The 56,286-nt window shown below is 66.0% G+C and carries 52 protein-coding genes (1 of these 52 cut by a window edge); 22 read left to right on the top strand and 30 right to left on the bottom strand.

Features of this window, described 5'->3' with window-relative positions:
- Together AB4Y42_RS16450 and AB4Y42_RS16445 are read left to right on the top strand one after the other, a co-directional pair.
- Window positions 1–1,222: the 3' portion of an ArnT family glycosyltransferase gene (locus AB4Y42_RS16450; protein ID WP_368694727.1), read on the top strand. 533 nt of this gene lie to the left of the window's left edge; 1,222 of the gene's 1,755 nt are visible here — the last part of the coding sequence; its start codon lies beyond the left edge, outside the window; its stop codon occupies window positions 1,220–1,222.
- Window positions 1,223–1,229: 7 nt separating this feature from the next.
- Entirely contained in the window at window positions 1,230–2,597 is a 1,368-nt protein-coding gene (locus AB4Y42_RS16445) for an MATE family efflux transporter (protein ID WP_368686358.1), read from the top strand.
- A gap of 44 nt (window positions 2,598–2,641) precedes the next feature.
- On the opposite strand, the gene lipA is transcribed toward AB4Y42_RS16445, so the two are convergent.
- The 6 genes from lipA to AB4Y42_RS16415 all read right to left on the bottom strand — a co-directional run bounded on the left by lipA (window position 2,642) and on the right by AB4Y42_RS16415 (window position 8,759).
- The gene (lipA, locus tag AB4Y42_RS16440) at window positions 2,642–3,640 is read right to left on the bottom strand and encodes a lipoyl synthase (RefSeq protein WP_368686359.1); all 999 of its coding nucleotides are present in this window, start codon (window positions 3,638–3,640) and stop codon (window positions 2,642–2,644) included.
- A 2-nt stretch (window positions 3,641–3,642) separates the two neighbouring features.
- A complete protein-coding gene (locus tag AB4Y42_RS16435; protein WP_368686360.1) occupies window positions 3,643–4,764 on the bottom strand; it encodes an acetoin dehydrogenase dihydrolipoyllysine-residue acetyltransferase subunit in 1,122 nt (373 codons plus the stop codon).
- A 4-nt stretch (window positions 4,765–4,768) separates the two neighbouring features.
- Window positions 4,769–5,773 (bottom strand): alpha-ketoacid dehydrogenase subunit beta, encoded by a 1,005-nt coding sequence (locus tag AB4Y42_RS16430; RefSeq protein WP_321928439.1) that lies wholly within the window; start codon window positions 5,771–5,773, stop codon window positions 4,769–4,771.
- A 46-nt stretch (window positions 5,774–5,819) separates the two neighbouring features.
- The gene (locus AB4Y42_RS16425; RefSeq protein ID WP_368694726.1) at window positions 5,820–6,797 is read right to left on the bottom strand and encodes a thiamine pyrophosphate-dependent dehydrogenase E1 component subunit alpha; all 978 of its coding nucleotides are present in this window, start codon (window positions 6,795–6,797) and stop codon (window positions 5,820–5,822) included.
- A 68-nt stretch (window positions 6,798–6,865) separates the two neighbouring features.
- Window positions 6,866–7,642, bottom strand: coding sequence for an SDR family NAD(P)-dependent oxidoreductase (locus AB4Y42_RS16420; RefSeq protein WP_368686362.1), 777 nt, complete (start codon window positions 7,640–7,642; stop codon window positions 6,866–6,868).
- Between the two features lie 49 nt (window positions 7,643–7,691).
- Entirely contained in the window at window positions 7,692–8,759 is a 1,068-nt protein-coding gene (locus AB4Y42_RS16415; protein ID WP_368686363.1) for an ATP-NAD kinase family protein, read from the bottom strand.
- 476 nt (window positions 8,760–9,235) lie between these two features.
- On the opposite strand from AB4Y42_RS16415, the gene AB4Y42_RS16410 reads away from it, so the two are divergent.
- The 3 genes from AB4Y42_RS16410 to AB4Y42_RS16400 all read left to right on the top strand — a co-directional run bounded on the left by AB4Y42_RS16410 (window position 9,236) and on the right by AB4Y42_RS16400 (window position 12,613).
- Window positions 9,236–11,242: a sigma-54-dependent Fis family transcriptional regulator gene (locus AB4Y42_RS16410; RefSeq protein ID WP_368686364.1), complete on the top strand. Its 2,007-nt coding sequence runs from the start codon at window positions 9,236–9,238 to the stop codon at window positions 11,240–11,242.
- Window positions 11,243–11,460: 218 nt separating this feature from the next.
- Entirely contained in the window at window positions 11,461–12,051 is a 591-nt protein-coding gene (locus AB4Y42_RS16405) for a ComEA family DNA-binding protein (protein WP_368694725.1), read from the top strand.
- Window positions 12,052–12,172: 121 nt separating this feature from the next.
- Entirely contained in the window at window positions 12,173–12,613 is a 441-nt protein-coding gene (locus AB4Y42_RS16400) for a YidB family protein (RefSeq protein ID WP_342920471.1), read from the top strand.
- A gap of 121 nt (window positions 12,614–12,734) precedes the next feature.
- Here the strand turns inward: AB4Y42_RS16400 and clpB are convergent, their stop codons facing one another.
- Together clpB and AB4Y42_RS16390 are read right to left on the bottom strand one after the other, a co-directional pair.
- Window positions 12,735–15,332, bottom strand: a complete 2,598-nt coding sequence (gene clpB, locus AB4Y42_RS16395) for an ATP-dependent chaperone ClpB (RefSeq protein WP_368686366.1) — start codon at window positions 15,330–15,332, stop codon at window positions 12,735–12,737.
- A gap of 239 nt (window positions 15,333–15,571) precedes the next feature.
- Window positions 15,572–16,072: an Rrf2 family transcriptional regulator gene (locus AB4Y42_RS16390; protein ID WP_342920473.1), complete on the bottom strand. Its 501-nt coding sequence runs from the start codon at window positions 16,070–16,072 to the stop codon at window positions 15,572–15,574.
- 210 nt (window positions 16,073–16,282) lie between these two features.
- Here AB4Y42_RS16390 and AB4Y42_RS16385 point away from each other — a divergent pair, with 210 nt between their 5' ends.
- Window positions 16,283–16,843, top strand: coding sequence for a group III truncated hemoglobin (locus AB4Y42_RS16385; RefSeq protein ID WP_368694724.1), 561 nt, complete (start codon window positions 16,283–16,285; stop codon window positions 16,841–16,843).
- A 100-nt stretch (window positions 16,844–16,943) separates the two neighbouring features.
- Here AB4Y42_RS16385 and AB4Y42_RS16380 read toward each other — a convergent pair whose 3' ends face one another.
- From AB4Y42_RS16380 to AB4Y42_RS16355, 6 genes are all read right to left on the bottom strand, one after another.
- Window positions 16,944–17,426: a molybdenum cofactor biosynthesis protein MoaE gene (locus AB4Y42_RS16380; protein ID WP_368686368.1), complete on the bottom strand. Its 483-nt coding sequence runs from the start codon at window positions 17,424–17,426 to the stop codon at window positions 16,944–16,946.
- Between the two features lie 19 nt (window positions 17,427–17,445).
- Window positions 17,446–17,703: a molybdopterin converting factor subunit 1 gene (gene moaD / locus AB4Y42_RS16375; RefSeq protein WP_254314079.1), complete on the bottom strand. Its 258-nt coding sequence runs from the start codon at window positions 17,701–17,703 to the stop codon at window positions 17,446–17,448.
- Between the two features lie 13 nt (window positions 17,704–17,716).
- Window positions 17,717–18,943: a gephyrin-like molybdotransferase Glp gene (glp, locus tag AB4Y42_RS16370; protein WP_368694752.1), complete on the bottom strand. Its 1,227-nt coding sequence runs from the start codon at window positions 18,941–18,943 to the stop codon at window positions 17,717–17,719.
- A gap of 297 nt (window positions 18,944–19,240) precedes the next feature.
- On the bottom strand, window positions 19,241–20,692 hold the full coding sequence (thrC, locus tag AB4Y42_RS16365; RefSeq protein ID WP_368686369.1) for a threonine synthase: 1,452 nt from the start codon (window positions 20,690–20,692) through the stop codon (window positions 19,241–19,243).
- A gap of 10 nt (window positions 20,693–20,702) precedes the next feature.
- Window positions 20,703–22,034: a homoserine dehydrogenase gene (locus tag AB4Y42_RS16360; RefSeq protein ID WP_368686370.1), complete on the bottom strand. Its 1,332-nt coding sequence runs from the start codon at window positions 22,032–22,034 to the stop codon at window positions 20,703–20,705.
- Between the two features lie 49 nt (window positions 22,035–22,083).
- The gene (locus AB4Y42_RS16355) at window positions 22,084–23,322 is read right to left on the bottom strand and encodes a pyridoxal phosphate-dependent aminotransferase (protein WP_069267526.1); all 1,239 of its coding nucleotides are present in this window, start codon (window positions 23,320–23,322) and stop codon (window positions 22,084–22,086) included.
- A 535-nt stretch (window positions 23,323–23,857) separates the two neighbouring features.
- On the opposite strand from AB4Y42_RS16355, the gene AB4Y42_RS16350 reads away from it, so the two are divergent.
- From AB4Y42_RS16350 to AB4Y42_RS16295, 12 genes are all read left to right on the top strand, one after another.
- On the top strand, window positions 23,858–24,232 hold the full coding sequence (locus AB4Y42_RS16350) for an Mth938-like domain-containing protein (protein WP_342920479.1): 375 nt from the start codon (window positions 23,858–23,860) through the stop codon (window positions 24,230–24,232).
- Between the two features lie 161 nt (window positions 24,233–24,393).
- Entirely contained in the window at window positions 24,394–26,085 is a 1,692-nt protein-coding gene (locus tag AB4Y42_RS16345) for a glycosyltransferase family 39 protein (RefSeq protein WP_368694723.1), read from the top strand.
- Between the two features lie 128 nt (window positions 26,086–26,213).
- Window positions 26,214–26,585 (top strand): SMR family transporter, encoded by a 372-nt coding sequence (locus AB4Y42_RS16340; RefSeq protein WP_368686372.1) that lies wholly within the window; start codon window positions 26,214–26,216, stop codon window positions 26,583–26,585.
- 143 nt (window positions 26,586–26,728) lie between these two features.
- The gene (locus AB4Y42_RS16335; RefSeq protein WP_368686373.1) at window positions 26,729–27,892 is read left to right on the top strand and encodes a DegT/DnrJ/EryC1/StrS family aminotransferase; all 1,164 of its coding nucleotides are present in this window, start codon (window positions 26,729–26,731) and stop codon (window positions 27,890–27,892) included.
- A gap of 189 nt (window positions 27,893–28,081) precedes the next feature.
- On the top strand, window positions 28,082–29,188 hold the full coding sequence (locus tag AB4Y42_RS16330) for a glycosyltransferase (RefSeq protein ID WP_368686374.1): 1,107 nt from the start codon (window positions 28,082–28,084) through the stop codon (window positions 29,186–29,188).
- A complete protein-coding gene (locus AB4Y42_RS16325; protein WP_368686375.1) occupies window positions 29,185–30,141 on the top strand; it encodes a formyltransferase in 957 nt (318 codons plus the stop codon). The genes AB4Y42_RS16330 and AB4Y42_RS16325 overlap by 4 nt, the downstream gene beginning before the upstream one ends.
- A complete protein-coding gene (locus AB4Y42_RS16320; RefSeq protein WP_368686376.1) occupies window positions 30,138–31,187 on the top strand; it encodes a bifunctional UDP-4-keto-pentose/UDP-xylose synthase in 1,050 nt (349 codons plus the stop codon). The genes AB4Y42_RS16325 and AB4Y42_RS16320 overlap by 4 nt, the downstream gene beginning before the upstream one ends.
- Before the next feature lie 24 nt (window positions 31,188–31,211).
- The gene (locus AB4Y42_RS16315; protein WP_028204907.1) at window positions 31,212–32,108 is read left to right on the top strand and encodes a polysaccharide deacetylase family protein; all 897 of its coding nucleotides are present in this window, start codon (window positions 31,212–31,214) and stop codon (window positions 32,106–32,108) included.
- 146 nt (window positions 32,109–32,254) lie between these two features.
- Window positions 32,255–32,716 carry a peroxiredoxin gene (locus tag AB4Y42_RS16310; protein WP_368686707.1) on the top strand — a complete coding sequence of 154 codons (462 nt, stop codon included), beginning with the start codon at window positions 32,255–32,257 and terminating at the stop codon, window positions 32,714–32,716.
- Window positions 32,717–33,115: 399 nt separating this feature from the next.
- Window positions 33,116–34,957 (top strand): PhoH family protein, encoded by a 1,842-nt coding sequence (locus AB4Y42_RS16305; RefSeq protein WP_368686377.1) that lies wholly within the window; start codon window positions 33,116–33,118, stop codon window positions 34,955–34,957.
- 234 nt (window positions 34,958–35,191) lie between these two features.
- The gene (locus AB4Y42_RS16300; protein ID WP_368686378.1) at window positions 35,192–36,304 is read left to right on the top strand and encodes an NlpC/P60 family protein; all 1,113 of its coding nucleotides are present in this window, start codon (window positions 35,192–35,194) and stop codon (window positions 36,302–36,304) included.
- Between the two features lie 136 nt (window positions 36,305–36,440).
- Window positions 36,441–37,247 carry an SDR family oxidoreductase gene (locus tag AB4Y42_RS16295; protein ID WP_368686379.1) on the top strand — a complete coding sequence of 269 codons (807 nt, stop codon included), beginning with the start codon at window positions 36,441–36,443 and terminating at the stop codon, window positions 37,245–37,247.
- 69 nt (window positions 37,248–37,316) lie between these two features.
- Here the strand turns inward: AB4Y42_RS16295 and AB4Y42_RS16290 are convergent, their stop codons facing one another.
- The 10 genes from AB4Y42_RS16290 to AB4Y42_RS16245 form a co-directional block, all read right to left on the bottom strand.
- Window positions 37,317–38,327: an inorganic phosphate transporter gene (locus tag AB4Y42_RS16290; RefSeq protein ID WP_254314094.1), complete on the bottom strand. Its 1,011-nt coding sequence runs from the start codon at window positions 38,325–38,327 to the stop codon at window positions 37,317–37,319.
- Between the two features lie 10 nt (window positions 38,328–38,337).
- Complete coding sequence (locus tag AB4Y42_RS16285) at window positions 38,338–38,964, bottom strand: DUF47 domain-containing protein (RefSeq protein WP_069267536.1); 627 nt, start codon at window positions 38,962–38,964, stop codon at window positions 38,338–38,340.
- Window positions 38,965–39,169: 205 nt separating this feature from the next.
- On the bottom strand, window positions 39,170–40,552 hold the full coding sequence (locus AB4Y42_RS16280; RefSeq protein WP_368686380.1) for a replicative DNA helicase: 1,383 nt from the start codon (window positions 40,550–40,552) through the stop codon (window positions 39,170–39,172).
- Between the two features lie 164 nt (window positions 40,553–40,716).
- On the bottom strand, window positions 40,717–41,169 hold the full coding sequence (gene rplI / locus AB4Y42_RS16275; RefSeq protein WP_254314096.1) for a 50S ribosomal protein L9: 453 nt from the start codon (window positions 41,167–41,169) through the stop codon (window positions 40,717–40,719).
- A 27-nt stretch (window positions 41,170–41,196) separates the two neighbouring features.
- Entirely contained in the window at window positions 41,197–41,472 is a 276-nt protein-coding gene (rpsR, locus tag AB4Y42_RS16270) for a 30S ribosomal protein S18 (RefSeq protein WP_110384466.1), read from the bottom strand.
- A gap of 2 nt (window positions 41,473–41,474) precedes the next feature.
- On the bottom strand, window positions 41,475–41,774 hold the full coding sequence (gene priB, locus AB4Y42_RS16265) for a primosomal replication protein N (RefSeq protein ID WP_028204898.1): 300 nt from the start codon (window positions 41,772–41,774) through the stop codon (window positions 41,475–41,477).
- A gap of 45 nt (window positions 41,775–41,819) precedes the next feature.
- Window positions 41,820–42,191 carry a 30S ribosomal protein S6 gene (gene rpsF, locus AB4Y42_RS16260; RefSeq protein WP_028204897.1) on the bottom strand — a complete coding sequence of 124 codons (372 nt, stop codon included), beginning with the start codon at window positions 42,189–42,191 and terminating at the stop codon, window positions 41,820–41,822.
- A 197-nt stretch (window positions 42,192–42,388) separates the two neighbouring features.
- Window positions 42,389–43,321 (bottom strand): anti-sigma factor, encoded by a 933-nt coding sequence (locus AB4Y42_RS16255; RefSeq protein WP_368686381.1) that lies wholly within the window; start codon window positions 43,319–43,321, stop codon window positions 42,389–42,391.
- Window positions 43,318–44,106: an RNA polymerase sigma factor gene (locus AB4Y42_RS16250; RefSeq protein ID WP_368686382.1), complete on the bottom strand. Its 789-nt coding sequence runs from the start codon at window positions 44,104–44,106 to the stop codon at window positions 43,318–43,320. Before AB4Y42_RS16250 ends, AB4Y42_RS16255 begins: the two co-directional genes overlap by 4 nt.
- Before the next feature lie 124 nt (window positions 44,107–44,230).
- Window positions 44,231–45,139 (bottom strand): LysR family transcriptional regulator, encoded by a 909-nt coding sequence (locus AB4Y42_RS16245; protein WP_368686383.1) that lies wholly within the window; start codon window positions 45,137–45,139, stop codon window positions 44,231–44,233.
- A gap of 161 nt (window positions 45,140–45,300) precedes the next feature.
- On the opposite strand from AB4Y42_RS16245, the gene gcl reads away from it, so the two are divergent.
- The 4 genes from gcl to lysM all read left to right on the top strand — a co-directional run bounded on the left by gcl (window position 45,301) and on the right by lysM (window position 49,893).
- Window positions 45,301–47,085 carry a glyoxylate carboligase gene (gene gcl, locus AB4Y42_RS16240; RefSeq protein WP_321928219.1) on the top strand — a complete coding sequence of 595 codons (1,785 nt, stop codon included), beginning with the start codon at window positions 45,301–45,303 and terminating at the stop codon, window positions 47,083–47,085.
- Window positions 47,086–47,186: 101 nt separating this feature from the next.
- Complete coding sequence (gene hyi / locus AB4Y42_RS16235; protein WP_368686385.1) at window positions 47,187–47,984, top strand: hydroxypyruvate isomerase; 798 nt, start codon at window positions 47,187–47,189, stop codon at window positions 47,982–47,984.
- A 43-nt stretch (window positions 47,985–48,027) separates the two neighbouring features.
- Entirely contained in the window at window positions 48,028–48,933 is a 906-nt protein-coding gene (locus AB4Y42_RS16230) for a 2-hydroxy-3-oxopropionate reductase (protein WP_368686386.1), read from the top strand.
- A gap of 450 nt (window positions 48,934–49,383) precedes the next feature.
- Window positions 49,384–49,893, top strand: a complete 510-nt coding sequence (lysM, locus tag AB4Y42_RS16225) for a peptidoglycan-binding protein LysM (protein WP_069267544.1) — start codon at window positions 49,384–49,386, stop codon at window positions 49,891–49,893.
- Between the two features lie 87 nt (window positions 49,894–49,980).
- Here lysM and AB4Y42_RS16220 read toward each other — a convergent pair whose 3' ends face one another.
- The 6 genes from AB4Y42_RS16220 to AB4Y42_RS16195 all read right to left on the bottom strand — a co-directional run bounded on the left by AB4Y42_RS16220 (window position 49,981) and on the right by AB4Y42_RS16195 (window position 56,158).
- Window positions 49,981–51,009 (bottom strand): asparaginase, encoded by a 1,029-nt coding sequence (locus AB4Y42_RS16220; RefSeq protein WP_368694722.1) that lies wholly within the window; start codon window positions 51,007–51,009, stop codon window positions 49,981–49,983.
- A gap of 50 nt (window positions 51,010–51,059) precedes the next feature.
- The gene (locus AB4Y42_RS16215; RefSeq protein WP_266228933.1) at window positions 51,060–51,986 is read right to left on the bottom strand and encodes a CysB family HTH-type transcriptional regulator; all 927 of its coding nucleotides are present in this window, start codon (window positions 51,984–51,986) and stop codon (window positions 51,060–51,062) included.
- 61 nt (window positions 51,987–52,047) lie between these two features.
- Entirely contained in the window at window positions 52,048–53,106 is a 1,059-nt protein-coding gene (locus AB4Y42_RS16210) for a sulfate/molybdate ABC transporter ATP-binding protein (RefSeq protein WP_368686388.1), read from the bottom strand.
- 2 nt (window positions 53,107–53,108) lie between these two features.
- On the bottom strand, window positions 53,109–54,077 hold the full coding sequence (gene cysW / locus AB4Y42_RS16205; protein WP_368686389.1) for a sulfate ABC transporter permease subunit CysW: 969 nt from the start codon (window positions 54,075–54,077) through the stop codon (window positions 53,109–53,111).
- On the bottom strand, window positions 54,074–54,973 hold the full coding sequence (gene cysT / locus AB4Y42_RS16200; RefSeq protein ID WP_368694721.1) for a sulfate ABC transporter permease subunit CysT: 900 nt from the start codon (window positions 54,971–54,973) through the stop codon (window positions 54,074–54,076). The genes cysW and cysT overlap by 4 nt, the downstream gene beginning before the upstream one ends.
- A 126-nt stretch (window positions 54,974–55,099) precedes the next feature.
- Window positions 55,100–56,158, bottom strand: coding sequence for a sulfate ABC transporter substrate-binding protein (locus AB4Y42_RS16195; RefSeq protein ID WP_368694720.1), 1,059 nt, complete (start codon window positions 56,156–56,158; stop codon window positions 55,100–55,102).
- Window positions 56,159–56,286: the final 128 nt, after the last annotated feature.

Genomic DNA, 56,286 nt, shown 5'->3' with positions numbered 1-56,286 from the left:
CATGCTGCTGTACGGCGTCGTGCGCGCCATCGACAAGCCGGTCCAGGGCGCCCTCTGGTGGGGCCTCGCGCTCGGCATCGTGATGCTTTCCAGCGGCCCGGTGCTCGTAGGCGCGCTCCTCGTCGGCACGCTCGCCATGCTCGCCATCGCCCCCGAAACGCGTTCGCGCTGGCTGCTCGTGGCGGGCCTGCCCGTGGCGCTCGCGGTCTCGGCCTCCTGGCCGCTGCTGGCGCTGCGTCTGTATCCCGACGACGCCGTCTGGTTCCTCAACCAGTGGGCCCACACCAACGTCAACGCCTTCGCAGGCCCCCCTGGCTACGTGTTGCGCTACGCCGCCAAGAACCTGCCGCTCTTCACCTGGCCCGCATGGCCACTCGCGATCTGGGCCTTCGTAAGCTGGGCCGGACTGCGCCGCAAGCCGCACATCGCGATTCCGCTGTCGGTGATCGTGCCGCTGCTCATCCTCGTGGTCGTGCAAAGCCACGAATCGAACCGGCTCTTCATGCTCGTGCTGCCCGCGCTGGCGGTGCTCGCGACCTTCGCGCTGCCCACGCTCAAGCGCGGCGCGATCAACGCGATCGACTGGTTCGCGGTGCTGAGCTTCACCATTCTCAGCACCTTCGTGTGGCTCGTGTGGCTCGCGGGCATGACAGGTTTCCCGGCGCCGCTCGCGCGCAACCTCGCGCGCCTCGCGCCGGGCTTCGTGCCGCAGTTCAAGATTCTCTCGTTCGTGTGCGCGGTGGCCGTCACCGTGTGCTGGATGGTGCTCGTGCGCTGGCGCGTGGCGCGCCATCCGAAGGTGCTGTGGCGCAGCGTCGTGCTCTCGAGCGGCGGCACCACGCTCATGTGGGTGCTGCTCATGACGCTGTGGCTGCCGGTCGTCAACTACAGCCGGACCTACAAGGACGTGGCCGAGCAGATCGCCGCGCACCTGCCCGCCGACTATCAGTGCATCTCGCCTGTGCGCCTCGGCGACGCGCAGATCGCCACCTTCGCGTACTTCGGCAGGATGCACTTCGCGTTCAACGAGGATTGCGACGTGATCCTGCGCCAGGACACGCAGGAATACGGCGAGCCGAGCTCGATGCCGGACTATGTGTGGAAGCTCGTCTGGGAAGGCCGCCGCGTCGCCGACCGCGACGAACGCTTCCGCCTGTACGTGCGCATCGACCGTCCGACGCCGCCGCTCAAGAAGCGTGTCTGGCGCAAGCGTCCGGACTGAGGCCGCGGTGACCACGACGTTCGCGGGCGACATCCGGCGCATCGCCGCGCTCGCGTGGCCGGTTCTGATCGGCCAGCTCGCGATCATCGCGTTCGGCGTAATCGACACCGCGATGGTCGGCCGCTACTCGGCGCTCGATCTCGCCGCGCTCGGCCTGGGTTCGTCGATCTACATCTCGGTGTATATCGCCCTCACGGGCATTCTCAGCGCGCTGCAGCCCGTTGCGGCGCAGCTCTATGGCGCGCGCAAGGACACGGAAATCGGCCTCGAGGTGCGCCAGGCGTTCTGGCTCGCGCTCGTACTGATGGTGATCGGATTTACGATCCTCTACTTTCCCGGCCTGCTGCTCGACCTCGCGCACGCGCCCGAGGCGCTGCGCGAGCGCACTATCGGCTATCTGCGGCTGCTCTCGTTCGGGCTGCCCGCGGCGCTGGCCTTTCGCATCTACAGCTCGCTCGCCAATGCGGTGGGGCGGCCGCGCCTCGTGATGTTTCTGCAGGTCGGCGCGCTCATGCTCAAGGTGCCGCTCAACACGTGGTTCATCTTCGGCGGCCTCGGCGTGCCCGCGCTCGGCGGCCCGGGCTGCGCGCTCGCGAGCACCTCGATCAACTGGGCGCTCGCCTTGTGCGCGGCCGTCGCGCTCACGCGTGTGGACGTGTTCGCGCCGTTCGAGATCTTCAAGCATTTTTGCTGGCCCGAGTGGAAGCGCCAGGCCGAACTGCTCAAGCTCGGCATTCCGATGGGCCTTTCGTATCTCATCGAAGTGACGTCGTACACGTTCATGGCGATTTTCATCGCGCGCATGGGCACGACCACGCTCGCCGGCCATCAGATCGCCGGCAACATCGGCGCCGTGCTCTACATGACGCCGCTTTCGATCGGCGTGGCGACCTCGACGCTCGTCGCCCAGGCGCTGGGCGGCAATCGCCCCGCCGAAGCGCGCACGCTCGCGCGGCACGGCGTAGCGACGGCCGTGGCGATTGCCTGCTGCTACGGCGCGATCGTGTTCGTGCTGCGCCCGTTCATCATCGGCGGCTATACGCCGGACCCCGCCGTGGCGGTCGCGGCCATGCCGCTCGTCGCCATCGTCACCTGCTATCACCTGTTCGACGCCCTGCAGATCACCACGGCCTTCGCGTTGCGCGCCTACAAGGTCGCGGTCGTGCCGACCATCATCTATGCGCTTGCGCTCTGGGGCGTGGGCCTCGGCGGCGGCTACGCGCTGGGCTTCGACGTGACCGGCACGATGCCCGCCTGGGCGACGGGCGCGCGCGGGTTCTGGCTCGCCAACATGGCGAGCCTCCTGATCGCCGGTGCTGGACTCCTGTTTTATCTCTCGCGGGTGAGTGCGCGCTTTGTGCGAGAACGCGCCTAGCCCGTTGGCATCAGAGACGCTAGGCGGTTAGTTGCAAACGTGGATCACCCCGCCTCGGCCTGCCGCGCCGCCTCCACGGTCTGGGCTGCGTGATACGACGAACGGACCAGCGGCCCGGCCACCACCTCGCTGAATCCCATTGCCAGCCCCGCCGTGCGCAACGCGGCGAATGCGTCGGGATGGACGTAGCGCTTGACCGGCAGATGAAACCGCGACGGCGCGAGATATTGCCCGATCGTCAGCACTTCTACGCGATGCGCGCGCAGGTCGCGCATCGTCGCGAGCAACTCCTCATCGGTTTCGCCCAGACCCACCATCAGTCCCGACTTCGTGACGAGCGCGCTGTTGGCCGCTTTCGCGCGCGCAAGCAGGTCGAGCGAGCCGTAATAGTCCGCGCCTGGCCGCGCCGCGCGATACAGCGCGGGCACGGTCTCGATGTTGTGATTGAACACGTCGGGCCATGCGTACGAAAGCGCCTCGAGCGCACGCCCGATACGGCCGCGGAAATCGGGCGTCAGCACCTCGACGCCGATCCCCGGCACGCGCTCGCGCACCTGCGCAATGCAACGCGCGAAGTGCGTCGCGCCGCCGTCGCGCAAGTCGTCGCGATCGACCGAGGTGATGACGACGTGACGCAAGCCCAGCGCCGCGACCGCTGCCGCAAGGTGGGCGGGTTCGTCCTCGTCGAGCGGCGCGGGCCGCCCGTGAGCGACGTCGCAGAACGGACAGCGCCGCGTGCACAGCCCGCCCATGATCATGAAGGTCGCGGTGCGCTGCGCGAAGCATTCGCCGATGTTCGGGCACATCGCTTCTTCGCACACCGAATGAAGCCGATGCTCGCGCAGTACGGCCGCCACGCCCGCTACGGTCTCGCTCATGAGCGGACGGGCGCGCAGCCAGGGCGGCTTCGGCAAGACCGCGTCGGCGCCGGCAGGCGGCACGATCTTCACCGGAATGCGCGCGAGCTTCTCGCGGCTGCGCAGGCCCTCCTGACCCAGCGCCGTACTCGACGAACGGGAAGTTCCAGACGTGGCGGCCTCCATGCTCAGGCTCCTTCGTCGAAAAAGGCTTTGAGCAGGCGATTGACCTCCTGCGCCGCCTCCATCTGCACCATATGCCCCTTGCCCGCGATCACCTCCACGCGCACCGGCGACGGCAGCCCCTGCGCGTGGCTCGCCGGAATGATCTGGTCGGCCTCGCCCCAGATCACGAGCGCGCGCGGCGCAAGCGTCACCACACGCTCGCGGAACACACGCCGCTGCGCGCCGGCTTCGAACGCCTGCCCGGCAATCTTGCCGAGCGCGGCCTGCACGCCTTCGAGCCGCTTGTACTTCACGAGGTCCTCGACGAGCTGACGCGTGACCAGCGCGGGATCGGCGAACAGCTTCGTCACGTGCGGCTTGAGCGCATTGCGATTGCCCGCCGCGACGAAGCCCTCGATATACGCCCCATCGATCTCGCTGCCAAGGCCCGCACTCGAAATCAGCGCAAGGGATGCCACGCGCCCGGGCGCCTGCTCGGCCACCGCCATGGCCACCGCACCGCCCAGCGAGTGCCCGACGAGATGCGCGCGGTCGATCTTCTGTGCGTCGAGGAACGCGATCACGCTTTGCGCAAGCTCGTCGAGGCTGCCGCTCTCGAGCGCCTTGCCCGACTCGCCGTGACCCGGCAGATCGAGCGCCCAGACGGTGCGCTCAGCCGCGAGATCGGTGTGGTTGAAGAGCCAGTTGTTGAGATCGCCGCCGAAGCCGTGGATCAGCACGACCGGCACGCCCTCGCCTTCGCCCTGCTTCAGGTAGCGCACGGTCCGGCCGCCAATCTGCGACTTTTCCGGCTGCGGTCCCGCGTCGGCGTCGCCGGCCTGTGCGGGCACGAAGTCGCGCTGGAACTCCGCCACCGCGGCGTCGATATCCGCGTCGGCCGCTTCGGCATCGGCGACCACGCCGAGCAGCGCGCCCACGGGTAGCGTGTCGCCCTCCTGCGCGATCTGCCTCCGCAACACGCCCTCGAAAGCGCACTCGACGCCCGACGCGATCTTGTCGGACTCGACGTCGAGCAACTCATCGCCCTTGGTGACCTTGTCGCCGGGCGACTTGAGCCAGCCGTTCACCTGGCCCTGCTCCATCGACAGGCCCCATTTTGGCATCGTGATCATGTGAATCGTCATGACTTCAGCTCCTTGCTGCGCGCGCGGCTTCGGCGATCTTCTCCGCCGAGGGGATGTAGAGGTCTTCGAGCGATGCCGCGAACGGCACCGGCGTATGCGGCGCGGTGACCATTCCGACCGGTACCTTCAGCTCCTTGAACGCCTTCTGGCCAACGAGTGCGGCAATATCGGTTGCGATCGAGCAGCGCGGATTGGCTTCGTCCACGACCACGACCCGGCCCGTGCGGCGCGCGCTTTCGAGGATCGTTTCCTCGTCGAGCGGCGAAGTCGTGCGCAAGTCGATCACATCCGCCTCGATGCCGTCTTTCGCGAGCTTTTGCGCCGCGTCGAGCGCGTAGTGCACCATCCGTCCATATGTGACGATCGTGACGTCGTCGCCATCGCGCACGATGTTGGCCTCGCCGAACGGAATCGAATAGGATTCCTCCGGAACGTCGCCTTCCATCGTGTAAAGCAGCTTGTGCTCGCAGAAGATCACAGGGTCATTGTCGCGAATCGCCTCGATCATAAGGCCCTTGGCGTCATAGGGCGTGGCCGGGCACACGACCTTCAGCCCCGGAATATGCGTAAAGAGCGAGGTGAGCATCTGCGAGTGCTGCGCCGCCGCGCGCAAGCCCGCGCCATACATGGTGCGAATCACGACCGGCGTGACCGCCTTGCCGCCGAACATGTAGCGGAACTTCGCCGCCTGGTTGAAGATCTGGTCGAAGCACACGCCCATGAAGTCGATGAACATCAACTCCGCGACCGGCCGCATGCCGCACGCCGCCGCGCCCACTGCCGTGCCGATAAAGCCGCCTTCCGAGAGCGGCGTATCGAGCACGCGCCCGGGGAACTTGCCGTAAAGGCCCTTCGTCACGCCGAGCACGCCGCCCCACGCGTCCTGCTCGCCGGGCGCGCCGGCGCCGCCCGCGTTGTCCTCGCCCATCACGATCACGCTCTCGTCGCGGCCCATCTCCTGGGCGAGCGCTTCGTTGATGGCCTGCGAATAGGTGATTTTCCGTGCCATTTCCGTCTCCTTGATCTGGAATCCTGATGACCTGAGCGCGCAGCGCTTAAGGGTACGACACGTACACGTCCGTGAGCAGCGCCTCGGCCGGCGGCAGCGGCGCGGCCTTGGCCTGCGACACGGCATCGTCGATCAGTTGCTTCACTTCTGCGTCCACCTTGCGCAGATCGTCGCTGCTCGCGAGTTCGGCGCGCACCACGCGCTCCTCGAAGCGCTTCAGACAGTCCTTCTCTTCGCGCAGCTTCTGCACTTCGCCAGGGGCGCGGTAGGTTTGCGCGTCGCCTTCGAAATGGCCGAAATAGCGCGAGAGTTTCATCTCCACGAGCGTCGGGCCGCCACCGCTGCGAGCGCGGGCAATGGCCTCGCCCAGCGCCTCGTGCACGGCGAAAAAGTCGAAGCCGTCGACGATCACGCCCGGCATGCCAAAGCCGTTCGCGCGGTCGGCGATGTTGTCGGCCGCGACCGACCATGTGGACGAGGTCGCCTCGGCGTAGCCGTTGTTTTCCGCGACGAAGATCACCGGCAAGCGCCACACGGAGGCGAGATTCATCGACTCGAAGATCACCCCCTGGTTCGACGCGCCGTCACCGAAGAAGCACACGCCCACGCCACCGGTCTTCTTCTGCTTGGCGGCGAGCGCGGCCCCGCACGTGAGCGGACCGCCAGCGCCGACGATGCCGTTGGCGCCCAGCATGCCCTTCGACAGATCTGCGATATGCATCGAGCCGCCTTTGCCCCGGCACGACCCCGTGGCGCGGCCGTAGATCTCGGCCATCATCTCGCGCACGTCCACGCCCTTGGCGATGCAGTGGCCGTGGCCGCGGTGCGTGGTCGCGACGTAGTCGGTATCGTTCAGATGGCTCATCGTGCCGACTGCGGAGGCCTCCTCGCCCGCGTACAGGTGCACGAAGCCTGGAATTTCGCCGGTTGCGAACTCGACGTGCAAGCGTTCCTCGAACTCGCGGATCGTGCGCATCGAGCGATACGCGGTGAGCAACTGCTCCTTGTTCAACTGAACTGACATGGTTGTCTCCTGGGTGTACGACGCTGTACCGCTCTGGATTAGCTTGCTGCGGGGAAATACCACTGCTCCTAATGAAAAGTGAAACCGCCGTCGACGTTCACCGACTGGCCCGTGACGTTGTCCATCGTCGCGAAGAACAGGGCGAGGCGCCCCATGTCCTCCGGCGTTTGCGCGCGGCCCTGCGGGATCAGCGTGAGTTGATGGCGCTGCCAGGACTCTTCGACGCTTTCGCCTTCGGTCTTCCATTCGTCGGAGAGCCGATCCCACATATACGTGCGCACGATCCCGGGGCAAATTGCATTCACGGTGATGCCCTCGCGCGCAACCTCCTTGGCAAGCGCATTGGTGAAGCCGACCACGGCGAATTTCGAGGCGCTGTAGTGCGCGAGATTGGGGAACCCTTCCTTGCCCGCAATCGAAGCGACGTTGATGATCCGTCCGCGTTTTTGCGTGCGGAAATGCGGCAATGCAGCCTTGCAGCCGAGGAACACGCCTTTCGCATTGACGCCCATGACGAAGTCCCAGTCCCGCTCCGTCAATTCGGATACCGGACTAATGGAAATCACGCCGGCGCAGTTCACGAGAATATCGAAGCCGCCGTATTCCGAGAGCGCCTGCGAGACCATGCCTTCGAGCTGAACGGCCTGGGTGACGTCGACTTTGGCAAACGCGGCGCGTCTGCCCAGCGCCCGTATTTCATCTGCAGTCGCGGCAAGCGGTTCTTCGAGCAGATCCGCGAGCAGCACGTCCGCGCCGGCCTGCGCGAGCGTGAGCGCTATGCCGCGGCCGATGCCGCGCGCGCCGCCGGTCACGATCGCGACCTGGCCTTTCAAGGGGGTATCCATTTCAATGTCTCCTTCTTTCGGTTCCGTGTGGAGGAAGCAAGCCAGATCGCTATGCGCGCGCGGCGGCCTCGCGCAGCAATTGATGCGACGCCGCGTAACGCAGCGTGCGCGCGACATCGACGGTCAGCGGACCATTCCAGTCGAGCGTCACTTCATAGCGGTCGCCGCGCGCCGGTTCGATCTCGCGTTCGCCGTCGAACGCAAGCGTGCCGTGGTCCGCTTCGAGCGGCAGCGCCACGCCGACTTCGAGGCGCTGGCAGGTGCGCATCGTCAGGCGCTCGACGCGGCCCGGCGCAATCGGCGCGAGCAACGGCACGCCCGCGCCGCTGCCCTCGGGCGCACCCGCCTGGGCGAACGTCATATGCAGGCCGTGCGCCGCATCGCGCCCGACCGGCGCCCACGCCCCGCCGATCGACGAGAGACCGATGCCGTCGGGCGGCGCAAAGGTCAGAAAAAGTGATTCGATATCCGAACTTTCCGAAATCGCGCGCGCACCGATGAACGGCTGACGCGCCATGCAAATGTCGACGAGCGCGATTTCCTCCCGCCCGCGCGACGGTCCTTCCACGCAGCGCGCGACGAGCCGCTTGTTGCGCGAGAGCGCCGACCCGGCCGGCACCGCGCCGGTCGCGACGAGCGCGCCCGCGAGGCCCGCCACGGTGGCCTCGCGCAGTTCGGGAAAGGCGTTGTTGGTGCCGGTGGAGAGCGCGAGCAGCGGCGTCGCGCCGCAATGCGCCGCGACGGCGCGATGGGTGCCGTCGCCGCCCAGCACGGCGATCAGCGCGACCTCCTCACGCACCATGTGATCGACGCCGGCGTACGTATCGGCAACGCTTTCGCTAACCGGCAGGTCGACGAACACGACCTCGGGCCAGGGCTCGTGCGCGGCAATCGCCGCGTGCGTCTCGATCGCGCGCAGGAGCAGCGCGGCCACGCCGGTGTTGTCGCGCAACGTGAGCACGCGCGCCACGCCGAGCGCGCCCAGGCCCGCGAGCAGGCGCACGACCATGTTCGCCTTCTCGGCCGTGGGAAAGACGGATGCATGCGAAGTGAGACGGCGGATGTCGCGGCCCGATGCGGGGTTCGCGATCACGCCTACGGTCACGGGCGTCGTCACGGGTCTTGTCTCCTGATGGCGTCGCACCGTGAATGGCCGTGCGCCGCTTTTGCCAGCCAACTCTGCAAGCGTCATGCCAATGACGTCGAGGAGGCGGCACGTTCGAGCAGAAGGCCGCGTGGCGGGGTTCCGCGGTAATTGCACGCCGCGGCGCCGGCACGATTCGCGTCGCGCGCGGCGTCTCAGTCGCCGTCTCGCGTGAGCGACGCGCCGGTCGCACCGCTAGCCGCGCGCGCGAAGGAAAATGCGCACAGCCCCGCGTGGCGTGCATGAGCGGCGACTAAGCACCTCTGTCCGCCGCGTCGGAATGCGCGACAAGACACGCTGAGACGTTCGTCTCAGCCGTCTCGCATGCTGCGCTGCGGTGTGATCGCGCGCAAAGGATGTGCTACAAAAGACTCCCGCCGAACGCTTTCCGGTCCGACGTAACCCGACGTTACCCGACGCTCACCGCGAGCCGTCGCCTGGAACCGCACATGCCCTACGCCCTTGCGTCTACCCGGCACGCCGAGCGCGTGCGTGGCGCCGTAGAAGGCCGGCTGCCCGCGCCGTCCGATTCGCCGCGCCTCGTCTCGTCGTGGCAGCGCTCGTTCGAGCGCTATCAGCTGGACCCCGGCTCCGTGATCGGCCCGCGCGTGCTGAGCGCCGCCGAGCTGCGCGAGATCCGCGATCGCGAGGAGTCCTTTCTGCGCGCCTCGGGCCAGTGCCTCACGCGGCTGCACGACATGGTGCGCGAGGCCGACTACTGCGTGATGCTGACCGACGCGCACGGCGTGACGATCGACTACCGCCTCGACCGCGAGCGCCGCAACGACTTCAAGCACGCGGGCCTCTATATCGGCTCGTGCTGGTCCGAGAGCGAGGAAGGCACCTGCGGCATCGCGAACGTGCTCACCGATCTCGCGCCCATCACGGTGCACAAGACCGACCATTTCCGCGCCGCGTTCACTACGCTCACGTGCAGCGCCGCGCCGATCTTCGCGCCGGGCGGCGAGCTGATCGGCGTACTCGATGCGTCGGCCGTGCAATCGCCCGACAATCGCGAGAGCCAGCGCATCGTCAACCAGCTCGTGCGCCAGAGCGCCACGCTGATCGAAGACGGCTATTTCCTGCATCGTCTCGCATCGTGCTGGATCCTCTTCGGTCACCAGAATCGCAACTACGTGGAAGCGCAGCCCGAGCTGCTGATTGCTTTCGACGAGAACGGCAACGTGGTCGCCGCGAACCGGCGCGCGCGCGAATGCATGCCCTGTCTCGACGGCCCGCGTCATATCGACGAGATCTTCGATTCGTCGCACGTGCAGTTGCGCGACATCGGGCGCATCGAGACTATCGCGGCGCTGCGCCTGCGCGCGAACGGCTCGATGCTGTATGCGCGCATTCGCGCGCCGCTCGGGGCGAGCGGTTACGGCGGACACAGTGCACGCAGCGGACCCAGCACCGGCGCGGCGCATGGCGCCATGCCGCTGCGGCGCGACGCCGCCGAGACGCACGAATACGACCGCAGCGCGCTCGGCCCCTTCCTGCGCAGCGCCGACGCGCGCGTGGCCGAAAACGCGCGCATTGCGCAGCGCGTGGCGGGCAAGCGCTTGCCGATCCTGCTGCTCGGCGAAACCGGCGCCGGCAAGGAAGTGTTCGCGCGCGCCATTCACGACGCCGGCGCGCGACGCAATCGTCCGTTCATCGCGGTGAATTGCGGGGCGCTGCCCGAGTCGCTGATCGAGAGCGAGCTGTTCGGCTATGCGCCGGGCGCGTTCACGGGTGCGCGGCGCCACGGCGCGCGCGGCAAGATCGCGATGGCCGACGGCGGCACGCTCTTCCTCGACGAGATCGGCGACATGCCGCTCGTGCTGCAGACGCGCCTGTTGCGCGTGCTGGCCGAGGGCGAAGTCCTGCCGCTCGGGAGCGAAACGCCGGTGCGCGTCGACATCGATGTGGTCTGCGCAACGCACCGGGACCTCGCGCAGATGGCCAGCGCGGGCGCATTCCGCGACGATCTCTACTATCGCCTGAGCGGCGCGGTGCTCACGCTGCCGCCGCTGCGCGAGCGGCGCGACATCGCGATGCTCATCGACACGGTCTTCGCGGAAGAAGCGCAGGCCGCCGGCCGGCCGCTCGCGCTCGACGCCTCGCTCGCGACGCGGCTCGCGAAGTTCGCTTGGCCCGGCAACCTGCGGCAGCTGCGCAATGCGATGCGCTACGCATGCGCCGTCTGCGACACCGTGCTGGTCGAAGCGCGGCACCTGAGCGCCGACCTCGCCGCGAGCCTGCCGCCACTCGCAGCGGCGGCCGCGTCCGGCTGCCCAGCCGGCATTCCGCCAGCGTCGCCGCTCTCCGACGAAGACGAGCGCGCACGCATCGTCGCGGCGCTCACGGCGCACCGCTGGCGTCCGAACGCCGCCGCGCAGGCGCTGGGCATCTCGCGCGCGACGCTCTACCGGCGCATGGCGAAGCTCGCCATCGTCGGGCCCCATCGCGTTTGAGCCGGTTTGCGCTGACCGCTGCGCGTTTCGCGTCGCCCGATTGCACAGAAGTATTAAATATTGTGCGGCGCGATTTACTTGCCACACTCAGGCCGGTATAAATCGAGCGCTCGCGATCCACGGATACGCCATCTGGCCTATTCTTGTACCGCAGCCCCCTCCGCTGGATGCGTCGTCCGTTCCCGGCTCACTGAAATGCCCTCAATGGAGTGATTGCCATGCTCAAGAAGCTGCTGATGCTGTTCCTCGCAATCGGCCTGTCGCTGTCCGCCGTGCTCGCCGCAGCCGTGGAAGTGAACACCGCCGACGAGACCGCGCTCGAATCGGTCAAGGGCATCGGCCCCGTCCATGCCAAGGCAATCATCGACGAACGCACGAAGAACGGCCCGTTCAAGGACGCCGACGACCTCGTGAACCGCGTCAAGGGCATTGGCCCTAAGTCGGTGCAGAACCTCGAGGCGGCAGGGCTCACGATCAACGGCTCCTCCGCGCCGCCGGCGGGCAAGACGGCCAGCGCGAAGAGCGGCAAGAGCGCCGCTGCCACGAGCGCCGCGCCCGCTGCGACCACGGCCAATCCGATGACGGCGCAGACGCCGGCGGCCGCGACCACGGCGCAAGCCGCCTCGGACACCGCCGCGGGCAAGTCGAAGCACAAGAGCAAGAAGGACAAGGCAGCCGCCGCTGCCAGCGCGCCCGAAGCGGGCTCCGCTGCGGCTGCGCCGGCCACCGCATCCGATACGAAGGCGAAAAAGCCCAAAAAGTCGAAGAAGGACAAGGCCGCATCGGGGGCGGCCGCTTCCGGCGGCTGATTGCCGCCATCGTCCGGCGCGTGCAAGCCGTACACCGGACCTCGAAAACGCGGCGCCGCGTGCGCCGTCCGATTTACCGGCCGCGTCCCCCCCATCGCGGCCATCACCCAGAGAGATCGTCATGAGTCTGCTAGATACCCTCGGTTCCCTGCTCGGTTCGCAGTCGCAACAGCAAGGCGGCGGCCAGGCCCAGCTCCTCGCCGCGGCGATGGAGTTCGTCAACAACCAGCCCGGCGGGCTGAACGGCCTCATCGAGAAGTTCCAGCAAGGCGGCCTCGGCGACATCGTGCAGTCGTGGGTCGGCAACGGCGAGAACCAGCCTGTTTCGGCGGATCAACTGCACAACGTGCTCGGCTCGGACGTCGTCTCGGGTCTCGCCCAGAAGGTCGGCATGCAGCCCGACCAGGTGAGCGGCCTGCTCGCTCAGGTGCTGCCGCACGTGGTCAACGCGGGCACGCCGAACGGCGAAGTGCCGCAAGGCGGCCAGATCAACGCCGAGAGCGTGCTCGGCACGCTTGGCGGGCTGGCGTCGCTGTTCGGCGGCGGCAACAAGCAGGCGTAAGCGCCCGTTAGCGCTTCTTTGCAGGCATGAAAAAAGGGCAGCGGATCACTCCGCTGCCCTTTTCGTTTCGGCTCGGCGCGCGCCTTCCGGCACGCGTCTCACCCGAGTCCGGCGACTCGCCTTAGTGCACCACGCGCTCGAACACGAACTTGCCGTCGTGCACGCCGACCGGAATCACGTCCTTCGGCCCGAACTTGCCCGCGAGGATCAGCTTGGCGACCGGGTTCTCAATCTCCTGCTGGATCGCGCGCTTGAGCGGCCGTGCGCCGAACAGCGGATCGTAACCGACCTTGGCGATCTGGCCCAGCGCCTCGTCCGACACCATGAGTTCCATGTCGAGCTTCTCCAGACGCTCGCGCAGACGCTGCAACTGGATCTTCGCAATCGACTCGATATTCGAGCGATCGAGCGCATGGAACACGACGACCTCGTCGATCCGGTTCAGGAACTCGGGGCGGAACTGCTGCTTCACTTCGTTCCACACGGCGTCCTTCACGGCTTCCTGAGGCTCACCCGCCATCGCCTGAATGAGGTGCGAACCGAGGTTCGACGTCATCACGATCACGGTGTTCTTGAAGTCGACGGTGCGGCCCTGGCCATCGGTCATGCGGCCGTCGTCGAGCACCTGCAGCAGCACGTTGAACACGTCCGGGTGCGCCTTCTCGACTTCGTCGAGCAGGATCACGCTATACGGCTTGCGACGCACGGCCTCGGTCAGATAGCCGCCCTCTTCGTAGCCCACGTATCCCGGCGGCGCGCCGATCAAACGCGCCACGCTGTGCTTCTCCATGAACTCGCTCATGTCGATGCGGATGAGGTGATCTTCCGAATCGAACAGGAAGCCCGCCAGCGCCTTGCACAGCTCGGTCTTGCCCACCCCCGTCGGCCCGAGGAACAGGAACGAGCCGTACGGCCGGTTCGGGTCCGAGAGGCCGGCGCGCGAGCGGCGAATCGCGTCGGCCACGGCGGTAATGGCCTCGTCCTGACCGATCACGCGCTCGTGCAGTTTCTCTTCGATCTGCAGCAGCTTTTCGCGCTCGCCCTGCATCATGCGCGAAACAGGAATGCCGGTCGAACGCGACACGACTTCCGCAATTTCCTCGGCGCCCACGAGCGTGCGCAGCAGGCGCAAACGCGTGGGGTTGTTCTGCTCGTTCGCCTCGGCGAGCGTCACCTGCTTGAGCTGCGCTTCGAGTTCCGGCAACTTGCCGTACTGCAGTTCCGCGACCTTTTCGAGCTTGCCTTCGCGCTGGAAGCGATTGATCTCCGCGCGCACCCGGTCGATCTCTTCCTTGATCTGCGCGCCGCCCTGCACCGCGGCCTTCTCGGTGGTCCAGATCTCTTCGAGGTCCTTATATTCGAGGCTCAGCCGGTCGATCTCTTCCTCGATCAGCTGCAGACGCTTTTGCGACGCTTCGTCCTTCTCTTTCTTGACGGCCTCGCGCTCGATCTTCAGCTGGATCAGGCGGCGATCGAGCTTGTCCATGGCTTCGGGCTTCGAATCGATTTCCATCTTGATCTTCGAAGCCGCTTCGTCGATCAGGTCGATGGCCTTGTCCGGCAGGAAACGGTCGGTGATGTAGCGATGCGAGAGCTCCGCCGCCGCGACGATCGCCGGATCGGTGATTTCCACGCCGTGGTGCAGCTCGTACTTCTCCTTCAGGCCGCGCAGGATCGCGATGGTCGCCTCGACCGACGGTTCATCGACGAGCACTTTCTGGAAGCGGCGTTCGAGTGCGGCGTCCTTTTCGATGTACTTGCGATATTCGTCGAGCGTCGTCGCGCCGATGCAGTGCAGCTCGCCGCGCGAGAGCGCCGGCTTGAGCATGTTGCCCGCGTCCAGCGCGCCTTCGGCCTTGCCCGCGCCGACCATCGTGTGAATTTCATCGATGAAGACGATGGTCTGGCCTTCGTCCTTGGCGATGTCGTTGAGCACGGCCTTCAGGCGTTCCTCGAACTCGCCGCGATATTTCGCGCCCGCGAGCAGCGCGGCCATGTCGAGCGAGAGCACGCGCTTGCCCTTGAGCGTCTCGGGCACTTCGCCGTTGACGATGCGCTGCGCGAGGCCTTCGACGATGGCCGTCTTGCCCACGCCCGGTTCGCCGATCAGCACCGGATTGTTCTTGGTGCGGCGTTGCAGGATCTGGATCGAGCGGCGGATTTCGTCGTCACGGCCGATCACGGGGTCGAGCTTGCCCGACCGCGCGCGCTCGGTCAGATCGACGGTGTACTTCTTGAGCGCTTCGCGCTGGCTCTCGGCGTCCTGGCTGTGCACCTGCGCGCCGCCGCGCACCGCGACGATCGCGGCTTCGAGCGACTTGCGCGTCAGGCCGTGCTGGCGCGCGAGACGACCCGCTTCGCCCCTGTCTTCGGAAACAGCGAGCAGGAACATCTCGCTCGCGATATAGGTGTCGTTGAGCTTCTGCGCTTCCTTGTCGGCCTGATTGAGCAGACCCGTGAGCTCGCGGCCGATCTGCACGTTGCCGTCGGTGCCCTGCACCTGCGGCAAGCGGTTGATGGCGTCGTTCAGCGCGTTCTGCAGCGCCTGGACCTGCACGCCCGCACGCGACATGAGCGAGCGCGCGGAGCCGTCCTGCTGCGCGACGAGCGCAGCCAGCAGGTGAACGGGTTCGATGTACTGGTTATCGTGGCCCACCGCGAGGCTTTGCGCGTCGGCGATGGCTTCCTGGAACTTGGTGGTGAGTTTGTCGATTCTCATTTGATGCGAGACCTCCAGATTTCTAGACTGTCACCAAATTTGAGGGGGGACGCGCCGGTTTCAAGCGCTCTGGCGTCATTTTTTCCGATTTCTGCGATTCAAGCGCAGGCGGCGGCCATCGGCAACCCCTGCCGCGGCGTGAGAAAACGGGGAAAGAATGCGAGGCGGCCGCAGCCGCGCGAGGCAAAGCGCCGCGGCTCGGGGAGATGAAAAACGAAGAGGTGACGCCGACGCGTCCTTCAATGCTCGCGTGAAGACGCGGAGCGCGCTGCCTGCGCGCGCGGCATGAACTGGATTGGCGCGAGGCCGAGCAGCCCGGTCAGTTCGCCTGCCGGCTGCGCCAGCTCGCCGATGGTATGGCGGTCGAGTTCCGCGAGAAACGCATCGCGCGCCGCCGCCAGTGCGTGCTTGAGCCGGCACTGCGGCTCGATGACGCAGCTGCGCCGGTCGCCATGCTCGTCCGGAAAGCAGCCGACCAGCGAGAAGTCACTTTCCGTCTCACGGACGACCGCGCCAACGCTCAGCTCGAGCGATGCAGGCGCGAGCCGCAAGCCGCCATTGCGCCCGCGGACGGTGTCGACCCAGCCAAGCTCGCCAAGGCGCTGCACGACTTTCATCAGATGATTCTTCGATACGCCGTAGGCGTCCGAGATCTCCTGGATCGTGGCCAGGCTGTCGCGACGCAGCGCGAGATACAGCATCACGCGCAACGAATAGTCGGTGTAGTCGGTCAGTCTCATGGCGGTCGCAATGACAGAGGTGGTGCGGGTGACAGAAACCCACACAATAACATGCAGGTAGCATGCAGGTTTTGCCTGGACTGGGTATGATTGTCACTTCGATGGACGCTTCGCAGTGCCTGGCAGCTTGCATGCGGCTCACTGTCGCACCGTGCCGGCGCCCCGCCGCCGACTACACTCCAGGCACCCCAGGTATCACCCAGGCCCCAAATGACTCGCCCCGACACCCGCCCCGCTGCCACGCTGCACGCCCAGCCGACTGAAGAGAACCTCCGCGAACTCGTCTACGCGTTCTACGACCGCGTGCGCGACGACGCCATGCTCGGACCGGTGTTCGACGGCGTGCTCGCCGGGCGCTGGGACGAACATCTGCCGAAAATGTGCCGCTTCTGGTCGAGTCTCGTGCTCGGCACCAAAAGCTACCGCGGCAACGTGCAGCAGGCGCACGATCCGGTGCCCGGCGTCGAACCGCAGCATTTCAGCCGCTGGCTCTATCTTTTCCTCGATACGGTTCAGGCTCGCTACGAGCCCGCGGCGGCGGTGCAGTTCATGGAACCCGCGTTGCGGATTGCGCAAAGCCTGCAACTGAGCCGCTTTGGCTGGGGCTACACGATTCCGCCCGAGCAACAGGCCCTTCTCGATCGCGTAGCGCCGCGCAGGCGCCCCGCCAGCCACGGCCACGACTTGCCTACGCGCCCGACCGGCGAGCCGTTTCCGGCCCGTTTCATTGGCCGCCAGATGGATGTCGACGAGAGCACGCCGGCAGAGTGAGCGCATCTGCTTTCAGGGCGGTGCGGAAATAGGCAGTTAGTTGCGTTACAAGGGGGCGGCGGTGAACTACATCTGTCCCTTCACCCCGGCGGACGAGCACCTAGCTGGATTCCCGCGAAGCGTTCCCCGACGCCACACCCCAGCGCGCCAGCGCCGTATCGTCGCTCTCGCGTGCATCGACCCAGCGCGCGCCCTGCTCCGTCTCTTCCTTCTTCCAGAACGGCGCCTCGGTCTTGAGGTAATCCATCACGAACTCGCAGGACGCGAACGCGTCGCCGCGATGCTTCGAGGTGGTCGCGACCAGCACGATCTGGTCGAGCGGCTCGAGCTTGCCCACCCTGTGTACGATCAGCACCTCGATGCCCGCCCAGCGCCGCTGCGCTTCGGCGACGATCGCCTCCAGCGCCTTCTCGGTCATGCCCGGATAGTGCTCGAGTTCGAGCGAGGCGATCGTGCTGCCATCGTTCAGATCGCGCACCGTGCCGACGAAGCACGCCACCGCGCCGATCGCCGGATTGCGCGCACGCAGCTGCGCCACCTCCGCGGTGAGGTCGAAATCTTCCGTTTGTACGCGCACGGGCATCGTGAGTCTCCTGTGACGCTCAGCCGCCCGTCACCGGCGGGAAAAACGCCACTTCGCAGCCCTCGGTGATGCGCGTGCGCGGATCCGTCATCACGTGATTGCAGGCCATGCGCAGCGCGCGGCCTTCCGCCAGCGTCTCGGCCCAGACACCGCCACGCGCACGCAGCCAGCCGCGCACGTCGCCGACCGTCGCGATGCCGTCCGGCAGCGTGACCGTTTCGTCCGCGACGCCAAGCGCCTCGCGCACACTCGCAAAAAATTTCAACTGGATCTTCATCGCTCGAGGCTTTTCAGTACAGCAATTCGGTGAACGGAATAAAGCGCACGGTCTCGCCGGCGCTGATCACATGATTGGGCGGATTGTCGATGAGACCGTCGCCCCAGACCGTGGAGGTGAGAACCGCCGAACTCTGGTTCGGGAACAGGTCGAGACCGCCAGCCGGGTTCACGCGCGCGCGCAGGAATTCGTTGCGGCGGTCGCTCTTCGCCTGGGTGAAATCAGCACGCAGCGAGAGCGCGCGCGGGCTCACCTGGGTCGCGCCCGCAAGCCGCAGCAGGAACGGACGCACGAACAACAGAAAGGTGACGAAACTCGACACCGGGTTGCCCGGCAGCCCGATGAAGAACGCCTCGCCGGTTCCCGCGTTCGTCGCCCCTTGCGCCCGACGCACTGCGCCGAACGCGAGCGGCTTGCCCGGCTTCATGGCGATCTGCCACAGGTTGATGCGGCCTTCGGCCTCGACGGCAGGCCGCACGTGATCCTCCTCGCCGACCGAGACGCCGCCCGAGGTGAGGATGAGGTCGTGGGCGGCGGCCGCCTCGCGCAGCGTCGCGCGTGTGACGTCGAGCTGGTCCGGCACGATGCCGTAGTCGGTGACTTCGCAGCCGAGGTTGCGCAAGAGGCCCGTGAGCGTGAAGCGGTTCGAGTTGTAGATCGCGCCGGGCTTGAGCGGCTCGCCCGGCATCGTCAGCTCGTCGCCGGTGAAGAACACCGCGACCTTCACGCGGCGCACGACGGTGAGCGTGGCGCACCCGACCGACGCCGCGAGCCCGAGCGCCGCCGGCGTGAGGCGCGTGCCCGCCGGCAGGATCACCGTGTTCTTGCGGATATCGGCGCCCTGCGCCGTGATCCATTCGCCCGCCTTGGGCGTGTGCAGAAAAGTAACGGCGCCTTCCGCGGCCTCGGTCTGCTCCTGCATCACCACGGCGTCCGCGCCCGGCGGCACCGTCGCGCCCGTGAAGATGCGCGCCGCCGTGCCCGCCGCGAGCGGCTGTGGCGCGTGACCCGCGGGAATGCGCTGGGAAACCGGCAGACGGCGGCTGCCTTGCGCGAGATCGGCCACGCGCACCGCGTAGCCGTCCATTGCGCTCGTATGCATCGGCGGCACGTCGAGCGGCGAAACGACGTCTACGGCGAGCACGCGGTTCAGCGCGTCGAACGTCGAAATCGTTTCGGCGCCGGCGAGCGGCTGCGCCGCGGCAAGCAGCGCGGCGAGGGCGTCGGCGGTGGAGAGCATCGACGCGCGCGGCGCGGGCGCCGGCGCAGCGGAAGACGGGGACGTAGGCGTGGACATCGAGGTCGTCTCGGACTTGGCGGCGGGGCCGCCAGCAGCGGTTGGTCTGCCGTTATTGTAGCGGCGCGACCGGCGCGCTGTGCCTTATGCCGTGGATATCCCTGGCGCGCGATGCCTGCGCATGCGCACGATCGGCTGAAGTGATGCAGCGGACGGGTTCGGGCAACCCGCCGCCGCGTAAAAGCTGAGGCGATGTCGACACGCCGGGACCGCGAACCGATCCGGCCCCGGCTGCGTCGATCAGTCCGCCGTATGAGCGGCGATATAGTCCTTCACGCGCTGGGCGTCGGCCGGCACGACTTCGAAGCGCTGCGGCAGCGCCTCGAGGCCTTCGAACGCCGCCGGACGCTCCGGCTCGCGGTCCAGCGCTTCGCGAATCGTCTCGCCGAACTTCACCGGCTGCGCGGTTTCGAGCACGATCATCGGCACACCGGGCTGCAGGTGTTCGCGGGCGACCTTCACGCCGTCGGCCGTATGGGTGTCGATCATCGTCTGGTAGCGCGAGTAGATGTCGCGAATCGTGGCGATGCGGTCGTCGTGGCTGCTGCGGCCCGAAACGAAGCCGAACTGCTGCACGCGCACGAAGTCGCCGCTCGCCACGAGATCGAAGCCGCCCTTCTCCTCGACGTCGCGGAACAGCTGCGTCACGCGCGCCGGATCGCGGCCCAGCAAGTCGTACACGAAGCGCTCGAAATTCGACGCCTTCGAGATGTCCATGCTCGGGCTCGTCGTGTGATACGTCTCGGCCGAGCCGCGCACGCGATAAATGCCGGTGCGGAAGAACTCGTCGAGCACGTCGTTCTCGTTGGTCGCGACCACGAGCTTTTCGATCGGCAGGCCCATCATGCGCGCGATATGGCCCGCGCATACGTTGCCGAAGTTGCCCGAGGGCACCGTGAACGAAACGCGCTCGTCGTTCGACTTCGTCGCCGCGAAGTAGCCGGCAAAGTAGTACACGACCTGCGCCACGACGCGCGCCCAGTTGATCGAATTGACCGTGCCGATCTTCTGCTGCGCCTTGAACGCGTGGTCGTTCGAAACCGCCTTGACGATGTCCTGGCAGTCGTCGAACACGCCTTCAACAGCCAGATTGAAGATGTTCGGGTCCTGCAGGCTGAACATCTGCGCCGTCTGGAACGCGCTCATCTTCCTGTGCGGCGAAAGCATGAACACGCGCACGCCCTTCTTGCCGCGCATGGCGTATTCCGCCGCGCTGCCGGTGTCGCCCGAGGTCGCGCCGAGAATGTTCAGCTCCTGGCCGGCCTTCGCGAGCGCGTACTCGAACAGGTTGCCGAGCAGCTGCATCGCCATGTCCTTGAACGCGAGCGTCGGACCGTTCGAGAGTTCGAGCAGCGAGAGCTGCGCGCCGTTTTCCTCGCCAAGCGTGGTGAGCGGCGTGATCTTGCTCGCGTCTTCGCCATGGCGCACGTTGCGGTAGGTCTCGCCCGTGTAGGTGCGGCGCGCGATCTCGCGCAGGTCGTCGGCGGGAATGTCGCCGGCGAACTTCGAGAGGATCTCGAACGCGAGATCCGCGTACGAAAGGCCGCGCCAGCGCGCCAGTTCTTCCTTGCTGATCTGCGGATACTCGGCCGGCAGATACAGGCCGCCGTCGCGCGCGAGGCCGCCCAGCAGGATGTCGGAAAACGAATGATGCTCGCCGGCGCCCGCGCCGCGCGTAGATACGTAATTCATAGCCCTTGCCTTAGTTCAGTCCTTCCATGCGCAGCTTCGTGACCTGCGACTTCACCGTCGCGAGCTTCTCGATCTGCGCGATCGCCGCGTTGACGTTCTTCTCGATCGTCTCGTGGGTGATCAGGATGATGTCGGTTTCCGCCTTGCCTTGCGCGTCGACCTGCTCCGCTTCCTTTTGCAGCAGCGCGTCGATCGAGATGCCGCTGTCCGCCAGGATGCGCGTGATGGCCGCCATCACGCCGGTCTGGTCCGCCACGCGCAGGCGCAGGTAGTAGCCGCTCGTGACTTCGTCGATCGGCAGGATCGGCGTGTTCGAGAGGCTGTCCGGCTGGAATGCCAGATGCGGCACGCGGTGCTCGGGGTCGGCCGTGTGCAGACGCGTCACATCGACGAGATCGGCCACCACGGCGGAGGCCGTCGGCTCCGCACCCGCGCCCTTGCCGTAGTACAGCGTCGTGCCCACCGCGTCGCCATGCACGACCACCGCGTTCATCGCACCTTCCACGTTGGCGAGCAGGCGCTTGGCCGGAATCAGCGTGGGATGCGTGCGCAGCTCGATGCCGCGCTCGGTGCGGCGCGCGATGCCGAGCAGCTTGATGCGATAGCCCAGCTCTTCCGCGTACTTGATGTCGATGGCGTCGAGCTTGCTGATGCCTTCCACGTACGCCTTGTCGAACTGCACGGGCACGCCGAACGCGATCGCGCTCATGATCGTCGCCTTGTGCGCGGCGTCCACGCCTTCGATGTCGAAGGTCGGATCGGCTTCGGCGTAGCCCAGTTCCTGCGCGGCTTTCAATGCGGTCGCGAAGTCGAGCCCGCGCTCGCGCATTTCCGAGAGGATGTAGTTGGTCGTGCCGTTGATGATGCCGGCGATGTACTGGATGCGGTTGGCCGTGAGACCTTCGCGCAGCGCCTTGATGATGGGGATGCCGCCCGCCACGGCCGCCTCGAACGCGACCATCACGCCCTTGGCGCGCGCCGCTTCGAAGATCTCGGTGCCGTGCACCGCCAGCAGCGCCTTGTTCGCCGTGACGACATGCTTGCCATTGGCAATCGCGCGCAGCACGAGATCCCTGGCGAGCGTCGTGCCGCCGATCATTTCGGCGACGATCGAAATCGAGGGATCGTCGACCACGGCGTTGAAGTCGGTCGTCAGGTCGACGCTGCCGGCTTCACTGCCGAGCGCCGTCGTGGCCTTGGCCGGGTTGCGCACGGCAATGCGCGCCACCTCGATGCCGCGGCCCGCGCGGCGTTTGATTTCTTCCTGGTTGCGGCGCAGTACCGTGAAGGTGCCGCTGCCCACCGTGCCGAAGCCCAAGAGACCTACTTTGATCGGATCCATGCAGCGTGTGTTCGTCCAAGTGTTTGAAAAGGGAATGCGTGTGACTGGCTCAGGTGCCGTGCCGCTGACGATAACCGTCGAGGAAGCGCGCGATGCGGTTGATCGAATCGGTCAGGTCGTCGACGTTCGGCAGGAACACCACGCGGAAGTGGTCCGGCTGCTTCCAGTTGAAGCCCGTGCCCTGCACGAGCAGCACGCGCTCCTGCAGCAGCAGATCGAGGATGAACTGCTGGTCGTTCTCGATCGGATAGAGCTTCGGGTCGAGGCGCGGGAACATGTAGAGCGCTGCCTCGGGCTTCACGCAGGTCACGCCGGGAATGGCCGTGAGCATGTTGTACGCGAGTTCGCGCTGGCGATACAGGCGCCCGCCCGGCTGGATCAGCTCGTTGATGCTCTGGTAGCCGCCCAGCGCCGTCTGGATCGCGTACTGGCCCGGCACGTTCGCGCACAGGCGCATCGAGGCGAGAATGCCGAGACCTTCCGTGTAGTCCTTCGAGCGGCGGCGGTTTTCCCCCGTCATGCCCGAGAGGAACATCCAGCCCGCGCGGTAGCCGCACGCGCGATAGCTCTTCGACAGGCTGTTGAGCGTGACGGTGATCACGTCTTCCGAGAGCGAGCCGAGCGCCGTGTGCGTCTTGCCGTCGTAGATGATCTTGTCGTAGACCTCGTCGGCGAACAGGATCAGGCCGTGCTCGCGCGCGATCGCCACGAGCCCGCGCAGCAGGTCGTCAGAATAAAGCGCGCCGGTCGGGTTGTTCGGGTTGATGACGACGATCGCGCGCGTGTTCGGCGTGATCTTCGAGCGGATGTCGTCGAGGTCGGGCATCCACGCGTTCGACTCGTCGCAGATGTAGTGCACGGGCGTGCCGCCCGAGAGGCTCACCGCCGCCGTCCACAGCGGATAGTCGGGCGCGGGCAGCAGCACTTCGTCGCCGTCGTTCAGGAGCGCCTGCATGGCCATGACGATCAGTTCGGACGCGCCGTTGCCGATGTAGATGTCGTCGAGCTCGACGCCCTTGATGCCCTTTTGCTGCGCGTAATGCATGATCGCCTTGCGCGCGGCGAACACACCCTTCGAATCCGAATACCCCGAGGAGCCCGGCAGGTTCAGGATCATGTCCTGAATGACCTCGTCGGGCGCGTCGAAACCGAACGGCGCAAGATTGCCGATGTTCAGCTTGATGATGCGATGGCCTTCTTCTTCGAGGCGCTTCGCGTGCTCGAGCACCGGCCCGCGGATGTCGTAGCAAACGTTCTGCAGCTTGTTGGATTTGAGAATCGGTTTCACGGCGGGCTATCGGTCAGAGAAGCGGTCAGAGAATCAGTCAGGGCGTCAGCGGCGAGTAAGACGCGGTAAAAGGGCTGGAACAGGCTGAAATGCCGTTGACCGGCCGGCGGATGGCGCCTTGGCGGACAGGACAGGCAAGGGGGCCGGAGGGCGCCCCCGGCGGGACAAAAGCCGTGCACGATTGCGAAGGGAGCGCCGGGCGCACGCGCGACGCTTCGCAAAGCGTACGCTGGTGGCCAACCCGACTTCCCCAAAACCGCCCCGGCAGCTTGTGGCTGCCCTCGCCCGATGCGCGGATGGCGCGCGTAGCGGCCTGCCGGCGCGGTCTACCCGCGGGCGCCGCCGCAGCGGCGGCTAAAAAGCTATAATTTAGCGGATTTTGACCAACTTCCGCAATGCGCAATCGGCCAGGAGGCGGGTCGCGAAGCGGGTGACACGGCGGGCTGCAAGGCGGTTCGCGCCGAGGCCGGCGTCGGCACAGGATATGCGCCCTCTCGCTTGCGCACCCGACCTGCCCTTACCCCGGAACCCCGTTTTGAAACTACACCAGGACTCCAGCGCCGCGCTGAACACCGTGACCGGTTACGGCGCCGACTACGTCGAAGTGAACCTCGAACGCCATACGGGCAGCATCATCGTGATGCCAGAAGCGCCGGTCACCCCCTGGCCGGTGCAGTCGTTCGACGCCCTCACGCCCGAGCTCTTCGAGCTGCTGCTCCCGCTGAACCCCGAAGTGGTCGTGTTCGGCAGCGGAGAGCGGCTGCGCTTTCCGCATCCGCGCCTGACCGCGGCGCTGGCCGCGAAGCGCATCGGCGTGGAGGCAATGGACTTCAAGGCCGCCTGCCGCACCTACAACATCCTCATGGCCGAAGGCCGCCGCGTGGCGGCCGCGCTTCTGATCGAAAGCTGACGCGCCTTAAGCTTGCCATCAGGTCGCCGCGCGGCGGCGTAGTACACTTGCGCGCCGCGTGCGTAGCGCGTGCTCCGGACCTGGCCCGCACACCGCGCGCGGCCAGCGCGCACGCTTCGCACCCCGACCGCAACGACTGCAACAAGAACAGGCTGAAACCCATGAACGATACGCCATCGAGGCTACCGCTCAAGCGCAGCACGATCCTGCTCCTGATCCTCGCCCTCGCCGTGATCTGGTTCCTGCCGCTCGGCTGGCGCCACCTGCTGCCGAGCGACGAAGGACGCTACGCCGAAATGGCGCGCGAAATGCTCGCGAGCGGCGACTGGATCACGCCGCGCTACAACGACTACAAGTACTTCGAAAAGCCGCCGCTGCAAACCTGGATGAACGCGCTCACGTTCGCGTGGTTCGGCATCGGCGAGTGGCAGGCGCGCCTGTACACGGCGCTCACCGGCTTCGCGGGCGTGCTGCTGATCGGCTTCACCGGCGCGCGCGTGTTCAACGCCGCCACGGGCTTCTTCGCCGCGGTCGTGCTCGCCTGCGCGCCGTACTGGAACCTGATGGGCCACTTCAACACGCTCGACATGGGCCTGTCGTTCTGGATGCAGCTCTCGCTGTGCGCCCTGCTGCTCGCGCAGCGTCCGAGCCTGCCCAAAGCGAACGCGCGCCTGTGGATGTGGCTGTGCTGGGCGGCCATGGCGATGGCGGTGCTGTCCAAGGGCCTCGTCGGCCTGATCCTGCCAGGCGCCGTGCTGGTGCTCTATACGGCGATTTCGCGGGACTGGGCGCTCTGGAAGCGCCTCTATCTCGTGAGCGGCCTGATCGTGTTCTTCGCGATCGTGTCGCCGTGGTTCATCCTCGTGCAGCAGCGCAATCCCGAGTTCTTCAACTTCTTCTTCATCGTCCAGCAGTTCCAGCGCTACCTCACGCCCGCGCAGAACCGCCCCGGCCCGTTCTACTACTTCGTGCCGGTCATGCTGGTGGGCTTCCTGCCGTGGCTTTCGGTCAGCGTGCAGAGCGTGCGCCATGCGCTGCGCGCGCCGCGTCAGCCCAACGGTTTCTCGCCCGTCACGCTGATGATCGTGTGGACGGTGTTCATTTTCCTGTTCTTCAGCGCCTCACACTCCAAGCTCGTCTCCTACGTCCTGCCGATCGCGCCGCCCGTGGCGCTCATCATCGGCATGTATCTGCCGGTCATGACGCGCGCCCAGTGGAACAAGCATCTCGCGGGCTACGCGCTGTTTGCCGTCGTGCTGATGGCGGGCTCGTTCGTGCTCACGCGGCTCGGCGACGCGCGCAATCCGAACGCGCTCTACCGGGAGTTCCAGGTCTGGGTGTTCGCCGCGGCCGCGGTGGCCTTCGTCGTCACCATGGTCGGCCTGCGCCTGAACCGCGCGAAGCGCACGCCCGAAACCGGCGCGCGCGCACCGGTGCTCGCGCTCGGCACGGCGTGGCTGCTGCTCGCGACCATTGCGGGCACGGGCCACGACGTGTTCGGCACCCTGAGTTCCGGCGCGCCGCTCGCGCCCGCGGTGCGCGCCGCCATCGCGAAGCTGCCGCCCGACACGCCGTTCTACTCGGTGGGCGTACTCGACCATACCCTGCCCTTCTACGTGCGCCATACGATGACGATGGTCGAAGTCACCGACGAACTGGCCTTCGGCATCTCCGAGGAACCGCAAAAATGGGTGCCGACCATTGCCGACTGGGAGGCGCGCTGGAAGGCCGACCGCTATGCGCTCGCGCTGATTCCCGTGAAGCGTTACGAAGGACTGGCCGCGCAGGGCCTGCCGATGCAGGTGATCGCCCGCGACGCGCGGCGCGTGATCGTTGAAAAGCCGCAATCCTGAGTGCTTCCTGGCCCCGAATGACGCATGGGCGATAATCGGGCCGCGCCGGCTCGGCCTACGCGGGCCGGCCTGCGCGGCGTGGCCCGGCTCCCGCCCCAACCCGATAACCCGTTGAACCACCCTTTCCGATGAATCCGATTTCCCTCATCTGCATCCTCGCCGGCGTCGGCCTCAACGCATGCGCGCAACTGTTGCTGAAAGCGGGTGTCAATGCCGTTGGACACTTCGAATTCAGCCGTGCGAACATCTTGCCCATTGGCGTGAAGCTCGCGACGCAAGTGCCGATTCTCGGCGGCCTCACCTGCTACGTGTTCAGCGTGGTCGTGTGGATCGTCGGGCTCTCGCGCGTGGACGTCTCGATCGCCTACCCGATGCTCTCGCTCGGCTACGTGGTCAACGCGTTCGCGGCGTGGTATCTGTTCGGCGAGGTGCTGAGCGTGCAGCGGCTCGTGGGTATCGGCATCATCCTGATCGGCGTGTTCGTGCTGGCGCGCAGCTGACGCGCCGCGGCGCGCGTTTCTGGCGCGCGTGGCGAGGCCGCTTGCAGCGCAGCATATTGCGCCCATATAAGCATTTCGTAAGATGCGCCGCGGCGGCCTTGCTGCCCGGCCCCACTTTCTGACGAGCAAAGAGCAAAGCACTCATGACCCAGTCATCCCCGCAGTCGCCCCTTCCGTTCCTGCCGTTCGTGCGTCCCGAAATCGACGAGGAAACCATCCAGGGCGTCGCCGACGTGCTGCGCTCGGGGTGGATCACGACCGGCCCGCAGAACCAGGCGTTCGAAGCGGCGCTCTCCGAATACTGCGGCGGCCGTCCCGTGCGCACCTTCAACTCGGGCACGGCGACGCTCGAAATCGGTTTGCGCCTTGCCGGCGTGGGTCCCGGCGACGAAGTCATCACCACGCCCGCCTCGTGGGTCGCGACCAGCAATGTGGTCTATGAAGTCGGCGCGACGCCCGTGTTCGCCGACATCGATCCCGTCACGCGCAACATCGACCTCGACAAGCTCGAAGCCGCCATCACGCCGAAGACCAAAGCGATCATCCCGGTCTTCCTCTCGGGCCTGCCCGTCGACATGGACCGGCTCTACGCGATCGCCCGCCAGCACAAGCTGCGTGTGATCGAGGACGCCGCGCAGGCGTTCGGTTCGAGCTGGAACGGCAAGCGTATCGGCGCGATCGGCGACATCGTCTCGTTCAGCTTCCACGCCAACAAGAACCTCACGTCGATCGAAGGCGGCGCGCTCGTCCTCAACGACGAAGCCGAAGCCGTGCTCGCACAGAAGTACCGCCTCCAGGGCATTACGCGCACGGGCTTCGACGGCATGGACTGCGACGTGCTCGGCGGCAAGTACAATCTCACGGATGTGGCGGCGCGCGTCGGCCTTGGCCAGCTCAAGCACATCGAGCGCTTCATCCGGCAGCGCCGCGAGCTTGCGCGGGCTTACTTCGCGGGCTTCGAAGGCGGCGCGGCGGTTAAGCTCGGCGTCGGCCTGCCGCTCGCCGATTTCGCCAACAGCAACTGGCACATGTTCCAGATCACGCTACCCCTCGACCAGCTCGCGATCGACCGCGCCGGTTTCATGGGCGAACTCAAGGAGCGCGGCATCGGCTCGGGCGTGCATTACCCGGCCATCCACCTCTTCACGCTCTACCGCGAGCGTGGTTTCAGGGCGGGCATGTTCCCGCACGCGGAGCGCTTCGGCGCGAGCACGGTTACGCTGCCGCTCTTCACGCAGATGACCGAAGCCGACGTGGGGCGCGTGTGCAGCGCGGTGAACGAGATTTGCGCGAAATTTGCGAAGTAGTTGGCAAGACAGGCAGTAACGGAAGTCGGGGACGGGATACCGCCGCCTCGACGGGCATGGGACCCGAGCCAGCGCCAAAGCGCCAATTCGGGTCGACACAGGGGAAACGCAGGCGGACGGCGCAGCGCACGCGCCGCCGATTTGCGCATGCAGCAAACCGAAGCATCCAATAACGGAATCGACGCACACATGAGTCAAACGGAACAAGGCACCTTGACCCCGGACACGCCGGAAGTCTCGGTCATCATTCCGGTCTACAACGAGGAAGCTGGCCTTCCCGCGCTGTTCGCGCGCCTGTATCCGGCGCTCGACAAGCTCGGCACCTCGTACGAAGTGATCTTCATCAACGACGGCAGCCGCGACCGCTCGGCCGCGATGCTCGCGGAGCAGTTCCGCGCGCGGCCCGATACCACGCGCGCGATCCTGCTCAACGGCAACTACGGCCAGCACATGGCGATTCTCGCGGGCTTCGAGCAGGCCCGCGGGGAGATCGTCATCACGCTCGACGCCGACCTGCAGAATCCGCCCGAGGAAATCGGCAAGCTCGTCGAGAAGATGCGCGAGGGCTACGACTACGTCGGCACCATCCGCAAGCAGCGCCAGGACAGCCTCTGGCGGCGCAAGGCCTCGCAGGCGATGAACCGTCTGCGCGAGCGCATCACGCGCATCAAGATGACCGACCAGGGCTGCATGCTGCGCGCGTACAACCGCCGCATCATCGACACGATCAACCGCTGCGGCGAAATCAACACCTTCATTCCGGCGCTCGCCTACACGTTCTCGCAGAACCCGGTCGAGGTCGAGGTGGCGCACGAAGAGCGCTTCGCGGGCGAATCGAAGTACTCGCTCTACAGCCTGATTCGCCTGAATTTCGACCTCGTGACGGGCTTCTCCGTCGTGCCGCTGCAGTGGCTCTCGTTCATCGGCGTGATCCTCTCGCTCGGCTCGGCAGGCCTCTTCCTGCTGCTGCTGATCCGCCGCTTCATCCTCGGCGCGGAAGTGCAAGGCGTGTTCACGCTCTTCGCCATCACGTTCTTCCTGCTCGGCGTGATCATCTTCGCGCTCGGTCTGCTCGGCGAGTACATCGGCCGCATCTACCAGCAGGTGCGCGCGCGTCCGCGTTACCTGATCCAGACGATCCTCGAGGAGCGTAATGGCCGCGCCGTCGTCGATACGCCGCGCCAGGATTTCATGCAGGCCGCCGCCTTCGCGCAGCCGGCTGAACCCACGCGAACGGCCGGTACGGTTGCACGGCCGGCCACCACGAACCCGGCCAACGAAGGAGCTGGCCAATGAAACCGCGCGCCGTTGTCTTCGCGTATCACAACGTGGGCGTGCGCTGTCTGCAGGTGTTGCTCGCGGGCGGCGTCGACGTGGCGCTCGTCGTCACGCATGAAGACAGCCCGACCGAAAACATCTGGTTCGGCAGCGTGAAGTCGGTGGCCGAGGAGCATGGCATCGAGGTCGTCACGCCCGCCGACCCGAAGAGCGCCGAGCTGCGCGCGGCCGTTTCCGCGGCGCGCCCGGACTTCATCTTCTCGTTCTACTACCGGCACATGCTGCCCGTGGACCTGCTCGCGCTCGCCGGGCGCGGCGCGTACAACGTGCACGGCTCGCTGCTGCCGAAATACCGCGGCCGCGTACCCACGAACTGGGCCGTGCTCAACGGCGAAACCGAAACGGGCGCCACGCTGCACGAAATGGGCGCGAAGCCCGACGCGGGCGCGATCGTCGCGCAGACCCCGGTGCCGATCCTGCCCGACGACACCGCCGCGCAGGTCTTCGACAAGGTGACGGTCGCCGCCGAGCAGACGCTCTGGCGGGTGCTGCCCGCGCTGATCGCGGGCGAAGCGCCGCATCTGCCGAACGATCTCACGAAGGGCAGCTACTACGGCGGGCGCAAGCCGGAAGACGGCCGCATCGACTTCGGCGAGAGCGCGCAGCACGTGTACAACCTGATCCGCGCCGTTGCGCCGCCCTATCCGGGCGCGTTCACCGACATCGGCAACGAGCGTTTCGTGATTGCCCGCGCGCGTCTCGTGCGCCCCGGCTCGCAAGACGCCGAAAGGGTCCGCCCCCTCGCCGGATTGCCCGCCGGCATCCACGTAAGCGATAATGCGTTTTTCGCCGTCTGCGGCGACGCACGCGCCATCGCGATCCACGAACTGCGGCACCAGCACGATGGTCAAGAGACCGTCGTCAGCCCTGCCGCGTTCTCCGAACTCATTTCATCTGTCCCCCGTCCATGACCAAAAAAGTTCTGATCCTGGGTGTGAACGGCTTTATCGGCCACCACCTCTCCAAGCGCATCCTCGAAAACACGAACTGGGAAGTGTTCGGCATGGACATGCAGACGGATCGCCTCGGCGACCTCGTCAAGCATGAGCGGATGCACTTCTTCGAAGGCGACATCACGATCAACAAGGAGTGGGTCGAGTATCACGTCAAGAAGTGCGACGTGATCCTGCCGCTGGTCGCCATCGCGACGCCCGCCACCTACGTGCAGCAGCCGCTGCGCGTGTTCGAGCTCGACTTCGAAGCGAACCTGCCGATCGTGCGTTCGGCCGTGAAGTACCGCAAGCACCTCGTCTTCCCGTCGACCTCGGAAGTCTATGGCATGTGCTCGGACGAGCAGTTCGACCCGGACGCGTCGGCGCTGACCTACGGCCCGATCAACAAGCCGCGCTGGATCTACGCGTGCTCGAAGCAGCTGATGGACCGCGTGATCTGGGGCTACGGCATGGAAGGCCTGAACTTCACGCTGTTCCGTCCGTTCAACTGGATCGGCCCGGGCCTCGACTCGATCTACACGCCGAAGGAAGGTTCGTCGCGCGTCGTGACGCAGTTCCTCGGCCACATCGTGCGCGGCGAGAACATCAGCCTCGTGGATGGCGGCGCGCAAAAGCGCGCGTTCACCGACATCGACGACGGCATCGAAGCGCTCATGAAGATCATCGAGAACAAGGACGGCGTCGCCACGGGCAAGATCTACAACATCGGCAACCCGACCAACAACTTCTCGGTGCGCGAGCTCGCGCACAAGATGCTCGCGCTCGCCGCCGAATTCCCGGAGTACGCGGAAACGGCGAAGAAGGTGCAGCTCGTCGAAACGTCGTCGGGCGCGTACTACGGCGCGGGCTATCAGGACGTGCAGAATCGCGTGCCGAAGATCGACAACACGAAGCAGGAACTCGGCTGGGCGCCGAAGTCGACCTTCGACGAAGCGCTGCGCAAGATCTTCGAAGCGTACCGCGGCCACGTCGCCGAAGCGCGTGCGCTCGTCGAGCAACACTAAGCATCAGAGAAAGGTCCCCGCCTCTTGGCTCGCATCGTCCTGAAAATCGACGTCGACACGCTGCGCGGCACGCGCGAAGGCGTGCCGAACCTCGCGCGCATCTTCGACCGCTACAAGGCGCGCGCCACGTTCCTGTTCAGCCTCGGCCCCGATCACACGGGCTGGGCGCTGCGCCGCGTGCTGCGGCCGGGCTTTCTCAAGAAGGTCTCGCGCACGTCGGTGGTCGAACACTACGGCGTCAAGCAGCTGATGTACGGCGTGCTGCTGCCGGGCCCCGACATCGGCGTGGAAGCCGCTGCTGAAATGCGCGCGATTCACGAAGCCGGCTTCGAGTGCGGCATCCATACGTGGGATCACGTGTACTGGCAGGACAACGTGCGCAAGCGTGACGCGCAGTGGACCGCGCGCCAGATGCAGAAGAGCCACGACCGCTTCACGCGCATCTTCGGCACGCCGCCCGTCACGCACGGCGCGGCGGGCTGGCAGATGAACGAGGCCGCCTTCGAGCAGATCGACACGTGGGGCATGCGCTACGCCTCCGACGGGCGCGGTCATTCGCCCTACCGTCCGGTGGTGGCGGGCCGCACGCTGAACCACGTGCAGATGCCCACCACGCTGCCCACGCTCGACGAGGTGCTCGGCGTGGATGGCGTCGATACCGATACGGTCGCCGCCTGGATGCTCAAGCGCACCGAAAACAACCCGCACGACCAGGTCTTCACGCTGCACGCCGAACTCGAAGGCCAAAAGCTCGCCCCGGTGTTCGAGCAGCTGCTCGCCGGCTGGCGCGCGCAAGGCCACACGTTTGCCACGATGGGCGACTACCATGCGACGCTGGACCCGGATTCGCTGCCATCGTACCCTGTCACCTGGGGCGAGATCGCCGGCCGCTCCGGCCAGCTGATCGTTCAGCCCGACTGAATCCGCCGCCCGCGCGCCGCTCAGTGCCTGCCAGGACCCACGCCCGCGCAACACCCCCCGCCGCGGGCGGCACGCCGTTCCGGCGAACCGGCGCCGCGCGCTGCGGCAACGCCAGCCAATAACAAAGGGAGAGCCACGTGCCTGACGTGACCATCGCAGTCGACCACCCCGTTCCCGACTTCACCGCCCCCGCTACCGGCGGCGACTTCACGCTGTCGAGCCTGAAGGGCAGCAAGGTGGTGCTGTACTTCTATCCGAAAGACAACACGCCGGGCTGCACGACCGAAGGCCTGCAGTTCCGCGACCTCTCTCCGAAGTTCAAAAAGGCCGGCGCGCAGATCGTGGGCGTGTCGCGCGACAGCGTGCGCTCGCACGATAACTTCAAGGCCAAGCTCGAACTGCCGTTTACCTTGGTATCGGATGCCGACGAAGCGCTGTGCACGCTCTTCGACGTCATCAAATTGAAGAAAATGTATGGCAAAGAGGTACGAGGGATCGAACGCTCGACCTTCCTGATCGACGCGACCGGCGTGCTGCGCCAAGAGTGGCGCGGCATCAAGGTCCCGGGCCATGTCGAGGAAGTTCTGGAGGCTGTACAAGCGCTTTGAGGAGCGTTATATTGGGCTGCAATGAGTCCCTGTCCAACCCTTTTTACGTCGCGTTGCGGCGGTTTCGCAGCCGGTCATGGAATGACCGGAAGTGCGTATCCGAGGCAACGGGACAACACCGAAGTGAAGCCGCTTGCCTCGTCATCCGGGGCGGCGGCTTTTTTGTTTGTTCGATGCTGTTCTCTCCCGCTTTTCCCCCTGTTCGTGCCGGCTTTGCGACCCGGCGCGCGCAAACGTCAAGGAGCTGATCGAAAACCAGGCGAACCGGCATTTTCTGACCTGAGCGCGCACCTTGCGCAGTAACGGCGGAGGCCTACCCGGCACCCGCACGCACCGCCCGAAAGCGCGCCTTACTGGGTAACCCCGCGACCACTCGACCCGATTTTTTCGAGGGACACCATGCCTTTGCCTACTCCCCCCAGCAAGCTCGGCAACCTGCTGCCGCCCGAAGAATACAAGGCGCGTGCCCGCACGACGCGCAGCACACGCAAGGCCGCGAGCGAGAACGACGCGGCCGACGTTGCAGAATACGGCCCCGGCAGTGTCGCCGAGCCGATGACGCAGGCCGCCAACGCCGCGACCACCTTGCGCACGGTGCCGCTTTCGAGCGCCAGCGCCGAACTGGCCGCGCTCGAACCGGTCGCACCCGCGCCCGCGCGCAACAAGCGCAACAACAGCAAGCAAGTCGCGGCCGCGCTGCTGCAGCCTCTCGAGGCACGCATCGAAGCTGACGAGACGCCCGTGGCGCGCGGCGGCAAACCCGCCTCGGCCAAAGCCTCCGGCGGCGCTGCTGCGCCCGCCGCGCGCGCCGGCGCGAAAAAACGCTTGCATCCAGAAGAGAGCACCGAAGTTCAGAAGCTCTTCGTGCTCGACACGAACGTGCTGATGCACGACCCGACCTGCCTGTTCCGTTTCGAGGAACACGACGTCTATCTGCCGATGATGACGTTGGAAGAACTCGACAACCACAAGAAGGGCATGTCGGAAGTGGCGCGCAACGCGCGCCAGGTGAGCCGCACGCTCGACCAGCTGGTCGCCAACGCGGGCCCGATCTCGGAAGGCATTTCGCTCGGCCGCCTCGGCAGCCGCGAGGCGCTTGGGCGCCTGTACTTCCAGACCACGCTCACGCATATCGATCCGGTCGACGGCCTGCCCCAGGGCAAGGCCGATAACCAGATCCTCGGCGTGGTGCGCGCGCTGCAGCGCGACCGGCCGGACCGCCTCGTCGTGCTGGTGTCGAAAGACATCAACATGCGCATCAAGGCCCATGCGCTCGGCCTGCCCGCGGAAGACTACTTCAACGACCAGGTTCTCGAAGACAAGGACCTGCTCTACTCGGGCGTGCGCGCGCTCCAGCAGGACTTCTGGTCGAAGCACGCCAAGGGCATGGAGTCCTGGCAGGACACCAAGACCGGCACGACGTATTACCGCGTGACGGGTCCCGAGTGCCTGTCGATGCTCGTGAACGAGTTCGTCTATCTCGAGCCGCAGAACGGCGAACCGGCGTTCCATGCGATCGTGCGCGAACTCAACGGCAAGACGGCGCTCCTGCAGACGCTGCGCGACTATGGCCACCACAAGAACAACGTGTGGGGCATCACGGCGCGCAACCGCGAGCAGAACTTCGCGCTGAACCTGCTGATGAACCCGGAGATCGACTTCGTCACGCTGCTCGGCCAGGCCGGCACGGGCAAGACGCTCGTCGCGCTCGCGGCGGGCCTCGCGCAGGTGCTCGACGAGAAGCGCTACAACGAGATCATCGTCACGCGCGCGACCGTGCCGGTCGGCGAGGACATCGGCTTCCTGCCGGGCACCGAAGAGGAAAAGATGCAGCCGTGGATGGGCGCCTTCGACGACAACCTCGAAGTGCTCCAGAAGACCGATGACGCCGCCGGCGAATGGGGCCGCGCCGCGACCCAGGAGCTGATCCGCTCGCGCCTGAAGGTCAAGAGCATGAACTTCATGCGCGGCCGCACGTTCGTGGACAAGTATCTGATCATCGACGAGGCGCAGAACCTCACGCCAAAGCAGATGAAGACGCTCGTCACGCGCGCGGGTCCAGGCACGAAGATCGTGTGTCTCGGCAACATCGCGCAGATCGACACGCCGTATCTGACCGAAGGCAGCTCCGGCCTCACCTACGTGGTGGACCGCTTCAAGGGCTGGGCGCACAGCGGCCACGTGACGCTCGCACGCGGCGAACGCTCGCGGCTTGCCGATTACGCGTCCGATATCCTGTAATCCATTCGCTGGGCGCCGCCTTTCGCGGGCGCCCGTGCAGATGGCGAGGACCGTATCCGGGGCACCGGATACGGTCCTTTTTTATTGCCCGGGCGTCCCCCAGGCACAACAGTTGGCGCACGAACTTCAAGTAAGTTGTGAAGAATTGTTGCGGAAGCCGTGACGGGCGGGCTACCATCCGCCCATGACCCGTTTTCCCCATGGCGCACGCGTTGCGTGCGCCACCTCCGTTTCATGCGTCGACTCTGGCTTCCGCTTCTGATCGCAGTCCTGCTTGCCGCGTGCTCCAGCGCGCCGCAAAAGGTATCGCGCAGCGGCTCCTCTTCCAGCGAAAACGCGTGGCGCACCAAGCCGCCGGGCTTTCCCAATTTCGTCGATCACAGCGTGGGCCGCGAGGAAATCTCGATCCAGGCGATGGGCCTCGTCGGCATTCCGTATCGCTGGGGCGGCAATACGCCCGATAGCGGCTTCGATTGCAGCGGTCTCGTCAAATACGTGCTTGCACGCTCGGCCTCGGTGGACTTGCCCCGCACCACGGCCGACATGAGTATGCGCGGCGAAACGATCGAGCCCGACGAGATTGCCGCCGGCGACCTCGTGTTCTTCAATACGACGGGGCGGCCGCATTCGCACGTCGGGATCTACGTCGGCAACCTGCGCTTCGTCAACGCGCCTTCGACGGGCGGCACGGTGCGTCTCGACTATCTGACCAACCCCTACTGGGCCAGGCGCTTCGACGGCATCCGCCGCATGGCGCCGCCCAAACGCACGCCGTTCGAGACGCCGACCTGGGAAGCGTCTGCGCCGCCTGAACGCATGCCTGGTGCGAACGCCGCGCCACCGACTGCCGCAATGGCCAGCGTCGCGCCGGCTGCGGCGGCGCAGCCCGCGCCGCGAGCCGTGGCCGCAAGCCAGAACCACATCGTCGCGGCACCGCAGCCGGTCTATGCGGCAACGCCGGCCACCACGCAGACGGCATCCCCGGCCGACGCATTCGAGCCGCCGCCCGCCTCGCTCGGCGCGGCGCAGACGCAGGCACGCGACGCGGGCGCGCTCGCACCCGCGGTTGCGCCCGGCAACAACACGCCTTCATACGCTGCCAGCCCCGCCGCCAGCGCCCCGCGCGACGCCATCGACGCCGCCGCCGACGCCTTCGAGCCCCCGCCGCCCACGGCAAGCGCAGCGGCGCGCCAGGCCGGCCAGGTGGGCTCGACGCCGATCCAGGCGGCGTCGCCGGCCGCGGGTGGCGCGCAGATCATGCGCGCCTCGACAGCCGGCCCGGCCGCGCCCGCCCCGACCCAGTCCAGCGACGACCCCATCGCGCGCTTTGCCAACGGCGGCGACTGAAGCGGCGCCGCCGCGTCGCCGAGCGGCCTGTTGCCCCCGGCCGGACGACCAAGCGTGCTTCCAGCGGTTTGCGGCGCCCCGCGCCTCTGCTATCGTTTTGGGACCGTTTTTCATACTTTCGCGCAGCGAGGCGACGATGGATCTTGGACTCAGCAAGAAGGTGGTACTCGTGACGGGCGGCAGCAAGGGCATTGGCCTTGCCTGCGCGCGCGCCTTTGCGCAGGAAGGCGCCCGCGTGGCGATCGTCTCGCGCGACCCCGCCAATCTCGCGCGCGCCCGCGAGCAGCTGGCGAGCGTTGGCCTGCACGTGCACCTCACGCGCGCGGACCTGCACGAAGCGCACAGCGCCGCCGACGTGGTCGAGGAAGTCTCCACCGCGGTCGGCCCCATCGATATCCTCGTCAACAGCGCGGGCGCGGCACGCCGCTACGACCCGGAAACGCTCGATGCGGACGCGTTCAGGGCCACGATGGAGGCGAAATATTTCCCCTACATCTACCCGCAGCAGGAGGTGCTGCGCCGCATGGTGCAGCGGATCAAGTCGGGCGAGAGCATGGAGCCCGGGGCGATCGTCAATATCATCGGCATGGGTGGCAAGTTCGCGAGCGACATCCATATCGCGGGCGGCGCGGCCAACGCGGCGCTGATGCTCGCGACCGTGGGCCTCGCGCACTACCACGCGCGCTACGGCATCCGCATCAATGCAATCAACCCCGGCGCCACGCTCACGGAACGGCTGCAGGAGGCCGTTCAGCTGGAGGCGCAACGCACGGGCGTCGGCCCACAGGAGGCCTTGGCGAGCGGCGAATCGAAGGTGCCGCTCGGGCGCTACGCGAAGCCGGAGGAAATCGCCGATGTGGCGCTCTTCCTCGCGAGCCGCCGCGCGAGCTACGTCACCGGCGCGCTCATTCCGATGGATGGGGCGAGCACGCCGCTGATCTAAATCTGAAGCGCCCGCCAGCGTGCGGGCGAGGCCTTAAAAGCACTGCGGCGCCCGAAGGCGCCGCAGGTTTTACATGAAGCGGTGACCGAGCCACCACGCGGCCGCGGCCAGCGTGGCCGAAGCCGGTATGGTCAGCACCCAGGCCCAGACGATGTTGCCCGCCACGCCCCAGCGCACCGCGCTGAGCTTCTGCGTCGCGCCAACGCCGACAATTGCGCCGGTGATCGTGTGCGTGGTCGAAACGGGAATGCCCAGCGACGAAGCCGTGAAGAGCGTGAGCGCCCCGCCCGCCTCCGCACAGAAACCGCCCACCGGCTTGAGCTTCGTGATCTTCTGGCCCATCGTGCGCACGATGCGCCAGCCGCCGAACAGCGTGCCGAGCCCCATCGACAGATAGCAGCCGCCGATCACCCAGATGGGCGGCGCGTCCGAGCCGATCGCCGAGTAGCCCGTTGCGATCAGCAGCATCCAGATGATGCCGATGGTCTTCTGCGCGTCGTTGCCGCCGTGGCCGAGGCTATAGAGGCTCGCGGAAAGCAGCTGCAGGCGCCGGAAGCGCCGGTCGACCTTGCTGGGCGGCGTGCGGAAGTACAGCCACGACACCGTGAGCATGAAGAACGAACCCAGCACGAAACCGAGCAGCGGCGAAATGAAGATGAACGCCACGGTCTTCATGAGGCCGTCGAAGTTGAGCGAGGCCCAGCCCGACTTCGCGAGCGCCGCGCCCACGAGACCGCCGATCAGCGCGTGCGACGAACTCGACGGAATGCCGTAGTACCAGGTGAGCACGTTCCAGCCGATCGCGCCCATCAACGCGCCGAACACCACGTAGTGGTCGACGATATCGGGGTCGATGGTGCCCTTGCCTACCGTCTGCGCCACCTTCAGGTGGAACACGAAATAGGCGATCACGTTGAACATGGCGGCGAAGGCCACCGCCTGCTGCGGCTTCAGAACACCCGTGGATACGACCGTGGCGATGGAATTCGCCGCGTCGTGAAAACCGTTCATGAAGTCGAAGACGAGAGCGATGGCGACCAGCGTCGCGACCGCCCAGAGAGCGAGTTGTATCGATTGCATCGCTGTGTGCTCAGGCGTTCTCTAGCACGATGCCTTCGATGATGTTCGCGACATCCTCGCACTTGTCCGTGATCGCCTCGAGCAGTTCGTAGATCGCCTTCAGCTTGATCAGGTTCTTGACGTCGTCTTCCTCGCGGAAGAGCTTCGAAATGGCCCCGCGCAGCAAGCGGTCGGCGTCGGATTCGAGGCGGTCGATGTCTTCGCAGGCCTGCAGGATCTCGCGCGCCTGCTTCATGTCGGAGAGCAGGCCCACCGCCAGCTGCACGCGCTCGGCCGTGGCCGTCACCACGTGCGCGAGCTGGCTCGCCTCGGCGGTCACGGCTTGCACGTCGTAGAGCGAAATGGCCGTCGCGACGTCCTCCATGAGGTCGAGGCAGTCGTCCATCGTCGTGATCAGCTTGTGGATCTCGTCGCGGTCGAGCGGCGTGATGAAGGTCTTGTGCAGCAGGTCGATCGCCTCGTGCGTGAGCTTGTCGGCGGCCTTTTCGGAGGCCTGCACATTCTGCTTGTGGACCTCGGCGTCAGCGAGGTTATCGATCAGGAGTTCGAGTTCGCGGCTCGCGGAAACGATGCATTTCGCATGCGCATTGAAAATCTCGAAGAACTTGCCCTCGGTGGGCATGAATCGACCGAACATTGGTATCCCGGAAATTGGTCTCGGATTGCCGTCACGAAGCGGTGACTTCGCGTTCACTTCACGGCAACAAGGCGGCAAAATAAGCGACAGAGCTGACTGTCATAAAACGGCAATATTGTATCGTCAGGCGAGAGCTACCGCATGGATCGGCAGTCGCCAAAGCGGCATTTGCGCCACTTTGGCGCAAGCCGCGCAACGCTTTGCGTTATTCGCCGTAGAAGGTTTGCGCCCCGGCAAAATTATCGAACTTCGTGTATTGGCCGTGGAACGTGAGGCGAACGGGTCCGATCGGACCGTTACGCTGCTTGCCGATGATGATTTCGGCCGTGCCCTTGTCGGGACTGTCGGGGTTGTAGACTTCGTCGCGATAGATGAACAGGATGACGTCCGCGTCCTGTTCGATTGCGCCCGATTCGCGCAGATCCGACATCACCGGCCGCTTGTTCGGACGCTGCTCCAGCCCGCGATTCAGCTGCGAGAGCGCGATCACCGGGACATCCAGTTCCTTCGCCAGGCTCTTGAGCGAGCGCGAAATTTCCGAGATTTCGGTCGCGCGGTTCTCGCCCGTGCCCGAGCCGCTCATCAGCTGCAGGTAGTCGATGATGATGAGCCCGAGCTTGCCGCACTGGCGCGACAGACGCCGCGCGCGCGAGCGCAACTCCATCGGGTTCAGGCCGCCCGTTTCGTCGATGAAGATCTGCGCTTCGCTCATTTTCTGCACAGCGTGCGTGAGCTTCGGCCAATCCTCGTCGGTCAGGCGGCCCGTGCGCATGCGGTGCTGATCCAGACGGCCAACCGACCCGAGCATACGCATGATGAGCTGCGTGCCCGGCATTTCCATCGAGAACACCGCCACCGGCAGGCCGTACTCCACGGCCACGTACTCGCCGACGTTCATCGAGAACGCGGTCTTACCCATCGAGGGGCGCCCTGCCACGATGATCAGCTCGCCGCCATGCATGCCCGACGTCATGCGGTCGAGGTCCATGAAGCCCGTAGGCGTGCCCGTGACGTCGCTCGGGTTGGCCGTGTGATAGAGCGTGTCGATGCGCTCCACGACCTGCGTGAGCAGCGGCCCGATCTCGAGAAAGCCCTGGGTGCCGCGCGCGCCGTCTTCGGCGATCGAGAACACCTTCGACTCCGCCTCGTCGAGCAGCTGGCGCACTTCCTTGCCCTGCGGGTTGAAGGCGTCGGCGGAAATCTCGTCGGCGACGGAAACGAGGCGGCGCAGCACCGCGCGGTCACGCACGATTTCCGCGTAGCGGCGAATGTTCGCGGCGCTCGGCGTGTTCTGCGCGAGCGCGTTCAGGTACGCGAGGCCGCCCACGTCATCCGCTTTGCCCGAGGTGCCGAGCGCCTCGTACACCGTCACCACGTCGGCCGGGCGCGTGGCGGCGATCAGCCGGCCAATGTGCTCGAAGATGATGCGGTGGTCGTAGCGATAGAAGTCGCTTTGCGAGAGGAAGTCGGCAATCCGGTCCCATGCGCCGTTATCCAGCAGCAGGCCGCCGAGCACCGATTGCTCGGCTTCGATCGAATGCGGCGGGACTTTCAGCGAGTCGAGTTGGGGATCTTTCGGAGCGTTCATGGAGGGCAATTATCGGACAAGGGGGTGCCTCGAACAAGCTTGAAAACTTGCAACGCGCGTAGCGTCCAGGCAGCGCACAACAAAAAAGGCAGAAGCCCTGCGGCTCCTGCCCTTCCTGAGTCTTGCGTCAAACCGCGCGGCCCGCGAGGGCCGCACGTGGGTACTTAGGCGTGCTCGCCCAGCACCGACACCGTGACGTCGACGACGACGTCGGTGTGCAGCGCAACCTGCACCGGGTGGTCGCCCACCATCTTCAGCGGGCCTTCCGGCAGACGCACTTGCGCCTTTTCCACTGCGAAGCCTTGCTTCGTGAGCGCAACGGCGATGTCCGCGTTCGTGACCGAACCGAACAGGCGGCCGTCCACGCCGGCCTTCTGGCCGATCTGGACGGTCAGGCCGTTCAGCTTTTCGCCTTCGGCTTGAGCTGCTGCCAGCTTTTCAGCGGCGACCTTTTCGAGTTCTGCGCGGCGGACTTCGAATTCAGCGATTGCGTCCTTCGTAGCACGGCGTGCCTTCTTGTTCGGGATCAGGAAGTTACGTGCGTAACCGTCCTTCACCTTGACGATGTCGCCGAGGTTACCCAAGTTGACGACTTTTTCCAGAAGAATGATCTGCATTCTATTGCTCCTTATCGCGTCGTCTTATTAGGCCTTGTGCTGGTCGGTGTACGGCATCAGCGCGAGGAAACGCGCGCGCTTGATAGCCGTGTCCAGCTGACGCTGATAGTGGGCCTTCGTACCCGTCAGACGAGCCGGCGTGATCTTGCCGTTTTCGCCGATGAAGTCCTTCAGCGTATCGAGGTCCTTGTAGTCGATCTGCTCGACGCCTGCAGCCGTGAAGCGGCAGAACTTCTTGCGCTTGAAGAGCGGGTTTTGTTGCTGACGACGCTTGTCGAATTTCTTACCAGTCGGGCGGGGCATGATTAGTCCTTTCCTGTGCCTTGCATTTCGGTGATGTGAAACACCAGGGTTCGCGCATTGCGGTGCTTTTTCGCCAGAAAACCGGTGAAGAGCGCTTCCACGCCCATCTCACAGCTTTCTACGAGACCGCAGGCTTTGCCGGCCGCCACCGCGGGCATCGTGAGTTCGACGAAGCGGGGAATGCCGGCCTCGACGACCTCCGTGCGGTGCTGCAACGTGACGCTTGCGATCGGAACGCCGGCGGGGGTATACCGCACCGGTTCGCGTTCGACGACGCTAGCGGTAAGTTGAAGCCTGTTCACGCGGGGTTGGCTATGACTTTGCTCGAATCCTGATGGCTTACGTACTTAAGCCTGCGCTTCGGTCGGCTGGGCAGCCGCCTTCTTGGCTTCTTCGCGCTGCACTTCCTTCATCATCGGCGACGGGCCGGTTTCGGCCTTCTTCATCTTGACGATGAGGTGACGCAGAACAGCGTCGTTGAACTTGAACGCGTGTTCCAGTTCGTCGAGCGTGGTCTGGTCGCATTCGATGTTCATGCAGACGTAGTGAGCCTTCGCGAGTTTCTCGATCATGTAGGCCAGTTGACGACGGCCCCAGTCTTCGATGCGGTGGATCTGGCCACCGTGCGAGGTGATCGTGCCCTTGTAGCGCTCGATCATGGCGGGCACTTGCTCGCTCTGATCCGGGTGCACGATAAAGACGATTTCGTAATGACGCATGTATCACTCCTTTTGGATTAAAGCCACCCGGGCGTCGGAACCGGTGCGGCAAGTGAGAAGCCGAAGATTGTAGCGCGGATGGGCTACGCACGCAAGACAGATCGTGCGTTCGGGCGATGAATCGGGCGTGTTTTCAATGACTTGCGCGGCGGGGCGCGTACTGAAAGCGTCCCACCGCGCCCGTGTGGCGCGCCAGCTTAGCTGCCGGCCGCCTCGCTCGCGCCGCCCGCGAGACGGGCGTCGAGCGCCGCGCGCAGGCCGTCCAGCGCGTCCGCACCGGCGTCCGACACGGCCCACCAGGTCATGCCCGCCGCCTGCCAGCGCAGGAGTGCGTAGCCTTCGCTCGAACTCTGCGGCGGGGCGCCCGAGACGGCCGGTCCGCCCGCGCCCGGCGGGAACACATAGACATCGATCACGTGCTTGCCATGGTGATAGACGAGCACGGCGACGCGTTCGCGCCCCACATAATCGAGACGTCCGCCCGCGAGCGCAAAGCCCTGTTGCGCGAGATCGAAGACCGGCGGCGCGTAGTCGATGCGGCCGTTGAACCATGGCTTCACGGTATGGCGGTCCGTCGAGATCACGTCGATATCGCGGCCCGAAATCTGGGCCCGCACGTGGCTCGACACGAGATCGTCGACGAAGGCCGTCTCAGCGGCCGGGCGGCGCAGATGCAGCGTGGCGATCACCGCCAGCGCACAAAGGATCAACAACGCGCAGCCGAACCACGCGAGCGTGGCCGCGTGCGGCCCCGCGTTGGCGGACGCAGCGCCCCAGCCACGACCGCCCGCGATGCCACGCGCCCCGCCGCCGCTGCCCGGCCACCAGTTGCGCAGCCAGGCGCGCCAGCCGCCCGAGTCGTGTGCGGGGGCTGGCGAAGGTGTTGCCCTTTCAGGCGCCGCAACCGTTTCGGTCGCCGGCAATCCCGCGACGATGCGCGCAGCCAGCCCAGCCGGCGCACGGTGGTACGGCGCGGATCGAATCATTCGAGAGATGGCCTGCGCATCGTCGGCGACACGGCGGCATTGCTCGCAGCCTGCGAGATGCTCGCGCACACGCCATTCGTCGGCAGCGGAGAGTTCGCGGTCGACGCTCGCGTCGACCAGCGGGCGCGCTTCGTTACAGTTCATCTGGCGCCTCCGTCGTTCGGGCCTTCGGTTTGAGAGCGAGGGCGCAACGGCGCTCCGCCGTCGGCGGCCGGCTCCTCGCGGAACCGACCGCCGTTCCCCCGGCCGGATGGTCTCCTGGCTTGACTGCTTCCCCCGACTCCTGCCCTGTCGTCCGCGCAGCCGTGGGCGCGGACAACCGAATCGTCGGCAGTCTCATCGACTGCACTACCCGCGGCTGACCTGTTGCGCTCGCCGCCGTGGTACGCCGCCAGCAGCGTCGCCAACCGTCTGCGGCCACGCGCGAGCCGCGACATCACGGTGCCGAGCGGCAGATCGGCGATCGCCGCGATCTCGCGATAGCCCAGCTCCTCCAGCTCGCGCAGCACCAGTACTTCCCGATACTCCACCGGCAGGCGCCTGAGCGCGTCCTGCACGTGACGGGTGTCTTCGGCGCGGATCGCGAGCGTCTCGGGATCGACGCCGCCCGTTTCCCAGCCTTCGAGCGGCGCGTCGTCGCGCAACTCGTCGAACGGCGCCACCTCTTCCGCGCCCGCGCGCCGCCGCCATTCGTCGTACCAGACGCGCCGCACGATCGCGAGGAGCCAGGGACGGGCTTCATCGCCGCGAAACGCGTCGAAGAAGCGGAACGCCCGCAGAAACGCCTCCTGAACGATATCTTCCGCGTCGCCCGGGTTACGCGAGAGCCAGCGCGCGAGGTTGTAGGCCGCATCGAGATGCGGCAGCGCCAGCGCCTGAAAGCGGCGGCTGCGTGCGGCCTCATCCTGCTCGTACGCGGTTTCTCCCACGTCGTCCCCTCGCGTCTTCGTTTGGCTTACGCGACCGTGGCCGCATACAGGCACTACCGAAGCTCGGGCCAGTTTATTCCCGCTCCGTACGCACGAAAACGAAAAATAAATGCGAAGCGCGCGATTACGCGCCGGCCCAATACCCCGGCCGCGCGTAGACCTCCTTGAGGTAGTCGATGAAGTAGCGCACGCGCGCCGGCACGTAGCGCTGCTGCGGATACACCGCGAGGATGTCGTAATCGGGCAGCGCGTATTCGTCGAGCACCGTTTCGAGTTCGCCGCGCGCGAGCTGGGCGTCGATCTCCCAGGTCGAACGCCAGCCGAGGCCGAGGCTCTCGGTCACCCAGCGATGCAGCAGCTCGCCGTCGTTACAGTCGAGCGTGCCGCCCACGCGCACGGTGACGAGCTTGCCGCCGCGGCTGAAGTACCAGCCGCGGTTCTGGCCGCCCTGCAGGTTGAACGCCAGGCAATTGTGGTTCGGCAGGTCTTCGAGCGCTTTCGGCCGCCCGTGCCTGCGGAAATATTCGGGCGTGCCGCACACGACGCGCCGGTTGGTGGCGAGCTTCACGGCGACGAAGTTCGGGTCCACCGCGCCGCCGATGCGAATCGACAGGTCGTAGCCCTCGCGCACCAGATCGACCACACGGTCGGTGAGATTGAACGACACCTGGAGTTCGGGCTTGTCGGCGAGAAACTCGGGGGCGAGCGGCGCCACGTGCTTGCGCCCGAACGCCGCCGGCGCCGACACGATCAGATGGCCGCTCACCACCTGGCGCCCGGCGGACAGCTCGTTTTCGGCCTGGTCCCAGTCGGCGAGCAGCCCGCGGCAGCGTTCGAGAAAGGCCGCGCCCTCCTCGCTCACCACGAGCCGCCGCGTGGAACGGTAGATGAGCTTCACGCCGAGGCGCTTTTCCAGCGCGTCGATACGACGCCCGAGGATCACCGGCGAGACGCCTTCCTCGAGCGCCGCCGCCGCGAGGCTGCCCGCGTCCGCGACGCGCACGAAGGTTTCGATCTGCTTGAAGCGGTCCATTGCTTGTCTCCATCCAGCCGGAAGCCGCATCCCGCCGGAATTCCATACTTTTTGTTTCGGAATAAACGACCTGGACTGATCTTATCAAACCTTTCCTGCGCCCCTAAAGTGGGCCTCAACGCATCGCCATTCCTCGCATACGAGACATTCAGGAGACAATCATGGCCAAAATGAGAGCCGTCGACGCCGCAGTGCTGGTGCTCGAAAAAGAAGGCATCGATACCGCTTTCGGCGTGCCGGGCGCAGCCATCAATCCGTTCTATTCGGCGATGAAAAAGGCTGGCGGCATCACGCACGTGCTGGCGCGCCACGTCGAAGGCGCCTCGCACATGGCCGAAGGCTATACGCGCGCCACGCCGGGCAACATCGGCGTGTGTATCGGCACCTCGGGCCCCGCGGGCACCGACATGATCACGGGCCTCTACTCGGCCCAGGCCGATTCGATTCCGATCCTCGCGATCACGGGCCAGGCGCCGCGCGCCCGCCTCTACAAGGAAGACTTCCAGGCCGTCGACATCGAGTCGATCGCCAAGCCCGTCACCAAGTGGGCCGTCACCGTGCGCGAGCCGGCGCTCGTGCCGCGCGTGTTCCAGCAGGCGTTCCATCTGATGCGCTCGGGCCGTCCGGGTCCGGTGCTGGTCGATCTGCCGATCGACGTGCAGCTCGCCGAAATCGAATTCGACATCGACACGTACGAGCCGCTGCCGGTCTACAAGCCGAAGGCGACGCGCAAGCAGATCGAAGCCGCGCTCGAACTGCTCAACGCCAGCGACAAGCCGCTGATCGTCTCGGGCGGCGGCGTGCTCAACGCAGCCGCCGAAGACCTGCTCGTGCAGTTCGCCGAAACGGTGGGCGTGCCCGTGATCCCGACGCTCATGTCGTGGGGCGCGATTGCCGACGACCATCCGCTCATGGCCGGCATGGTCGGCCTGCAGACCTCGCACCGCTACGGCAACGCCACGATGCTCGCCTCCGACTTCGTGCTCGGCATCGGCAACCGCTGGGCGAATCGCCATACGGGCAGCGTCGAGGTGTACACGAAGGGCCGCAAGTTCGTGCACGTCGATATCGAACCCACGCAGATCGGCCGCGTGTTCGGCCCCGATCTCGGCATCGTCTCGGACGCGAAGGCCGCGCTCGAACTGTTCGTCGAGATCGCCAGGGAATGGAAGGCCGCGGGCAAGCTGAAGGACCGCAGCGCGTGGGTGGCCGACTGCCAGGAACGCAAGCGCACGATGCTTCGCAAGACGCACTTCGAGAACACGCCGATCAAGCCGCAACGCGTGTACGAAGAGATGAACAAGGCGTTTGGCCGCGACACCTGCTACGTGAGCACCATCGGCCTTTCGCAGATCGCCGGCGCGCAGTTCCTGCACGTGTACAAGGCGCGCAACTGGATCAACTGCGGCCAGGCGGGCCCGCTCGGCTGGACGATTCCGGCGGCGCTCGGTGTGCGCGCAGCCGATCCGACGCGTCCCATCGTGGCGCTCTCAGGCGACTACGACTTCCAGTTCATGGTCGAAGAACTGGCCGTGGGCGCGCAGTTCAAGCTGCCTTACGTGCACGTGGTCGTGAACAACTCGTATCTCGGCCTGATCCGCCAGGCGCAGCGCGCGTTCGACATGGACTTCTGCGTGCAGCTCGCGTTCGAGAACATCAACGCGCCGGAAGTGAACGGCTATGGCGTGGATCACGTCACGGTCGCCGAAGGCCTCGGCTGCAAGGCGCTGCGCGTGTTCAAGCCGGAAGAGATCGCCCCGGCGCTCAAGCAGGCTCAAGCGCTCGCCGCCGAGCACAGCGTGCCGGTTGTCGTCGAAGTGATTCTCGAGCGTGTGACCAACATCTCGATGGGCACCGAGATCGACGCCATCAACGAGTTCGAGGAACTGGCCGAAAAGCCCGAGCACGCGCCGACTGCCATCAGCGCGATCAATGCCCTCGACTGAGCGCACTCGAGCCCGCATCAACGCAGCACGGGCAGCGCGCACGGCATCGGCGCGCTGCCTGACTGACTTCCTTTACTGACCGACCAGCGAGACCCAGCACCATGCCAAAATTCGCCGCGAACCTCACCATGCTGTTCAACGAAGTGCCCTTCCTCGACCGCTTCGCCGCGGCCGCGCAAGCGGGCTTCGACGCCGTGGAGTTCCTGTTCCCGTATCCATACAAGGCCGCCGAGCTGGCCGAGCGCCTCGAGGTCAACGGGCTCAAGCTCGTCCTCCACAACCTGCCCGCCGGCAACTGGGAAGCGGGCGAGCGCGGCATTGCCTGCCTGCCCGAGCGGCGCGGCGAGTTCCAGCAAGGCGTGGGCCGCGCGATCGACTATGCGAAGGCGCTGAAGGTGCCGCAACTGAACTGCCTCGTCGGCATTCCGACGGCCGGCGTCGATCGCGACACGGCGCTCGCCACCATCGTCGAGAACCTGCGCTACGCAGCCGGCGAACTGAAACGCGAAGGCATCCGCCTGCTCGTCGAGCCGTGCAATTCGTACGACATTCCCGGCTTCGCGCTGAACCGCTCGGGCGAAGCGCTCGACGTGATCGAAAAGACCGGCTCGGACAACCTGTTCCTGCAGTACGACATCTATCACATGCAGCGTATGGAAGGCGAACTCGCCGCGACGATCAAGAAGCACTTCGCGAAGATCGCCCACGTCCAGCTCGCCGACAATCCCGGCCGCAACGAACCCGGCACGGGCGAAATCAACTACCCGTTCCTGTTCGATCTGCTCGACTCGCTCGGCTACGAAGGCCACATCGGCTGCGAGTACAAGCCGCGCACGACGACCGTCGAAGGACTCGGCTGGCTGCGCAGCGCGAAGCAGCGCACCGCCGAACTCGCCTGAGCCCCTACGCACATTCACGCATTCGCTTTCACGGAGACACAAGATGGCAAAGATTGGCTTTATCGGACTCGGCATCATGGGCGCGCACATGGCACGCAACCTCATCAAGGGCGGCCACACGCTCGCCGTGAACGGCAAGTACCCGGTGCCCGACGACCTGCGCACCCAAACCGAAGTCGTCGCCGATTCGACGGCTGTCGCAAAGGTCTCGGACCTCGTCATCGTGATGGTGCCGGACACGCCTGATGTCGCCAACGTCCTGTTCGCCGACGACGGCGTCGCCAACGGTCTCTCGGCCGGCAAGCTCGTGATCGACATGAGCTCGATCTCGCCGCTCGAAACGCAGCAGTTCGCCAAACAGATCAACGCGCTCGGCTGCGACTATCTCGACGCGCCGGTCTCGGGCGGCGAAGTCGGCGCACGCGAAGCCACGCTCACGATCATGGTGGGCGGCCCGCAGCAGTCGTTCGATCTTGCCAAGCCGCTGTTCGAACTGATGGGCAAGAACATTTCGCTCATCGGCGACAACGGCGCGGGCCAGACCTGCAAGGTGGCGAACCAGATCATCGTCGCGCTGAACATCGAAGCCGTGGCCGAAGCGCTGCTGTTCGCGGCACGTTCGGGCGCGGACCCCGAGCGCGTGCGCAAGGCCCTCATGGGCGGCTTCGCTTCGTCGCGCATTCTCGAAGTGCACGGCGAGCGCATGACCAGGCGCACGTTCAATCCGGGCTTCCGCATCGAACTGCACCAGAAGGACCTGAACCTCGCGATCGACGGCGCGCGCAAGCTGGGCATCGCGCTGCCGCATACGGCGAGCGCGCAGCAGCTCTTCAGCGTGTGCGCCGCGAACGGCGGCAAGGCATGGGACCACTCGGCCATGATCCGCGCGCTCGAGATCATGGCGAACTTCGAGATCGCCGAGCCGCAAACGCAAGTGAAGGCGGCTTGAGTTTTAGCCGTAGCAGGCAGCAGGACGGCGGTTTGCGCAACGCAACGCGCGGACCGCCCGCAGAACCGGATCACGCATACCGGCTCGCGCGCAACGACTGAAGCGCACGAGCCTCCCGTGGGGCGCTTCGCGGCGGCGGCAACCGCCGCGAGGCAAATCGGTGCCGCTCTGGGCTGAGGGCGGCCAGTGGGGTCCGAAAGCGGCGCCCGGTGACGACGGGGAAGCCTTGGTCGGTCAGACGTCGTCATCGGGTGTCCGCGTGTCGGATGCCCGTTTTTCTTTGCCCTCTCTTTTCTCTCCCCGATTTCACACTCTTTGACGCTGCCCCGATGGACGCCTTCGCGGCCGCGTTTCTAGAATTGTGCTTTCATCCGGCTGTCACGCAGACGGGTCAAGGTGGACACGACGCGTGACCACCCAGTCATTTCCAGAACGTGAGGAGTGTGATCGATGGGCATTATCAATTTCATCAAGGAAGCAGGCGAAAAACTGTTCGGCACGGCTGCAGCGCCGGCCGCCGCCGCGGAACCCGCCGCCGCACCGGCAGACCCCGCGGCGAATCTCGCCGAACTGAACCAGAAGGCCGGCGACGCGATCGCGGCCTATATCCGCTCGCAGGGCCTCGACGCCGACAACCTCGGCGTGACCTACGACGGCGTCTCGCACACGGTGACGGTCACCGGCAACGCCGCCGACCAGCCGACGAAGGAGAAAATTCTCGTGGCGGCCGGCAACGTGCAGAACGTCGACAAGGTCGACGACCAGATGACCGTCACGAACCCCGCGCCCGAAGCGCAGCACCACACGGTCGTTGCCGGCGACAACCTCTGGAAGATCGCCGAAAAGTACTATGGCAGCGGCGCGAAGAACGACGCGATCTTCGAGGCGAACACGCCGATGCTCAAGAGCCCGGACAAGATCTATCCGGGTCAGGTGCTCGTGATTCCGCCGCTGCAGTAAGCGCGGCACCACGCAAGCACGGCCAGAAACGCAACGGGCCTGGCGGAGCAATCCGCCAGGCCCGTTTCTCCTTGTGCGCGGCCAGCCTCAGTACGTGTCGAACACGTCCTGCAGTCCCGCCTTGTCGGTCGTGCCGGCTGCCAGCGCGAGCAGCAGCAGCACACGCGCCTTGTACGGGCTGAGCGTGCCCGACGAGACGAAGCCGAGCGTATCGTCCTGGGCCGCGCCGTTGTGCATCACATGACCCGAGCCGACGCGCGAGGCACGCACGACGGCCACGCCCTTGGCGGCCGCCTCGGCGAGCGACTGCTGCAACGCGCCATGAATCGAGCCGTTGCCGGTACCGGCCACGACGAGCCCATCCACACCGGCGGCAACGAGCGCTTCGACCGCCGCGCGCGACACGCCCGCGTAGCTCGTCACGATCTCGACCTGCGGCCATTGCGCCGACGCCGCAAACGGCGCATCGACCGTATGCGGGCGCAGCGCGCGACGCTGGAATTCCACGCGGCCATCCTGCACCCAGCCCAGCGCGCCGATTTCCGGCGACTGGAAGGCATCCACCGCGTAGGTGCTGACCTTCGCGACGTCGCGCGCGCAATGAATGCGGTTATTGAACGCCACCAGCACGCCCTGCCCGGCCGCCGCCTCGCTCGCCGCGAGCGTGACGGCATTGAGCAGATTGAGCGGGCCGTCGGCGGAGAGCGCCGTGGCGGGCCGCATGGCCGCCGTCAAAATGCATGGCTTCGCGCTCTTCACCGTGAGATGCAGCAGGTACGCGGTTTCTTCGAGCGTATCGGTGCCGTGCGTGATCACCACGCCATCGACTTCGTCGCTGGCCAGCAGTTCGTTCACGCGCTGCGCGAGCGTGGTCCACAGCGCAAGCGACATGTCCTTGCTGTCGATGCTCGCGATCTGCTCGGCATGGATCTGCGCGATGGCGTCGATGCCCGGCACCGCTGCGAGCAGTTGCGCGACGCCGATCACGCCGGCCTGGTAGCCCGCGGTGTTCGCAGCGTCCGCGGCGGAGCCCGCAATCGTGCCGCCGGTGGCGAGCACGGCGATGCGCGGCAGCGCGCTGGGCGCCGCCGCGGAAGAGGAAGTGGAAGTATTCATGGCGGCGATTTTAAGCGATCCGCCGCCCGCCGAGAAAATCAGCGCGCTTTTCAGGTTGCCTCGCGCAGTTGGCTCGCGATCTGCTGCTCGGTCAGCTGCGGCGCGAACATTTCGATGAGCCGGTACGCGTACTGGCGCAGGAACGCGCCCTTGCGCAGGCCCACCCGGGTCGTGCTCGCGTCGAAGAGATGCTCCGTGTCGAGCGCGACGAGTTCGCTGTCGCGCTTCGGGTCGTAGGCCATCGCCGCGACGATGCCCACGCCCATGCCGAGTTCGACGTAGGTCTTGATCACGTCCGCGTCGATGGCGGTCAGCACCACGTCGGGCACCACGCTCGCCTTCGCGAACGCCTGGTCGATATGCGAGCGGCCCGTGAAGTCCTGGTCGTAGGTGATGACCGGATACTCGGCCACGTCTTCGAGCGTGAGATTTTCGCGGCCCACGAGCGGATGCGTCTTCGGCACGACCACCACGTGATGCCACGAGTAGCACGGGAACGTGACGATATCGGGGAAGCGGTCAAGCGCCTCGGTCGAGATGCCGAGGTCGGCCTCGCCGTTGATGATCATCTGCGCGATCTGCTGCGGATTGCCCTGGCGCAGCGCGAGGTGGACCTTCGGAAACACTTCGCGGAACTGGTGCACGACCTTGGGCAGCGCGTAACGCGCCTGCGTGTGCGTCGTCGCGACCACGAGGTGGCCGCTGTCCTGGTCGGCGAACTGGCGCGCGACGCGGCGCAGGTTCTCGGCGTCGAGCAGCATGCGCTCGATCAGCTGATGCACGGCCTTGCCCGGCTCCGTGAGGCCGGTCAGACGCTTGCCGCGGCGAATGAAAATGTCCACGCCGAGTTCGTCTTCGAGATCCTTGATCTGCTTGGAGACGCCCGATTGCGACGTATACAGCACGTTCGCGACTTCGGTCAGGTTCATGTTCTGCCGCACGGCTTCGCGCACGAAGCGCAACTGCTGAAAATTCATGGTCTTCTCTCCGGGACTGCTGACCGATTATTCGTTTTTGTCGATGTGAGCACTGTAACGCTCATTGCGCCGGAAATACGCGCAGCCCGCGCGGCACCGCCGTCACGCCCTCGCCCACCGAAAGCCCCAGCGCGCGCCACGACTCGCGGTCGAGCTCGGCTTCGAGCGCGCCGCCCGTGCGGCTTTCCAGCTCCACGCGCACCGAGCCGCCCAGCGTCACCACGCGGCGCACGTCGACGACGATGCCGTCGCGATGATCGCTCGCTTCGCGGTGCAGCACGAGGTCGTGCGGCCGTACGTAGGCAAGCGCCGGGCCTTCGAAGCCCGCGTGCACCGAGATCGGCTGCGCGGCGCCCTCGGCGACGAAACCGCGTGCGTCGACGCTGCCGCGCAGCCGGTTCGCGGCGCCGAGGAATTCGTAGACGAAAGCCGTCTGCGGATGATCATAGACGTCCTGCGGGCTGCCCACCTGCTCCACGTGCCCATGATTCATCACGACGATGCGATCGGCCACCTCGAGCGCCTCCTCCTGGTCGTGCGTAACGAAGATCGTCGAGATGTGCAGGTCGTCGTGCAGGCGCCGCAGCCACGAGCGCAACTCCTTGCGCACCTTGGCGTCGAGCGCACCGAACGGTTCGTCGAGCAGCAGCACCTTCGGCTCGACGGCGAGCGCGCGCGCCAGCGCGATGCGCTGACGCTGGCCGCCCGACAGCTCGGACGGATAGCGCTGCGCGAGCCAGTCGAGTTGCACGAGCTTGAGCAATTCATGCACCTTCGCGCGAATCACGGCCTCCGAGGGCCGCTCGCTGCGCGGCTTCACGCGCAGGCCGAACGCCACGTTCTCGAACACCGTCATGTGGCGGAACAGCGCGTAATGCTGGAACACGAAGCCCACCTGGCGCTCGCGCGCGCCCACCTCGCCCACGTCCTGGCCTTGCAGCACGACCTGGCCCGCGTCGGCGTATTCGAGGCCCGCGATCACGCGCAGCAGCGTGGTCTTGCCACAACCGGAAGGTCCGAGCAGCGCAACCAGTTCGCCCGGCGGAAAGTCGAGCGAGACGTTGTCGAGGGCGGTGAAGTCGCCGAAGCGCTTGTGCAGATTGCTGACGGTGATGCCCATGTTTACTGCTCCCCTGCTTGAATCGGTTGGCGCACGGCGCGAGGCGCTGCGTGTTGTGAAACGTGTTGCACGGCCACGGCTTGCGGGCCGGCGTAAGCGGGAATCTCGTCCGCGCGGCGCAGTTGCGCCGAAAGGCGGCGCTCCGCGAGCAGCTTCAGGCCGAGCGTGACGAGCGCGAGCAACGCGAGCAGCGATGCGACGGCAAATGCCGCCGCGAAGTTGTACTCGTTGTAAAGGATCTCGACGTGCAGCGGCATCGTGTCGGTCTGGCCGCGAATATGACCCGACACCACGGAGACTGCGCCGAACTCGCCCATCGCACGCGCATTGCAGAGAATCACGCCGTACAGCAGACCCCAGCGGATATTGGGCAGCGTCACGCGGCGGAACATCTGCCAGCCCGAGGCGCCCAGCACGTGGGCGGCCTCTTCTTCGTCGTTGCCCTGCGCCTGCATCAGCGGAATCAGCTCGCGCGCGACGAACGGGAACGTCACGAAGATCGTGGCGAGCACGATGCCCGGCACCGCGAAGATGATCTGCACGTCGTGGTCTTCGAGCCAAGGTCCGAGCCAGCCCTGCGCACCGAACAGCAGCACGTAGATGAGCCCTGAAATCACGGGCGAAACCGAAAACGGCAGGTCGATCAGCGTGGTTAGCAGCGCCTTGCCGCGAAACTCGAACTTCGCGATCGCCCATGAAGCCGCGAGGCCGAAGGCCAGATTCAGCGGCACCGCGATCGCCGCGGTGATGAGCGTGAGCCTGATCGCGGCGAGCGCATCGGGATCGACGAGCGACGTGAAATAGAAGCCGATGCCCTTCGACAACGCCTGCCAGAACACGGCGACGAGAGGCACCACGAGAAACAGCGCGAGAAACGCGAGCGCGATGCCAGTCAGCAGCCAGCGCACCCACGCTGATTCGGTGACCGGATCCGGCCGGCGCGTGCTGCGTTGTTGCGGCAGCGTGCTCATTGCGCACCTCCCGCGACGGTTGCGCCCGCCACGGCATTCGGCGCGCTGCCGGCCGAGACGCCGCGGCTCGTGCGGCGTTGCAAATACCACTGCAGCGAATTGATGAGGAGCAGCATGACGAACGAGACGCAGAGCATCATTACGGCGAGTGCCGTCGCGCCCGCATAGTCGTATTGCTCGAGCTTCGTGATGATGAGCAGCGACGTGATCTCCGACTTCATCGGCACGTTGCCGGCGATGAAGATGACCGAGCCGTACTCGCCCAGCGCACGCGCGAACGCGAGCGCGAAGCCGGTGAGGAGCGCCGGCAGCACCGCGGGCAGCACGACACGGCGGAACGTGAGCCAGCGCGTTGCGCCGAGGCACGCGGCGGCCTCTTCCTGTTCGCGCTCGAAGTCCTCGAGCACCGGCTGCACCGTGCGCACGACGAACGGCAAGCCGATGAAGGTCAGCGCCACGAGCACGCCGAGCGGCGTGAAGGCGATCTTCAGACCGAGCGGCTGCAGGAACTGGCCGATCCAGCCGTTGCCCGCATACACGGCGGCTAGTGAAATGCCCGCCACGGAAGTGGGCAATGCGAACGGCAGATCGACGAGCGCATCGATCACCCGTTTGAACGGGAACGTATAGCGCACGAGCACCCACGCGAGCAGGAAGCCGAATACCGCATTGATCAGTGCCCCGCCGAGCGCGGCGCTGAACGTGAGCCGGTACGACGCGATCACGCGCGGCGACCACACGGCGCGCACGAACTGGCTCCAGTCGAGTGTCGCCGTCTTGAGAAAGGTGGCGGCAAGCGGAATGAGCACCACGAGGCTCAGGTAAGCCACCGTGATGCCGAGCGTCAAGCCGAAGCCAGGCAGCGCACTGGGCTTGCGCAATCGAAACGTTGTCATGCTCATCGTCCAGACATGGGTTGCGCGATTCGTGCGTTGCCAATTCGCGCCGAAAAGCGCGCCCGTAGGCGCGCTTCGTTGTTATGCGGTCACGTCGTTATGCGGACCGCGTACTGCCCGACAGCTTTACTGCGGCTGATAGATCGAATCGAACACGCCGCCATCTGCGAAATGCGTCTTCTGCGCGTTGGGCCAGCCGCCGAAGGTGTCGTCGACCGTGTAGAGCTTGAGCTTCGGAAACTTCGCCGTGAGCGCCGCCGGGACCTTGTCCGAACGCGGACGGTAGAAGTTCTTCGCGGCGATCTCCTGGCCCTCTTCGCTATAGAGGAACTGCAGGTAGGCCTCGGCCTCCTTGCGCGTGCCCTTCTTGTCGACGACCTTGTCCACCACGGCGACCGGCGGCTCAGCCAGAATGCTCACGGAGGGCACCACGATCTCGAACTTGTCCGGGCCGAACTCCTTGAGCGAGAGAAATGCTTCGTTCTCCCATGCAATCAGCACATCGCCGATGCCGCGCTGCACGAAGCTCGTCGTCGCGCCGCGCGCGCCCGAATCGAGCACGCCCGCGTTCTTGTAGAGCTTCGTGACGAAGTCCTTCGCCTTCTGCTCGTTGCCGCCCGGCTGGTGCAGCGCATACGCCCACGCCGCGAGATAGTTCCAGCGCGCGCCACCCGAGGTTTTCGGATTCGGCGTGACGATCGAGACGCCCGGTTTGGTCAGATCGTCCCAGTCCTTGATGTGCTTGGGGTTGCCCTTGCGCACGAGGAACACGATGGTCGACGTGTACGGCGAGGCGTTGTCGGGCAGACGCTTTTGCCAGTCCTTCGCGACGATGCCCTTGTTGGCGAGCGCGTCGATGTCCCATGCCAGCGCGAGCGTCACGACGTCGGCCTGCAGGCCGTCGAGCACCGAGCGCGCCTGTGCGCCCGAGCCGCCATGCGACTGCTTGATGGTGAGCGTTTCGCCCGTCTTCGGCTTCCACTGCTTGATGAAGGCTTCGTTGATGTCCTGGTACAGCTCGCGCGTCGGATCGTAGGAGACATTGAGCAGCGAGGTATCCGCGTGAGCGGCGATGGGCGCCATGGCCGCCATCGCCGTGACCCCGACGAGCGGCGCCACGCCGATGACCAGTTTTGCCGCCAGTGTTTTCAGCCAGCCCGCGCGCCCCGTATGTGTCGTGCCCATCTATCTGTTCTCCGTTCTCGTGTGTGCTCGTTTGCGCTCATTGGTGAGTTGCAGCTAACGATGGAGGCCAGTCTAGCGATCCGCTTACATTATTAAAAATGATGTTTTCTCATTTTTTAATACGCAAA

The sequence above is a fragment of the Paraburkholderia sp. EG286B genome (assembly GCF_040965655.1).
Lineage (GTDB): Bacteria > Pseudomonadota > Gammaproteobacteria > Burkholderiales > Burkholderiaceae > Paraburkholderia.
The sequence above is the reverse complement of the archived record's forward strand: the minus strand, read 5'-3'. Positions and strand labels throughout refer to the sequence as shown.

What these genes read in the sequence shown, in the direction of transcription:
- clpB (WP_368686366.1), bottom strand. Translation starts at nt 15,332, where the DNA reads ATGAGAATCGACAAACTCACCACCAAGTTCCAGGAAGCCATCGCCGAC.
- AB4Y42_RS16290 (WP_254314094.1), bottom strand. Translation starts at nt 38,327, where the DNA reads ATGCAATCGATACAACTCGCTCTCTGGGCGGTCGCGACGCTGGTCGCC.
- AB4Y42_RS16215 (WP_266228933.1), bottom strand. Translation starts at nt 51,986, where the DNA reads ATGAATTTTCAGCAGTTGCGCTTCGTGCGCGAAGCCGTGCGGCAGAAC.
- AB4Y42_RS16405 (WP_368694725.1), top strand. Translation starts at nt 11,461, where the DNA reads ATGCTCAAGAAGCTGCTGATGCTGTTCCTCGCAATCGGCCTGTCGCTG.
- cysW (WP_368686389.1), bottom strand. Translation starts at nt 54,077, where the DNA reads ATGAGCACGCTGCCGCAACAACGCAGCACGCGCCGGCCGGATCCGGTC.
- lysM (WP_069267544.1), top strand. Translation starts at nt 49,384, where the DNA reads ATGGGCATTATCAATTTCATCAAGGAAGCAGGCGAAAAACTGTTCGGC.
- AB4Y42_RS16430 (WP_321928439.1), bottom strand. Translation starts at nt 5,773, where the DNA reads ATGGCACGGAAAATCACCTATTCGCAGGCCATCAACGAAGCGCTCGCC.
- AB4Y42_RS16385 (WP_368694724.1), top strand. Translation starts at nt 16,283, where the DNA reads ATGACTCGCCCCGACACCCGCCCCGCTGCCACGCTGCACGCCCAGCCG.
- rplI (WP_254314096.1), bottom strand. Translation starts at nt 41,169, where the DNA reads ATGCAGATCATTCTTCTGGAAAAAGTCGTCAACTTGGGTAACCTCGGC.
- rpsF (WP_028204897.1), bottom strand. Translation starts at nt 42,191, where the DNA reads ATGCGTCATTACGAAATCGTCTTTATCGTGCACCCGGATCAGAGCGAG.
- AB4Y42_RS16435 (WP_368686360.1), bottom strand. Translation starts at nt 4,764, where the DNA reads ATGACGATTCACATGATCACGATGCCAAAATGGGGCCTGTCGATGGAG.
- cysT (WP_368694721.1), bottom strand. Translation starts at nt 54,973, where the DNA reads ATGACAACGTTTCGATTGCGCAAGCCCAGTGCGCTGCCTGGCTTCGGC.
- AB4Y42_RS16360 (WP_368686370.1), bottom strand. Translation starts at nt 22,034, where the DNA reads ATGGATCCGATCAAAGTAGGTCTCTTGGGCTTCGGCACGGTGGGCAGC.
- AB4Y42_RS16280 (WP_368686380.1), bottom strand. Translation starts at nt 40,552, where the DNA reads ATGAACGCTCCGAAAGATCCCCAACTCGACTCGCTGAAAGTCCCGCCG.
- AB4Y42_RS16305 (WP_368686377.1), top strand. Translation starts at nt 33,116, where the DNA reads ATGCCTTTGCCTACTCCCCCCAGCAAGCTCGGCAACCTGCTGCCGCCC.
- AB4Y42_RS16295 (WP_368686379.1), top strand. Translation starts at nt 36,441, where the DNA reads ATGGATCTTGGACTCAGCAAGAAGGTGGTACTCGTGACGGGCGGCAGC.
- AB4Y42_RS16390 (WP_342920473.1), bottom strand. Translation starts at nt 16,072, where the DNA reads ATGAGACTGACCGACTACACCGACTATTCGTTGCGCGTGATGCTGTAT.
- moaD (WP_254314079.1), bottom strand. Translation starts at nt 17,703, where the DNA reads ATGAAGATCCAGTTGAAATTTTTTGCGAGTGTGCGCGAGGCGCTTGGC.
- AB4Y42_RS16410 (WP_368686364.1), top strand. Translation starts at nt 9,236, where the DNA reads ATGCCCTACGCCCTTGCGTCTACCCGGCACGCCGAGCGCGTGCGTGGC.
- AB4Y42_RS16230 (WP_368686386.1), top strand. Translation starts at nt 48,028, where the DNA reads ATGGCAAAGATTGGCTTTATCGGACTCGGCATCATGGGCGCGCACATG.
- AB4Y42_RS16245 (WP_368686383.1), bottom strand. Translation starts at nt 45,139, where the DNA reads ATGGACCGCTTCAAGCAGATCGAAACCTTCGTGCGCGTCGCGGACGCG.
- AB4Y42_RS16285 (WP_069267536.1), bottom strand. Translation starts at nt 38,964, where the DNA reads ATGTTCGGTCGATTCATGCCCACCGAGGGCAAGTTCTTCGAGATTTTC.
- AB4Y42_RS16335 (WP_368686373.1), top strand. Translation starts at nt 26,729, where the DNA reads ATGACCCAGTCATCCCCGCAGTCGCCCCTTCCGTTCCTGCCGTTCGTG.
- AB4Y42_RS16380 (WP_368686368.1), bottom strand. Translation starts at nt 17,426, where the DNA reads ATGCCCGTGCGCGTACAAACGGAAGATTTCGACCTCACCGCGGAGGTG.
- AB4Y42_RS16195 (WP_368694720.1), bottom strand. Translation starts at nt 56,158, where the DNA reads ATGGGCACGACACATACGGGGCGCGCGGGCTGGCTGAAAACACTGGCG.
- AB4Y42_RS16330 (WP_368686374.1), top strand. Translation starts at nt 28,082, where the DNA reads ATGAGTCAAACGGAACAAGGCACCTTGACCCCGGACACGCCGGAAGTC.
- AB4Y42_RS16425 (WP_368694726.1), bottom strand. Translation starts at nt 6,797, where the DNA reads ATGTCAGTTCAGTTGAACAAGGAGCAGTTGCTCACCGCGTATCGCTCG.
- glp (WP_368694752.1), bottom strand. Translation starts at nt 18,943, where the DNA reads ATGCTCTCCACCGCCGACGCCCTCGCCGCGCTGCTTGCCGCGGCGCAG.
- hyi (WP_368686385.1), top strand. Translation starts at nt 47,187, where the DNA reads ATGCCAAAATTCGCCGCGAACCTCACCATGCTGTTCAACGAAGTGCCC.
- AB4Y42_RS16210 (WP_368686388.1), bottom strand. Translation starts at nt 53,106, where the DNA reads ATGGGCATCACCGTCAGCAATCTGCACAAGCGCTTCGGCGACTTCACC.
- AB4Y42_RS16220 (WP_368694722.1), bottom strand. Translation starts at nt 51,009, where the DNA reads ATGAATACTTCCACTTCCTCTTCCGCGGCGGCGCCCAGCGCGCTGCCG.
- AB4Y42_RS16420 (WP_368686362.1), bottom strand. Translation starts at nt 7,642, where the DNA reads ATGGATACCCCCTTGAAAGGCCAGGTCGCGATCGTGACCGGCGGCGCG.
- AB4Y42_RS16300 (WP_368686378.1), top strand. Translation starts at nt 35,192, where the DNA reads ATGCGTCGACTCTGGCTTCCGCTTCTGATCGCAGTCCTGCTTGCCGCG.
- AB4Y42_RS16325 (WP_368686375.1), top strand. Translation starts at nt 29,185, where the DNA reads ATGAAACCGCGCGCCGTTGTCTTCGCGTATCACAACGTGGGCGTGCGC.
- AB4Y42_RS16320 (WP_368686376.1), top strand. Translation starts at nt 30,138, where the DNA reads ATGACCAAAAAAGTTCTGATCCTGGGTGTGAACGGCTTTATCGGCCAC.
- lipA (WP_368686359.1), bottom strand. Translation starts at nt 3,640, where the DNA reads ATGGAGGCCGCCACGTCTGGAACTTCCCGTTCGTCGAGTACGGCGCTG.
- AB4Y42_RS16340 (WP_368686372.1), top strand. Translation starts at nt 26,214, where the DNA reads ATGAATCCGATTTCCCTCATCTGCATCCTCGCCGGCGTCGGCCTCAAC.
- thrC (WP_368686369.1), bottom strand. Translation starts at nt 20,692, where the DNA reads ATGAATTACGTATCTACGCGCGGCGCGGGCGCCGGCGAGCATCATTCG.
- AB4Y42_RS16255 (WP_368686381.1), bottom strand. Translation starts at nt 43,321, where the DNA reads ATGAACTGTAACGAAGCGCGCCCGCTGGTCGACGCGAGCGTCGACCGC.
- AB4Y42_RS16345 (WP_368694723.1), top strand. Translation starts at nt 24,394, where the DNA reads ATGAACGATACGCCATCGAGGCTACCGCTCAAGCGCAGCACGATCCTG.
- AB4Y42_RS16400 (WP_342920471.1), top strand. Translation starts at nt 12,173, where the DNA reads ATGAGTCTGCTAGATACCCTCGGTTCCCTGCTCGGTTCGCAGTCGCAA.
- gcl (WP_321928219.1), top strand. Translation starts at nt 45,301, where the DNA reads ATGGCCAAAATGAGAGCCGTCGACGCCGCAGTGCTGGTGCTCGAAAAA.
- rpsR (WP_110384466.1), bottom strand. Translation starts at nt 41,472, where the DNA reads ATGCCCCGCCCGACTGGTAAGAAATTCGACAAGCGTCGTCAGCAACAA.